The organism is Suilimivivens sp. (assembly GCF_037359455.1).
In the GTDB taxonomy this organism is placed as follows: domain Bacteria; phylum Bacillota; class Clostridia; order Lachnospirales; family Lachnospiraceae; genus Suilimivivens; species Suilimivivens aceti.
In genome coordinates this window covers 1-57671 of record NZ_JAXXXI010000055.1, presented here as the reverse complement: position 1 = coordinate 57671, position 57671 = coordinate 1, and the positions used below count along the sequence as shown (strand labels likewise).

Below are 57671 nucleotides of genomic sequence, written 5' to 3'. Positions count from 1 at the left end.
CCCGTAACCTTTTTCAGTTAATCTCATTCAGATCATAAGGTGTGGTCTGGTATACATAGTAATTGAGCCAGTTGCAGTAAAGGTTATTGCTGTGGGAGCGCCATTGCAGGGATGGTCTTTGCGTGTCATCGTTCCCCGGATAATAGTTCTTCGGCATCTGAATAGGAAGTCCCTTATTTTTATCCCTCATATATTCATTATGCAGGGTATACCGATCATATTCCGGGTGTCCCATAACGAAGATCTGCCGGCCTTCCTCCGCCATACAGAGAAGGACTCCTGCCTCCTCTGACTCTGCCAGCACTGTCAGTTCACTGCAGTTATGGATATCCTCAGAAAGAACTGCTGTATGTCTGCTGTGAGGGATCAGAAAAGTATCGTCAAAGCCTCTCACAAGGGGAACCTTGCGGTTCATTACCTTATGCTCATAAACACCAAACAGCTTCTGTGGCAGGAGTACCTTTTTCAGTCCGTAGTGATAGTAAAGTCCTGCCTGGGCTCCCCAGCAGATATGGAACGTGGAAAAGACATGCTTTCTGCTCCAGTTCATGATCTCACACAGCTCCTTCCAGTAATCCACCTCTTCAAAAGGGATCTGCTCTACCGGTGCCCCGGTAATGATCAGTCCATCGTATTTGTTATTTTTCAGCTCATCAAATGTCTTGTAAAACTGGTTCAGATGCTGGATCGGTGTATTTAATGATACATGACTGTTCATTTTCATGAAGGAAACTGCTATCTGCAACGGGGTATTGGATAATGCCCTAAGGAGCTGCAGCTCCGTGTCCTGCTTCACCGGCATCAGATTCAGGATGCAGATACTAAGAGGACGGATATTCTGATGCATCGCCCTGTCTTCATCCATTACGAATATATTTTCATTTTCCAGTATGCCCTTCGCTGGCAGATCATTTTGTACCTTAACCGGCATTCCCTTTTCCTCCGATTTCTCTTTCTTATTCCGTTCCTTATTCTGTCAATTCTTATCTGTTAATAAAACACCCGGCCGTTCTCGAGATTTTTTCTGTATTCACATGCCTTTGCATAAAGCGTATTCGGATGAATACACCGTTTTTTCTCCGAACATTCCTTATACCTTGCACAGCAGGCAAAGGCAGCCGCCTTTGGCACATAATTTTCTATGCCATACCGGATACAGTTCTCGAGGCATTTCACAAAATTCTCTGAATTCTTATCCATCCGGACAGAAAACCGTCCATTTATGTCTTCCACTGCCTCTCCAAATTCCTTTAACCCGGGGTTTCTGGAATCAACCGCCACTATATCCGGGTTTGATTTCAGAATTCCTTCCCTGATCCTGGTAAGAACTGTATTTCTACTTCCGTTCCTTTTATCTTCCACAAGATCCGGCTCATAAACACACACAGCATACGAAGAAATCCTGTTGTCTTTTCCTGGATTTACCAGCACTGACAGTGCATGCTCCGTCAGATGCAGCTCCTGCTCCAGTGCCGGGAACATCCCAGTCAGACGCTCCTGCCAGCCTTCTGACGCATCTGCTTCCACAAATTCATTTTCATTCATATTTTTATCTGACTTTTTTATATCCTTTTCGTTCAAAAGCATGATTCCATTCTCTTCCATTAAACTATAAATATTACTGTGAAACAAGTAAAAAACTCAGGAAAGCATTTTCAGAAGTTCTTCCTCTGTAATAACAGGGATCCCAAGTGCCTGTGCTTTTATAAGCTTGCTTCCTGCCGCCTCTCCTGCCACCAGGTAATCTGTCTTTTTGCTAACAGAGCCTGTACATTTTCCGCCATTATTTTCAATCAGGTCTGCGACTTCTTTTCTGCCAAGCGTCGGCAGTGTTCCCGTCACAACAATCGTCAGTCCCTTTAATTTATCACCCGTATCATTATTTTCCGGCATTTCCATAGTAAGCCCGGCGGCCTTAAGCTCTGATATGATCACCTGATTCTCCGGATCATCAAAATACTGTCTGATACACTGTGCCGTAGTATCTCCTATGTCATCAATTGCGATCAGTTCTTCATAAGAAGCCTTCTGCAGATCATTGATAGCTGCGAAATGCTTCATGATCGTTCTGGCTGTGTTTTTTCCTACATTTCTGATCCCCAGACCTGTCAGCAGCTTAAACGGTTCATTTTCCTTAGATTTTTCGATTGCCTCCAGCACTCTGACCGTTCCTTTTTCTTTGCCAAATACGCCTTTCGCAATCAATTCTTCTTTATGTTCTTTCAGCTTATAAATATCTGCAAAGGTTTTCACGTATCCTGCCTTGATCAGTGTATCAATGATCGAATCTCCAAGCCCCATAATGTTCATTGCATCCAAAGAGCAGAAATAGGAAATCGTTCTTGTCAGCTGTGCCGGGCAAAGTACATTCTGACAGCAGATATCTGCCATATCCTCATCCTTCACCAGGATGCTTCCACAGACTGGACACCTTTCCGGTGCCTTAAAAACCTGCTTTGGTGCCTCAACGCATCCGTTTAACTTGGGGATGATTTCCCCGCTCTTAAAGATCCTGTATGCTCCTCCAAGACCTGCCTGCATTTCATTAATATAATCCTGATTATGCAGAGTTGCTCTTGATACATTCGTCCCACACAGTCTTGCCGGCTTTCCTGTGATCTGATCATGAAATACTCCAGTAAAGGTAAGCTTGCCGGTTCTGCCGACATCCACCAGGATATCGTCCATGATCACGACACGCTCTTCCGGTGGATATTTATAGGCGATATGTCCGCTTGAATATTTGCTTCCCGCCGGGAAATCATTCCGGTATCGGACCTGGTCGATTTTAATGACCGCTCCGTCAATATCGTAATCCAGCTCACCACGCATATCCCCGATCTCATCTATCATTCTGATGATCTCCTCTGCCGTATTGCATTTTCTGTGAAAAACAACCGGTATTCCATGCCGCTGCAGGATATCCATTCCCTTGCAATGACTTTCCGTCAGCTCCTCCGGTCCCTGCTGCACATTAAATACAAACATACGAAGCCCACGCTTCTTTGTAACTCCCGGATCCAGCTGCCGCAGTGTTCCTGCCGCCAGATTCCTTGGATTGGCAGCCAGCTTCTTTCCCGCCTGTTCCTGCTCAAGATTATAGCCTTCAAAATCTTCATGGGACATGTATACTTCCCCGCGAAGCTGCAGGGAAGCATAAGGCAGATCCACTGACCGTTTCACATCCGGGATCACAAGCGCATTGGCTGTCACATCCTCACCAACCAGTCCATCTCCTCTGGTTTCTGCAAGAATAAGCCTTAAGCGTCCATCTTCCTCCTTCTCATACCGAAGTGTCATGCTGAGTCCGTCTATTTTGGTCTCGACAGAAAAACTGCAGTCCGGGTGAAGGGCTTTTACCTTCTCTACCCATGCAGTAACATCTTCCTTTGTAAAAACATCTTCAATGGAAAGCATCGGCACATCATGTGTCACCTTAACACCTGCCTCGCGCTTCGCCGTGCCACCGATCTTCTGCGTCGGAGACTGTGGTGTGACCCATTCCGGATGCTCCTTCTCGGCTGCTTTCAGCTTCAGCATCAGCTGATCATAGTCATAATCACTGATCTCCGGTTCATCCTGATTATAATAGCGGTCCATATGATAATTGATTGTTTTCGTAAGTTCATCGTATTCTTTTTTTTCCATTACCTCTGTTTCTATCCGATTACTATCCATTTTACTTGCAGGATTCCCTTCATTTATTTTTATTTTTCCTTCAATGCCTATTTCATAATCCCTGTTTTTCTCCGTCTTTCTGTCTGCAGGCTTTCAGGTGTCAAAAAGATCTTATATTTTTATAATTCCTTATATTTACTGGTATTTTTCATGCATGAATTATATAACATCTGTAATTCTATCCCAGTGATCTGGCGGTATTTCCCGGGTAATAAGCCTGCAAGTTCCACAGTTGCCACACGGATTCTTTTGATCGCTGTCACCTCAAATCCCAAAGCATGGGACATTCGTCTGATCTGTCTGTTGACTCCCTGGGTTAGAATGATCCGGAAGGTAAATTTCCCGATTTTTTCTACCTTACAGGGTTTTGTCCTGCGGTTCAGCTCCTTTAAGAACACACCATCTGCCATATTCTGCAGGAACTCCCCGGTAATCTCCTTATTCACCTTCACGATGTATTCCTTTTCATGGTTTCCGCTGCCATTCATCATCGTGTGGATCAGGTCTCCGTCATTCGTAAGCAGGATCAGCCCCTCTGAATCTTTATCAAGCCGACCTGCATAGGTCACTCTCACCGGCAGCTTCACCTGCTGCGTCAGAACCTTGTCCGCATGCCGGTCTCTCTCCGTACACGTCACTCCAAGAGGCTTATAGTAAGCGTAAACCACTTTATCATTTTTCCCGGGAAGATGTTTACCATTCACCTCGATCTCGTCCTCATCCGAGACCTGGAGCCCCATCACAGCCTTCTGTCCGTTTACCTGGACCCTTCCCTCTTCTATTAGCTTATCAGCATCTCTCCGTGAGCATACGCCGCAGGATGCCAGATATTTATTCAATCTTTCCTTCTGCATCATTTCCCCCTGTTTCTGTCAGATAACTGCGGTATTTTTCCCTGTCTGCCGGATGGCATTTCACCAAAAGAAGTGTTCCCTCTTCCTTATATTCCCGCTTAAGTATCACAGCATTTTCCATAAAGTAAGAAACAATATCCCCTCTTTGAAAAGGAATCAGGAACTCTCCCTCCACCTGATCTGCATAAATCTTTTCAAGGATCTCCCCGACAAGCAGATCCAGTGATGCTTCTTCCTTTGCTGAAACAAAGAGCTTATCCCCGACTGTTCTCGGATAGGAAGCCCCCTCCCTTCTGTCCGCCTTATTATATACGGTAAGCATGGGAATATGTCCTGCGGAAAGCTCTGACAGGGTCTGCGCCGTTGTTTTCATCTGTTCCTCATAAAAGGGATCCGAATAATCCACCACCTGTATGAGCAGATCAGCATTCTCTATTTCCTCCAGCGTAGACCGGAACGCTTTCACCAGGCTGTGGGGCAGATCATGGATAAATCCAACTGTATCTGACAGCAGAAAGTCTCTATTATCCCCGGTATTGATCCGGCGGACCGAGGTATCCAGTGTAGCAAAAAGCATATCCTTCTCAAGCACTCTCTTTTCTTCTCCGGCCGCATAACGATCCACCATGGCATTCATGATCGTTGATTTTCCTGCATTGGTATACCCGACAAGGGAAACAAGCGGCAGTCTGCCTTTATTTCTTCTGCTCCGCTGTACTTCTCTCTCCTTGGTAATTTCCTTCAGCTCACGCTGCAGTTCCGCAATTCTGTGTTCGATCTTCCGTCTGTCTAACTCCAGCTTCTTTTCTCCGGCTCCCCTGCTGCTCATGCTTCCACTGGTTCCGCCCTGCCTTGTCAGTGCTTCATGCATGCCTACCAGTCTTGGCAGAAGATACTGAAGCTTTGCTGTTTCCACCTGAAGCCTGGCTTCTCTTGTCCTTGCCCTGCTTTCAAAGATCTCCAGGATCAGTGTCGTCCTGTCCATAACCGGGACATCCAGCAGATCCTGCAGATTTCTCAGCTGGGATGGTGTCAGGGAATTGTTGAAAACAACCAGATCAGCTTCCAGCCTTACACACAGTTCCTTTAATTCCTGTACCTTGCCAGCTCCCATATAGAGCCCTTTATTCACTGTTTCCAGCCTCTGTATGACCATACCGACCGGTTCCATATAGCAGGCTTTCGCAAGGCTTTCAAGCTCATCCATTCTGTGTGACATATCACCTGTTGATTCTGTGATACCCTCCTCCACTGCCGCCAGTACGACCCTTTCTGCTCTTTCCTCTGTTATTTCAACTGTATTACTGTTCCGCACTTCCTGCATGATTGTTTTCCTGTAATTCCTCGATCAATTCAAAATAATTTTCAAATGTTTTCCTGCAGCATCCGGGATTCCTGATCCCGATCTTTCCTGTTTTCAGCCCGATCAGTGAAAAGGCCATTGCCATTCTGTGATCCTCATAGGTCTCCACTTCCGTTTCTCTGATCCCATCTTCTGAAACCGGTCTGATCAGAATTCCCTTTTCCTCCGGAATCTCCTCGCAGTTGACACCCATCCTGTTTAATTCAGTGATGATCGCTTTCATCCGGTCTGATTCCTGATAGCGGATATGTTCTATATCACAGATCCTTGTTTCTGAAGCAGCAAATGGTGCAATCGCTGCCATGGTCATAGTCTGGTCAGAAAAATCCTTCATGGAAAGAGTCTGCCCCGGATACGCACTTAACAGACGGCCATCCACACAGATCCCTTTCTCTGTATCCTCCATCTTACACCCCATTTTGGAAAGCACAGACAAAAATGCAATATCTCCCTGTATGGAGTTTTCATGGACTCCATTTACAATAACACTTGTTCTTAAAAGTGGTGCCATTGCATAGAAATAACAGGCTCCAGAAACATCCGGCTCGATCTCATATACCGGAACGCCAAAGGAAGCATTTCCGGACACAATGCACTTCCTTCCTTCCCTTTCCACTTCAATTCCAAACTGTCTCATCATAGCAAGTGTCATTTTAATATATGCACCTTCGCTTCTGTCTCCTTCAAGTATGACAGTCAGGCCATCTTCCTTCATGGCTGCACACATTAATAAAGCACTGGCAAATTGACTACTGATCTTTGTATCGATCCTTACTTCCTTCTGATGAATACCGTCAGAATGCAGGGCAAAAGGAAAATGTCCTTCCTCCCCGTGGAACTCAAATGTAACACCACATGCCTCCAGCAGGGAAAGCAATGGCTCCATGGGACGCTTACACATCTGGGGTGATGCTGTCAGTTCATAATCCCCTCCAGCCATAGCCAGCATTACTGTAAGAAAACGTGCCGCAGTTCCTGCACTTCTTACATTGATGGAAGCCTTTCTGTCAGGAATCCTTCCTCCTGTTCCTTCTATTATAACTTCTTTCTTTTTCTCATTTATTTCAATATTAAATCCTAATTTAATTAAGCAGTCCAGAAAGCCACGGGAATCATCGCTGAACAGGACTCCTTTCAAATGACATGTTCCCTGTGACAGTGCTGCCAGAAGAAGTGCCCTGTTTGTGATGCTTTTAGATCCCGGCACACTTACAGTAATTTCCCGGTTCTCCTGAAATTTGGACAGCCATTTTACAGGTGCTGCTGTTTCCATTTCTCTTTCCATTTCTGTTTCTTTCCCGGATGTTTCTATCAGAGCCAGCAGCTCTTCCGGTCTGTTTATCATCGCAGCCGCTCCGGCTGCCTGCAGCTCTTCTACTGTCCGGAATCCCCATGTGACAGATACACAGTCCATTCCTGCATTTCTGGCAGTTGCAATATCCACATCAGAATCTCCCACATACAGGGCATCTTTTTCTGATACCTGTAATAACCGCAGTGCTTCCCTGGCAGTATCCGGTGCCGGTTTCTTGCGGATTCCTTCGCTTGCGCCGATTGCTACCTTCAGATATTTTTCAAAATAAAGATGATACAGGACATCCACTCCCTCCTGCATCTTGTTGGATACGATTGCCGTTTTGATTCCTTTTTTCTGTAAGCTTGTCAGAAGCTCTGCGATTCCGGGATAGAGACAGGTCTTATCATTGCAATGTTCTTCGTAATATGCTTTAAATACAGCAAATACCTCTGTAAATGTCTTTTCATCCTGATCCGGCATAAGTGCTCTCTGCACCAGCTTCTCAACACCATTTCCAACAAAATTCCGTACTTCCTCCAGTGACCGTTCTTTTTTATGATACATCCGCAGTGCATAATTTACACTGTCCTTCAGATCCTCCAATGTATTTAACAGAGTTCCATCCAGGTCAAATATAACTGCCTGATATGCTTTTTTCTCTTTAGTCTGATTTTTCATGCCTACTTCCTTTCTTACGATACACAGCTATCTGTTTAACAGCATACAATATCTTAAGTCCTTTTAAAAGAGGTTTTTATGGCTACAGTTGTAATTGATGCCGGTCATGGGGGTTCCGACTTTGGTGCTACCTATCTTGGGCGAAAAGAAAAGGATGATACCCTCCGCCTTGCCCTTGCTGTGGGAAACATACTGGAAGAAAATGGTGTAAATGTGATCTATACAAGAACCAGTGATGTCTATACCAGCCCTGCCGGTAAAGCTGCAATGGCAAATGCCTCCGATGCAGACTATTTTCTCTCTATCCACCGTAACTCCAGCCCCTATGATAACCAGTATACTGGTGTAGAATCCCTCGTTTATTCCAAAAACGGCATTGCAAGAACCATTGCCGAGAACATAAACCGTGAGCTTACCCGTGTAGGATTTGTCAATCAGGGGATCCAGGAACGGCCAAATCTGGCTGTCCTGCGCCGGACTGACATGCCTGCCGTCCTTGTAGAAGTCGGATTTATTAATACAGATAAAGATAACATACGTTTTGATACTCAGTTTCAGGAAATTGCCAGGGCAATTGCCAATGGATTGTTAAAGAGTATTTCCTGACATACAGAGAACCTGCCGATGGCAGGTTCTCTGATTCTATTCGAGTGCTGGTATACCCTTCAGGATATTCTCTGTATGATGCTCCAGATAATTATCCTCTCCGCTTGTCAGACCCTCTTTCTTCATTTCTGCAATAATACGTGACACTATGAACTCTATCGTTTCCGGAATTCTTTCATCTCCAACCGGCATCTGTGACAAAGCAGTAAGCACATCTCTCAATTCCTTGAGCAGCGGGAGCTTTTCCAGTCCTTTGTGCATCCATTTATAAAAAGGCGCATAGCTCCGGTTCAGCAGATAGATCATCGCCATCGTATGCTTCATGAATTCTGCCAGTGCGATCTGTGCCGTTACTGTTTCATTTCTTCCAAGCATACGGCTGTAATTATATTGCCCGGCCTGTGCCATCAGTGCCGCTTCCCTGGCGATCTTTTTGAGTCTCACTTCCTCCGGATAATAAGAAAGCAATCCTTTTCGTATTCTCGTGAACTCTCCAAGATCATCCCTGAAAACCCTTCCGTTAGTGGCTGTACTGAGCTGATAGTCCTGTATAACCTCCCATTGTCTTCTGGATACCGGTACATCCTGCAGTCCTGTGAGTTCTCCGTAGAACTCACTGATCCGGAATACACCGACTCTTTTTCTTGCCTTGGCAGAGGTTACCCTTGTGACTCCCATAAAGGTGTGCGGCAATTCATCATAGGCCTGCTGCAGCTCTTCACCGATCTCATCATATACCTGATCTGTCAGCCAGAGGCAGAAGCCCGGGCCAAAATCATGATCTCTTGATACTTCATCATCATATCCAAAGCATTCCGATCCTTCTCCTACCAGGCCTGCTGCGATCACACCCTCATATGCCGGAAACCTCGTCCTGATCATAGGGATACCATATTCTTCATAAAAGGCCTGACACAGCTCCATTCCCTTTTCAAAGCTGCGGTTTCTGATCAGTGCATTTTTCTGCTCCTGAATAACTGCATGCAGGTTTTGTAATGTAATTTCGTATGCCTGGTTTCTTCCTGATGTCCTCTCAATTTCAAAAAGTGCCAGCTTATAAAACCTGGCGGATTCCTCAAGCTCCCCTGTCAGATACAGTACCTCACCCATTGCCGACAGGGCACCGCTGTAATGATAATCTCTTTCTTCATCCATTTCGTACAGGGATATCGCTCTTTTCAGATGATCCATGGCTTCTTCATAGCGGAGCAGCTTAATCTCCGCCAGTGCCAGATTCGTATAGATCGCTGCCACCTCTGTCCTGGCACCCTGATACTGACTGGCAACAGAGAGTGCCCTTTGCAGACAGTCACAGGCACTTTCATCGTCCCCTGTCTGCTGGAAAAGAAGACTCATGCCCTGATACAGCTCTACATATCTGAAATCATTATAAGCTATGCTTCCCTCGTAAATCCCTTTAACCTCCTGATAGGCTCTCATGGCATCTGAAAGAAGTCCTGCCTCTCTGTATGCATCTGCTACATGAAGAAGCGTAGCTGCATAAGGAACGGTTCCTTTCATTCCCATTCCCTGCAAAAGCAGGAGAACCTGCTGACAGTATTCCACCATCTTTTCAAATTCTCCTGTTCCTCCATAATAGCTGATCAGTTCATTCATCAGCGTGATCACTGCACGCCTGTCACCTTCCTCAGCTGCCTCTTCCATTTTTTCTCTTAAATAGCCTTCTACCAGGTCGGTTCTGCGGTTTTCAATCAGAGAATCCAGCTGCGACAATACTAATTCCACATTCATATTTCTGCCTCCATTCACTTCTCTTCACTTTTCCCACCCTCATAATATGCAAAACGATTTTTTCCACTCTTTTTTACCGTATACATAGCAGAATCTGCACACTCGATTAATTCCTCCAGTGTAGAAGCATCCTTTGGGAAGGATGCAATTCCAATACTGCCTCCAACTCTTCTGAATTCTCCAGCCAGAGAAAACGGTTTGGAAAACAGCTCCTTGCACTGCATTGCCGTCTTATCTACGATCTTACTCTGTATACTCTGGATTATAATGATAAATTCATCACCTGCATAGCGGTAAGGCATCAGAATCTGTGAATGAAGCATCTTCATCCTTGCTGCCAGCTCCCGCAGTGCATCATCGCCTGCCGCATGTCCATAAGTATCATTGATCTTTTTAAATTCATCAATATCGATCATAAAGATCGTACACGGTGTGCCATTCCGGATCAGTTCCTCCAGATCTGTCATCAGCTTGCTTCTGTTGGGGATCCCTGTCAGGAAATCATGATTGGAAGCATTTTCCATAATCCCTCTTGCCTCCTCCAGTTCCCTGTACAATCTCCTTCTGCGCAGATTATCAATCAGTGAAACCAGCACTACCACAAGAAGCATACCTATCAGGATACCGCCCGGTATCAGCACCTCTTTATTTCTCTGGAAAAAGGGCTGACGATAATTAACGATCTTTGTTCCTTCCGGAAGCATCTTCATGTCAAGACCATAGGCTTTCATAACCAGCTCATCTACACAGTAAATGTTCGGACTGTCACCCACTACTCCGATCTCACCGCTGTTCTTCCCATTGATGATATCCATTGCCATGCCGGCAGCTTCTTCTCCTGATTTTCTCATGGAAACAACATTGCCACCAAGAAGTCCTTCCCCAATCCCCTCTTCCATCATCCGGAATACCGGAACCGTGGCCGCTCCGGTGATCAGTTTTACTGCCTCCCTGCTTGAATACTGCTTTCCACTTTCGTCTTCCGTCATGCAGATATAAATCAGTATTGTTCCCTTTCCAAGCTGTCTGATCTTCCCCTTCAGCTGCATAGTACTCAGTTCAGATGCATTGATCTCAGAAAATGTAAGCTCCGGAAACTTTTCTTCACAGGCGAAGAACTGTTCTCTGATAGTCCTTCCTGTCACACTGTCATCCAGAATAGCTACTACCTTCTTCGCATCAGGCAGAAGTGTTTTCGCAAAGACAATGTTTTTTTCGACTGACAGCTTTTCTATAACACCAGTTATCAATGGATCCTCTGACATTTCATAAGCAAGCTGTTCATTATTGACTCCTTCATATACAAGGGGAATTTCTGCAAACAGCTCCTCCCTGTACTTCTGTGCAAAAAGAAGGGCTGCATCATCTCCCAGAATGATCACATCATAAGGTGCTACCTTGCTGAGTCTGTATTTCAGTCCCTCATAAAATAACTGTTCACTCGTTTCGTCACTGACACGCTTGGTATCCATGAACTCATAGTCTACCACTGCTTCATCACTGACTCCCGCCTGAATACCCTCTATCTGGGACTGTACCGTATCCCACCCATAATTATAAGAACTGATAAAAAGGATTCTCCCCTCTGCGCTTTCTTTTCTGTTTTCTTCAGCCTGGACGCTGATACCTCCAAACACAAGTGACAGCAGAAGACAATATAACAGAATTTCAGTGATCCGTCTTCTCATTCTGATCCCCCTCTTTTTCTTATACATTTACACTTGCAAGCATATCTTTGCATCTAGTACTATAGTATCACTTTCCAGTATTTTATTCAATTTGGAAACCCCTTATTTTATCAGTTTTCTCCAAAAATTTTCCTGCATAGCTTCAGACTGCCTGCTATGACTGCATCCATGTCATAATACCGGTATTCTCCAAGCCTTCCGCCAAAGATCACCTTTTCTTCCTTATCAGCCAGTTTTTTGTATTTTTCATAAAGGGTGTTATTTTTTGTGTCATTTACCGGATAATATGGCTCATCCCCTTTTTTCCACTCAGAAGAATATTCTCTGCTGATCACGGTCTTAGGCAGATCATCTCCCTTTTCATCTTTTCCAAACTCAAACCATTTATGCTCAATGATCCTTGTATAGGGTGTTTCTCTGTCAGTATAATTTACAGCAGCATTTCCCTGAAAATTAATCTGATCCAGAAGCTCCGTTTCAAAACGCACGCTTCTGTATTCCAGTGTCCCAAAGCAGTAGTCAAAATAAGCATCCACAGGACCAGTATAGATAACCTGATCCGCCAGACCGTTCCAGTGCTCCCTGTCTTCCAGATAATCCTCACGCAGCCTGACCTCAATGCCTTCAAGCATATTCTGTACCAGCCTCGTATACCCTCCAATCGGAATCCCCTGATACAGCGCATTAAAATAATTATTATCAAAGGTAAAACGTACCGGCAGACGTTTGATGATAAATGCCGGCAGTTCACTGCATGGACGTCCCCATTGCTTCTCCGTATATCCCTTGATCAGCTTTTCATAAATATCGGTTCCTACCAGAGAGATTGCCTGCTCTTCCAGGTTCTTCGGCTCTGTGATATGGGCCTCTCTCTTCTGCTCCTCAATCTTCTGTGCGGCTTCCTCTGGTGTTACCACACCCCACATTTTATTAAAGGTATACATATTAAAGGGAAGACTGTACAGCTCCCCCTTGTAATTAGCCACCGGACTGTTGGTAAAGCGGTTAAAATCCGCATACTTCGTTACATAGTCCCATACCATCCTGTCATTGGTATGAAAAATATGTGCACCATACCGGTGTACATGGATCCCCTCTGTGTCTTCTGTATAGACATTTCCTGCGATGTGATCTCTTTTATCAATAACAAGCACCTGTTTTCCTGCTTTTCTGGCTTCACAGGCAAATACGGCACCGAAAAGTCCCGCTCCAACTACCAGATAATCATACATTCTCTGAGCGTCCCCCTTTATTCTTCATTCTGATATCATATTTTACCACATTTACCGGATAATGGCAAAAAAATTGCCGTCCCTGCCAGATATCTGGCAGAGGCGGCACAGGCATAGTCATCAGATCCTCTCTGATCCTTTTATTTTCCGAAATGGAATAATCCTTTTTTCTCATAGGGCTCACTGCTGTCTGAAAGAAGCCTGTATCCGATTCCTTCGATCTCTTTCCCAAGGAGTGGAATATCCAGTTCTTCCTCACTGATCACTACAGTTTCTCCGGCTTTGGCAGAGGAAGTCACCTTCTTTACCTTTGCCACCTTTCTGATCAGATCGTTCATATGTGCTTCGCACATGCTGCAGGCCATTCCGTCGATTTTTAATGTTGTCTTTATCATGATCCTCTCTCCTTTTCTACAGGCAAGTGTACTCCTGCCTATTGTTCTTTTCAAGGAGTATCACATGTTACTTTACATGAAATGCTTTCATTCCCGGATATACTGCGCTGCTGCCCAGTTCCTCTTCAATACGGAGTAACTGGTTGTACTTGGCAACTCTTTCCGATCGGCTGGGTGCACCGGTCTTGATCTGACAGGTGTTTAATGCCACAATACTCCCTGCCGGAAGGTTTTTCTTCCGGTGGCTTCTGATTCAGCAGCTCAGAGCCGATGGGAGTCTTCCATATTTATTTCAAAGGATCCTTATAGAATTCGCGGAAGGTTGTATAGCCGTCTTTCGTAAGCTGTTCCTTTTGGAATTTTTTATTCTTATTCATCCTGACAACAAGCACCTGAGTTCCTGATTTTCTCTCCTCCTGTGCTGCTGCGATCACCTTGCACAGCTCTTCCTTTGCCACACCCTTCTCGATCAGGAAAGCTGCCTTCTCAGGCTGGGAAGGTACCTTAAATCCATTCTCCATAAGAAGCAGGATGATTCTTTCAAATCCAATGGAAAAGCCGCAGGCGGGAACATCATTTCCTGTAAATTTACCTACCATCCTGTCATATCTGCCGCCGCCACCACAGCTTCCGCCAAACTGCGGCATTGCGATCTCAAAAATCGTGCCGGTATAATAAGACATTCCTCTAACCAGAGTGGGATCAAATACAAGTTCAAAATCAGCACTCTTGGTAGAATTTACACTTTCCATGATCTCCTGAAGGCTTTCCCTTACTTCCTCATCCAGGAAATCACCAAGCTTTTTGGCAAGATAGGCAAGACCATTTTCAGAAGCCTCCATACCCCTGAACAGCTCCAGGTATTTATCAACACTTTCCTTGGCGAAGCCATCTTCAAGAAGCTCCGCTTCTACTCCTTCAAGTCCGATCTTGTCCATCTTGTCAAGGGTAATAAACACATGATCATAGCTTTCTTCTGCAAATCCACTGTAGGCTGCCATAGCCTTCAGGATCCTTCTTTCATTGATCCTGATCTGGAATCCTGAAAATCCAAGCCTGCCAAGAGTCGTTGTCGTAGCCAGGATCAGCTCGATCTCTGCCAGGTTGGAGGGTTCTCCCAGAATATCAATATCACACTGCATGAACTGACGGTAACGGCCACGCTGCGGTCTGTCAGCACGCCATACATTTCCCATCTGCAGAGCCTTAAAGGGTGTCGGAAGTTCATTGGCATGTGCAGAGTAATACCGCACTAACGGAACAGTAAGATCATAACGGAGACCTCCGTCCACCAGATCCTTCTCTTCCTTTGCTGCTTCAAGATTCAGCTTCTCTCCACGCTTTAATATTTTAAAGATCAGCTTCTCATTCTCTCCACCCTGCTTATTGGTCAGATTCTCTATATTCTCCACACAGGGGGTCTCAATGGAAGTAAATCCAAATTTACCATAGGTCTCCTTGATCACACCGATCACGTAATCTCTGATCTTCATTTCCTCCGGCAGAATATCCTTCATACCGGTTACCGGTTTCTTACTAAGTGCCATAATCCGGCCTCCCTTTTCTTTTATACTTTGATAGATGATACCCCGTAATTTTACACTGTTTCCAGATGCTTTGCAACCTTGCGCTTTCTTTTTTTCTATATTATAATAACAAATGCTTACATCAGAGGAGGAAACTATTATGTCATTTGAGTTTGTGAAAAAATTGCCAACTCCAAGCGAGATCAAGGAGCAGTATCCTGTTCCTGAAAAGCTTGTTGCGTTAAAGAAAGAAAGAGATCAGGAGATCCGTGATGTACTCACCGGAAAAAGCAATAAATTTCTTGTGATCATCGGTCCCTGCTCCGCAGATAATGAAGATGCTGTCTGCGACTATGTCAGCCGTCTTGCAAAGGTCAACGAAAAGGTAAAGGATAAGCTGATCCTGATCCCCAGGATCTACACCAATAAGCCCCGTACCACCGGTGAGGGTTACAAGGGGATCGTGCATCAGCCGGATCCTGAAAAAAAACCAGATCTTCTGGCAGGCCTGATCGCCATGCGTAAGATGCAGATCCATGCCATGGATGTTTCCGGTCTTACTGCTGCTGACGAAATGCTCTATCCCGAGAACTGGAGATATGTTTCCGACATTCTTTCCTATGTAGCCATTGGCGCCCGTTCCGTAGAGGATCAGCAGCACCGTATGACCGTCAGCGGTTTTGATGTGCCTGCCGGCATGAAAAATCCTACCAGCGGAGATCTTACCGTTATGCTGAATTCTGTTTATGCAGCCCAGCATCCCCATACCTTTATCTACCGTGGATGGGAGGTAAATACAACAGGTAATGACCTTGCCCACACCGTTCTGCGTGGTGCCACCAGTAAGCATGGCCAAAACCTTGCCAACTATCACTACGAAGACCTGAATCTGCTGCTGCAGCTTTATAATGAAAGGGATCTGAAGAATCCTGCTACGATCATTGATTCCAATCACAGCAATTCTTCCAAGCAGTACAAGCAGCAGATCCGTATTATCAAGGAGGTTATGCACAGCCGTAAGCTCAGTCCCGATATCCATAACCTCGTTAAGGGTGTCATGATCGAAAGCTATCTGGTAGAAGGCAGCCAGAAGGTAGGTGAGGGTGTCTATGGAAAATCCATTACCGATCCCTGCCTTGGCTTTGAAGATTCTGAGCAGCTTATTTATGATATTGCTGAATATGAATAATCTGACACGACTTCTCTTTTAAAGAAGCAGCTTTACCCCATCTGCTACCAGCAGGGGATTTACATAGCATTCCAGAAAGCAGCCCATCACTGTGATGAACAGGATCCACAAGAGGATCAACAGCAGTGAAATGAGCTGCTTTTTCCGTCCTGTGTATATCGGCCATATGCAGCCTTCCGGTGCCCTTGAAATGCAGCTTATCTGATAACAGAAGCAAAGCAGCAGAAAAAAGGCCGGCAGCAGGAGCAGCTGGTGCGGGAACAGTAGTACGATCAGGAACAGCACTCCCCTGCCTCCGTAAGCCAATACTGTTCCAGAGAAAAGAAGCCCTGCCAGGAAGCCTTTCATCACAGTGTAAAGCCTGATTGCCAGAAAACCAAAGCATGTGGTAGAAAGAAGAAGCAGACAGGCTGCAGGACGCAATCTCCTTGGTAATTCATATTTAAGAAACTGTCCCTTATCCAGTTTTCCATAACTCATCTCAAGAAGGACACTTTTTCTGAAAAATGTCTCTGTGCCTGCAGCACCGTGTCCTGAGAAGTACATGAACAGAATGCCTGCCAGGATTCCAGCCAGAAAATAAAGCAGACAGCTTCTGTAAAGCCGCCTTCGTTTGATATATTCCATCCGTTCCCGCATATTTCTTTCCCTTCTTTTCCGATCTCATATGTTTGTCTAATATATGAAAAACAGACAGCACATATACCTATGCACTGCCTGTCTCTTTTATCCTGCAATTTTCCTTTATCTTACATATTTTTCTTTATAGGCCAGGATCGCAGATACTGTCTTGGAATCCTCAATCGTTCCATCAAGGATCATCGAAATAAGTTCATCCAGATCGTACGCTTTCACCGTCACAAACTCATCCTCATCCAGATGCTGTTTTCCAGGTGTCAGACCTGTTGCCACATAAATATCGATCTTTTCATTACAAAAAGCCACTGTAGTCCTGATGCGGAGAAGCAATTCTATTTTTTCTGCATGATAGCCGGTTTCCTCTGTCAGTTCACGAAGTGCTGCCTGATCTGTCGGCTCATTTTCTCCATTCAGTCCGCCTGCCGGAATCTCCAGTGTATAACGATCCAGTGCATTCCTGTACTGGCGTACCATGATAAGACGTCCCTTATCATCCACTGGAACCACCGCTGCTGCACCCTTATGTTTGATAAAATCCCACTTAACAATATTTCCATTCGGAACCTTAATCGTGTCCTGATAATAATCAATAATGGCACCCTTCTGCACAAGATCCCTGGACAATCTCTGAAATTCTTCCATGATAAATGATCTACGCCTCTTTCAACAGTTTTTCTACACTGACAATCTTTACGCAAAGGACAAACAGGTCTGTCGCCATTGCCAATTCTTCTGGTGTCGGGAAGCTGGGTGCCAGACGGATATTGCTGTCCTTTGGATCCTTCTTATAGGGGTAGGTTGCACCGGCGCCTGTCAGTACCACACCTGCCTCCTTACACTTCTCAACGATCTTCTTTGCACAGCCCTCCAGTGCATCAAAGGAAATGAAATAGCCACCCTTAGGTTCTGTCCAGGAGCCTATGCCAAGACCATTCAGTTCACTTTCAAGTACATGGAACACCGCCTCAAATTTAGGACGCAGGATTGCTGCATGCTTCATCATATGTGCTTTCATTCCCTCTGCGTCTTTAAAATATCTTACATGACGCAGCTGATTGACCTTGTCATAACCGATCGTCTGAATCGTCATAAATTTTTTAATGAAATCAAGATTGGCTTTTGATGCAGCCAATGCTGCAATACCACTTCCCGGGAAAGTAACCTTTGAGGTAGAGCAGAATTCATATACCATATCCGGGTTACCTGCTTTTTCACATTCTGAAATGATATCTAACAGAGTATCCTTTTTTTCTTCGTACAGATCATGGATCACATAGGCATTGTCCCAGTAAATACGGAAGTCCTTTGCTGCCGGCTTCAGTGCTGCAAACCGCTTTACCGTCTCATCGGAATAAGTATATCCCTGCGGATTAGAGTACTTTGGTACACACCAGATTCCCTTGACTGCCGGATCCGTATTTACCAACTCCTCTACCATGTCCATATCAGGTCCATCCTCTGTCATGGGCACATTGATCATTTCTATCCCGAACTGCTCGGTAATCGCAAAATGCCTGTCATATCCGGGAACAGGACAGAGAAACTTCACCTTATCTAACTTACACCAGGGTGTTTCTCCCATCACACCAAATATCTCAGACCTTGCCACTGTATCATACATAATATTCAGGCTGGCATTTCCAAATACGATAACATTATCTGCCGAAACCCCCAGAACATCTCCGATCAGCTTTCTTGCTTCCGGTATACCATCCATTATACCATAGTTTCTGCAATCAACGCCCGCTTCCGTCTTAAATATGGAGTCAGCATTCAGAACATTCATAAAATCCATTTCCATATCGAGCTGTGAAGCTGCCGGTTTTCCTCTCGACATATCCAGTTTAAGTTCTTTGGCCTTTGCCTCTTCATATTCCTTATTCAGCTGCTTCTGTAAAGTCAGAAGTTCTTCTTTACTTAAATCTTTGTACGCCTTCATATAAGATCTCCTTTGCATAAACTAAGTCGTATCTTTGGATAATTGTATACAATCCAATTGCCACGATATATTGTACTATAGAGGATAAAATACAGCAAGTATTTTTTTGAAAACATTCTGCTCCTCTTCAGCGGTTTCCCCTTTTCTGTACATACACAAGAAAAAAGGGTCTGGCATAACATGCCAAAACCCTTTTCAATTACTTATTTTGCATAATCAATTACTCGGCTCTCGCGAATTACATTGACCTTAATCTGTCCGGGATATTCCATTTCAGCTTCAATCTTCTTGGAAATATCTCTTGCCAGCAATACCATATCAGAATCACTGATCTGGTCTGGAACTACCATTACACGAACCTCTCTACCAGCCTGAATAGCAAAAGACTTATCTACACCTTTAAAATTGTTTGTTATATCTTCTAACTGTTTGAGTCTGCTTGTATATGTCTCAAGCGTTTCTCTTCTTGCGCCCGGTCTTGCAGCGGATATTGTATCTGCAGCCTGTACAATACATGCAATTAATGACTGGGGCTCTACATCACCATGATGCGCCTCAACGGCATTGATCACAATTGCGGATTCCTTATACTTTCTGCAAAGGTCTACGCCAAGCTGAATGTGGGAACCTTCCATCTCATGATCCACAGCCTTACCAATATCATGCAGCAGACCTGCACGCTTGGCAACTCTGACATCAAGTCCCATTTCTGCAGCAAGCAGTCCTGACAACTGTGCCACTTCGATGGAATGCTTTAATGCATTCTGACCATAGCTTGTTCTGAACTTCATCTTACCAAGGAGTTTGATAAGTTCAGGGTGAATACCATGCACACCTACTTCAAGGGTAGCTGCCTCACCTTCCTCTTTGATCATCACTTCTACTTCTTTTTGCGCCTTTTCAACCATCTCTTCAATTCTTGCCGGATGGATTCTTCCATCCACGATGAGTTTTTCAAGGGCAATTCTTGCCACCTCACGGCGAATCGGGTCAAAACCTGATAAAATAACGGCTTCCGGTGTATCATCAATGATCAGATCCACACCTGTCAGTGTTTCGAGAGTTCTGATATTTCTTCCCTCTCTTCCGATGATACGACCCTTCATTTCGTCATTCGGAAGCTGGACAACGGAAATTGTAGTTTCTGATACGTGATCTGCTGCACATTTCTGAATCGCGTTAACTACATATTCCTTTGCTTTTTTGTCTGCTTCTTCTTTAGCACGGCTTTCCATTTCCTTGATCATGACAGCCGTTTCATGTTTCACTTCATCTTCAACAATTTTAAGTAAATACTCTTTTGCCTGTTCGGAGGTTAAACCTGAGATTCGTTCCAGTTCCTGTATTCTCTGCTCGTTCAGCTTTGAAATTTCTTCCCGCTGCTTTGCAAGTTCTTCCTCCCTTGCAGCCAGCCCGGCCTCTTTCTTTTCGATCGCATCTGATTTCTTATCGATGGCTTCTTCCTTCTGCTGGACTCTGCGCTCATAACGCTGTGCTTCGGCACGACGTTCCTTGATCTCCTTGTCCAGTTCGTTCTTGGTACGAATGGACTCCTCCTTGACCTCAAGAAGAGATTCACGCTTTTTGGTTTCAGCAGTTTTCAGAGCTTCATCAATAATCTCCCTTGCCTTATCTTCTGCACTTCCGATCTTAGCTTCTGATACTTTCTTATGGTATGCAGATGCCAGAAACCAGGTGACAGTAGCGGCAATAATCAGGGTAACGACTACTGCTATCAAAACTTGCACCATTTACAGGAGCACCTCCTTATTAAATTTTCATTGTACGCTTATCTATATAGAATGTATGTAGAAACATTCTAGCAACAAATTTACAACACTTAAATTTTAAACTTAAATCGTTGTGCTGTCAAGTAAAAGTGCACATCGGATCGTATCAACCTGAAATCCTTTTCTGTACAAAAGTGCTGAAAACTTCTGTTTTTCTTCAAAAGTAGCCTCATTCGGGACAAAATTTTTCTTATGCATCAGATTCAGGATCTGTTCTTTTTCAAGTTCTGTTCTGTCCTCTCCTGCCTTCTCTTCATAAACCTCCCCGGCAAGCTCAATAGAAATTCCCTTCTGTACAAGATCCCTGAGGATCCTGCTTCTGCTCCTGCTCTCCTTATGATATTCAATATAATCTTCTGCATACTGTCTATCATCTATATAATGGTAGGATCTGACATAATCAAGTGCCTGCTCTATGATTTCCTCCGGATAATCACCCGCCTTCAGTTTGTCATAAAGCTGTTTTTCGGTATAGCTTCGGTTTTTAAGCAGATTCATAGCCCGCAGCTTTGCCCTTCTTGGCAGAAGATTCTCCATAATATCCCTGTAGGCTTCTTCTGTTATTTCCTGTCCCTCTTTCAGCCCGTAAGAACGCAATTCGCCTTTGTATAATACAAAGGCGAATGTTTCATCAACACTGACCAAAACCCGGGATTTCGCTATCTCCCTGATTGCAGTAACAGTCATGAGCTATTCCTCTTCCTTGACTTCTGTGGCAGGTGTCTCTCCAATATGGAAATGCTCACGTACCTTCTCCGCTACTTCCTCACAAATGTCTGGATGCTCTTTCAGATAGATCTTGGAATTCTCTCTTCCCTGTCCGATCTTATTTCCCTCATAAGCGTACCACGCACCACTCTTGTTAATGATACCCACATTAGATGCCAGATCCAGCACATCTCCCACATAGGAAATACCTTCCCCAAACATGATATCGAATTCTGCTTCCTTAAACGGAGGTGCGATCTTATTCTTCACCACTTTGACTCTGGTCCTGTTTCCGATCACTTCACCACCCTGCTTCAGGGATTCAATCCTTCTGACATCCATCCTGACTGAAGAATAGAACTTCAGTGCACGCCCGCCGGTCGTAGTCTCCGGATTGCCGAACATCACACCAACCTTCTCGCGGAGCTGGTTGATAAATACAACCGTACAGTTGGACTTACTGATCACTGCAGTCAGCTTACGCAGTGCCTGGCTCATCAGTCTGGCCTGCAGACCGACATGGGAATCTCCCATATCACCATCAATCTCAGCCTTCGGTACAAGGGCGGCTACTGAGTCAACAACAACAATATCAAGGGCACCGGAGCGTACCATGGTCTCTGTGATCTCCAGTGCCTGTTCACCATTATCCGGCTGTGAAATATACAGATTATCCACGTCTACACCGATATTCTTCGCATATACAGGATCCAGCGCATGCTCAGCATCAATAAACCCGGCAATACCGCCTGTCTTTTGCACCTCTGCGATCATGTGCAGGGTAACCGTCGTCTTACCACTGGATTCCGGTCCATAGATCTCAATGACCCTTCCCTTGGGAATACCACCAAGGCCAAGGGCAATATCAAGGCTCAGGGATCCTGTAGGGATCGTTTCTATATTCATCTGTGCTGCCGGATCTCCCAGCTTCATGACAGCTCCCTTACCGAACTGCTTCTCAATCTGTCCAAGGGCAGCGTCCAATGCCTTCAGCTTTTCGTTCTTTTCCATAAAATAAGTTCTCCTTCCAGAAGGAACATCTGTTCTTATTCAAGAGTATACCAAACATTTGTTCCTGTCAATCCTAATTTTGTTTTCTTTTCTTATATCCTTATTCTATCATATTACGAGTCCCAAAAAACTCCCTCAATGGCATCTCTCCCCTCTTTTCTGATCGCTTTGGATGTTTGGCAGAAGATGCCGGATATGCAAAGCAGATATTTGATGGCGGATTCCTGTGATCCCGGATCCGATTACTGCTTTATATTACCATAAAGCCATGCTTTTCGCAAGAAACGGATATCAAAAAATAATGCGCTTCCTGGCAGATCAGGAAGCACATTATTTTTTAATCAGAACTGTTTTGTAAACTTCTCATAGTCCTTATAGGTAACGGTTGCCCAGCCGTCATCATAATTGATTCCGACCTCCATTCCAAGTGGTGTATAGAAGATGATCAATGAATTTTCATTTGTCAGATATTCTCTGATCTGCTGATCTGAATAATAGTTAAGTCCATTGATCTCACCATTCTGTTCCTCACAGCGTTTTCTGAAATCAATGGCAAACTCATCATCAATATCAAGGATGCCGGTATTACCCACAGGAAGCCCTGTCTGCAGGTCAAAATTCATGGAAACGATGACAGCCCCTATCGTGGAATCATTCAGTATCCCCCGTTCCTGGAATGCAACACTCAGAATATCCTCATCCATATAGGTAACATAGCATTCACTCTGATATTCAAAGGAGTCCCCATCTTCCATGAGATCTGCAACGGCAGTGATATATTCATCCGTTACTGTGACTTCTTCATAAAGCTTTCGGTTGATCTCTTCCACATTCGGAATATCACCGGTCACTACTGGATATGTAATGATAAGCCTTGCCTCTGCCCCTTCAGGACAGTCATAATCTTCCTTATCAAATTCCTCAAGCTCCACCTCATAGGACAGATCATCCCTGATATCCTGCTCAAAGTCATAATACTCCTCATCACTGTCACCATTCAGGAAATCTTCTATATCATACCCATCCATATTATCAGAGTCTCCGGTGATTCCCGCACGCTCTGCAGTTGTTCCATCAATGCTTCCGATCACTGTAGCAAGCTGGTAAACACTTGCTACAAATGCGATCCACAGGATCACAACACCAAGTACTAAAAGCATACTGACACCAATAATTTTTCCGGTTGTCCATTTCTTTTTCAAATCGATCCCTCCTGTACCTGAGAATCCGGTTCTTCTGAAAGTGTGGCAATGAGCAGCTTAAGTGCTGCTGTTACCGCCTGTCTGCGGATACTTTCCCTGTCACCATGGAAGATTTCCCTTCTGACAGTTATCCTGCCTTTCAGGCAGCATCCAAGATAAACAAGTCCTACCGGCTTTTCCTTTGTTCCTCCGGAAGGTCCTGCTATACCGGTAGAAACAAGAGCTGCATCCGCCCCTGCATTTTTTGCAGCTCCCGCAGCCATTTCATATGCAGTCTGTTCACTGACTGCACCATAATTTCTCAGGGTTTCGCCTCTGACTCCAAGAAGCTTTTCCTTGGATTCATTGGCATAGGTAATGTAGCCCTCCCTGTAAATCTCTGAAACACCGGATACATTGATCAGTGTTGCTGCGATGAGTCCACCTGTACAGGATTCTGCCGTAGTTACCGTATACCCTTTTGCAAGCAGCTTTTCTACTGCTGTTTCTTCCAGTGTCATTATTTCTGTTCCTTCAGTACATCTTTATTCTTGATCAGATAATCAATCAGTGATACGATCGTGAGGATCACTGCGATCCAGGTTATTATCGTTGTCAGAAGCTGCAGCCCCGGAATATTGGCGATCATCAGACAGACTGCGATCATCTGGAAGGTCGTCTTGAACTTGCCCCAGTAGCTTGCTGCGATCACAACTCCATTATCTGCTGCGATCAGACGAAAGCCACTGATCGTAAATTCCCTTGCAATAATAATAACTACCATATAGGAAGGGATCCTGCCAAGCCCGGTCAGGCAGATCAGGGCAGAACACACAAGCAGCTTATCTGCCAGCGGATCCATAAATTTTCCGAAGTTTGTAACCAGATTGTATTTTCTGGCGATCTTTCCATCCAGAAGATCTGTCAGGCTGGCTACAATAAAGATACCAAGGGCGATCCAGTTGTCTGCCGGAATACCAGGTACTAAAAGGAATACCAGGAAAAAGGGAATCAGAATCACTCTGAATATTGTCAGTTTGTTAGGTAAATTCATAACTTGCTCTCCTCTTTATTCTTCTATAATCTCACCGATCAGGTCATATTCATTGGCTCCTGTCACGCGCACCCTTACAAAATCACCGCTCATCAGTGACCAGTCCGTATCCACAAACAGATAGCCATCTACCGAAGGAGCGTCCTTATAGGTTCTTGCCACATAGACATCCTCCTCAGCAAGCTTTCCTTCGATCATGACTGTCAGCTCCCTGCCCTTCATGTTCTCTGCCGCTTCAAAAGCGATCTCCTGCTGGAGCTCCATCATTTCCTGCTGCCTTCTGAGCTTAATTTCTTCCTCCACCTGGCCATCCATGACAGCCGCCGGTGTTCCCTCCTCCGGTGAATAGGTAAAGGCTCCCAGCCTGTCAAACTCCATACGGTTGATAAAATCCATGGTTTCTGTAAAATCTTCTTCTGTCTCTGTAGGGAATCCGGTAATAAAAGTAGTCCTGATGCAGATATCCGGGATCTCTTCCCGCAGATGGTCTACCAGTGCTTCAATCTGCGCCGTATCTGTTCTTCTGCCCATCAGCTTCAAAATCCTGTCAGTGCCGCTCTGGATCGGAATATCCAGGTAATGACAGATCTTCGTCTGCCTCTTCATCACATCGATCAGCTCCTGTGTGATCTCCTCCGGATAACAGTACATGATCCGGATCCAGATAAGCCCTTCTATTTCACAAAGCCTGTCAAGAAGCTCCGGCAGTTTTTTTTCTCCGTACAGATCCATTCCATACAGGGTCGTTTCCTGTGCAACAAGGATCAGTTCTTTAATTCCTTTACCGGCAAGCTGTCTTGCCTCATCCAGAAGCAGCTCCATTGGAACACTCCTGTATTCGCCCCTGACCTTTGGGATAATACAATAGGTGCAGTGCTTGTTGCAGCCCTCTGCAATCTTCAGATAGGAAAAATATCCTCCTGTTGTAAGTACTCTTTCTTTACCTCCAAGAGGCGCCTTGTCAAGAGCTTCCAGATGGTTCTCTCCCTTACCGGCCAGTACCTCATCCAGTGTCTCAACTACCTTTTCCAGTGCTGTTGTGCCGATAATGGCATCTACCTCTTCAATTTCTTTCTGGATCTCTTCCTGATAGCGCTGTGCCAGGCACCCCGCTACGACCAGTGCCTTAAGCTGCCCTGTTTTTTTCAGTTCAGCAAGCTCCAGGATCGTCTGGATGCTCTCTTCCTTGGCGTCATTGATAAAGCAGCAGGTATTGACTACCGCCGCATCTGCCTGTGTCTGATCATCGGTAAAGGTGTATCCCCTTTCCTTCAGCATGCCAAGCATCACTTCAGAATCTACCAGATTCTTATCACAGCCAAGGGATACAAATAAAATATTCATGCCTTTATCCTTCCCTGCTCTCTAATAGTGAAACAGCGGCCCTTTTGCCGGCCGCCATTGATTCTTTAGTCTTCATCCGCAAGAATCTTGATCTTGCCCTGATTCAGCTCCTCTACCGCAATGGATAAAGGCTTGCTGTCCTTTGCATTCACAAGCGGCTCATCTCCTCCAATGATCTGTCTGGCACGCTTGGATGTTGCCATAACGATGGAATAGCGGCTGTTAACTACGGGAGCCTCTCCAGGCTCAACCTCACTGTTTACTACCTTCATTAAATCTGAATAAGACGGATGTAACATAATTTTCTCCTTCCCTGAAAGCCTATTCTGTGAAAGCTTCCAGCTCCTTTCTTACTTTATTGATAAATTCCTGATTTCGTGCCGGTGTTTCATGTGCCGCCATGATCAGGCCGTGCATTTCCCTCACACATTCTTCCAGGTTATCATTGATCACAATATAATCGTAATTCTCGATTCCCTCTGCCTCTTCTGTGGCTCTCTTAAGCCTTTTTTCGATAACATCCTCTGTTTCTGTACCGCGTCCTACAAGCCGGCGCTTCAGCTCCGCTGCACTCGGCGGCATCACAAACAGCAGCAGGGCTGTGGGAAACTTCTGTTTGATCTTGAGGGCTCCCTGGATCTCGATCTCCAGGATCACATCCTTCCCCTCTTCCAGCTTCTTCTCCACATACTCTCTCGGGGTTCCGTAGTAGTTGCCACAGTAGCAGGCATATTCCACAAGTCCCTCTTCTTCTATTTTCTTTTCAAATTCCTCTTTCGTGGAAAAGAAATACTCCCTTCCATCTACTTCACCTGTTCTTGGCTGTCTCGTTGTCATGGAAACAGATAAGGCATAATTGTCATAATCACTGACAAGCCGCTTCATCAATGTTCCCTTGCCTGCCCCGGAAAATCCGGAAACAACGATCAGAATTCCTTTATGCTGTTTCGTTTTCATCTTTACTCTCCATCTGTGCCCTCTGGGCAATGGTTTCCGGAAGCAGTGCCGAAAGTACAAGCTGGCTGTTTTCCATCACCAGGACTGCCTTTGTCCTTCTTCCCTGTGTCGCATCGATGGCATTGCCCTCTTCCCTGGCCTTCTGTACCATACGCTTGACAGGTGCCGAATCAGGACTGACTATCGCAATGATCTTTCCGGCATTTACAATATTTCCAAAGCCGATATGGATTAATTTGTTCACATCAAAACCTTCTATTCAATATTCTGGATCTGCTCTCTTACCTTCTCGATCTCTGTTTTCAGTTCAATCGCACGGTTTGAGATCTCAAGGTCACTTGACTTTGACAGGATCGTATTCGCCTCACGGTTCATTTCCTGTGCGATGAAATCCAGCTTTCTTCCGATGCTTCCACCTGCAAGCAGTGCATCCCTTGTAGCTGTGATGTGGCTGCGAAGCCGCACCAGTTCTTCATCTACACATACCTTGTCAGCAAAAATCGTCACTTCCATAAGAAGTCTGCTTTCATCCACCTGCTTATCAGAAAGAAGCTCCTCTACCTTCTTCGTAAGCTTCTCCTTGTACTCTTCGATGATCTCCGGAGAACGCTCTGTGATGAAATCCACATGCGCAAGCATTCCTTCCAGCTTTGCTATCAGATCATTCCGGAGGTTTTCCCCTTCCCTGATCCTGGTCTCCACAAAGTTCTCTGCGGCACCCTTCAGTGCTTTATCCAGAAGCTTCCAGAGCTGCTCTTCATCCACAGTCTGCTCTTCCATCGTCAGGATCTCGGGGAATCTTGCCAGTGTGGATACCCGGATATCATTATCCAGAGAAAAATCCTCAGCCATTCTGTCAAAATACTGCATATATTCCGCAGCCAGTTCCTTATTGTACTTCACACAGACATTTGACTCTGTAAAATCTTCATAGGTGATAAAAAGATCTACCTTGCCTCTCTGCATGTAATTCTTCAGCTCTGTCCGGATCGCTGCTTCAAAGAAGTTCAGCTTCTTAGGCATTTTGATGGTGACATCCAGATATCTGTGATTGACTGATTTCATTTCTACCGTAATCTTACGGTCAGCTTCTGCGATCTCACATCTGCCGAAGCCTGTCATGCTCTTAATCATGCTTTTCTCCTTTGTATCCTACCCGAAAATAATTTCTGCGTATTCCATAGTATTATAGGATATAGACAGAAAAACGTCAAGTGCGCTATACTAAGGAAAGGCAGCCAGAAGCTGCCGGAAAGAAAGTGAGATTACAATATGGCATTTGATGGAATTACGGTAGCAGCCGTAGTAAAAGAATTAAAGGACAATCTCCTGGCCGGAAGGATCTATAAGATTGCCCAGCCGGAAAAGGATGAGCTGCTTCTTACGATAAAAACTGCTGACGGAGGCCAGAAACGACTGTTCCTTTCAGCAGAAGCTTCCCTTCCTCTCGTTTATCTGACAGGCAGTAATAAACAGGCTCCCATGACAGCCCCTGGCTTCTGCATGCTGCTTCGTAAGCATCTGCAGAATGGCCGGATCACAGATATTACACAGCCCGGTCTTGAACGCATTATTCAGCTCCACATTGAGCATCTGGACGAAATGGGCGATCTTTGCAAAAAGACACTTGCCATTGAAATCATGGGCAAGCACAGCAACATTATTTTCCTGAGTGATGAAAATAAGATCATAGACAGCATCAAGCATATCTCCGGTATGGTCAGCTCTGTCCGTGAGGTTCTGCCCGGAAGAGACTATTTTATCCCGGGTGCTGACCAGAAGCAGGATCCCCTCCTTGCAGATGAAGCTTCCTTTAAAGCCCTGATCGCTGGAAAAGCGCAGCCCATTTATAAGGCTCTTTATACCTCCTATACCGGTCTTTCCCCTGTGATCTCACAGGAAATCTGCCACGCAGCCCATCTGGATGCGGACTGCTCTTCGGCTGTTTTTGCAGAAAGCCCAGACGGAGCTGATCTGCTCTCTGGTCTGTACCGTTCTTTTTCCGCAGTCATGGACAGTGTAAAACAGGGGTGTTTTTCCCCTGTTATCATTTATGAAACCGGAAAACCCGTAGAATTTTCCGCAATCACCCTTTCCTCCTGGCCGGAAGAAAACTGCAGACACTTTTCTTCCATTTCAGAGGTGCTGGAGCTGTACTATGCCCAGAAAAACCAGATCTCCCGGATCCGCCAGAAATCCTCTGACCTCAGACGGATCGTCCAGACTGCCCTGGAGCGCAATGTCAAGAAATATGATCTGCAGGTCAGACAGCTTAAGGATACAGAGAAGCGTGAGAAATACAGAATCTATGGGGAGCTTTTAAATACCTATGGCTATGGTGTTGAGCCCGGTGCCTCCTCCATGGAAGCTCTGAATTATTATACCGGGGAAATGATCACGATCCCCCTGGAGCCTCAGCTTTCCACCTCTGAAAATGCCAAGAAATATTTCGAGAAGTATAATAAACTGAAGCGTACCTTTGAAGCGCTTACTGCCCTCACAAAAGAGGTACAGGATGAGATCACCCATCTTCAGTCTGTGCAGACCTCTCTTTCGATCGCCCTGCAGGAAGAGGATCTTGTACAGATCAAAGAAGAACTGATTGAAAGCGGCTATATCCGCCGGAAGGGAAAGCAGAAAAAAATTTCTTTCAAAAGCGTACCCTTCCACTATATCAGCTGTGACGGGGATGATATTTACGTTGGGAAAAATAATTATCAGAATGATGAGATCACCTTTTCCCTGGCAGCCGGCAACGACTGGTGGTTCCATGCAAAAGGCATACCTGGTTCACATGTTGTCCTGAAGTGTGGAAACAAAACACCCTCCGATGCCGCCTTTGAAGAAGCTGCCAGACTGGCGGCCTACTACTCCAGCGGCCGTGAGCAGCAGAAGCTGGAAGTGGACTATCTGCAGAAGAAGAATGTAAAAAAGCCCGGTGGCAGCAAGCCCGGCTTCGTAGTGTACTATACCAACTATTCCATGATGATCGACACGGACATTTCCAGTATCCGTAAGGCAGACTAATACAAACGAGGGCAGACCCAAATGTCTGCCCTCTGTTTTTCTCTTCTCTCTGTCTTTCAGCTTCTCAGCAGTCTCGTTTTTCTGGCAATCTTCACAAGCAGGTAACCTTTTGGCAGCATTTTCATCTCATCCTCTGTCACTGCACCTAATAACAGGATCATAACAAAGTAAATCGCTGCTGCCAGTACAACTGCCACAAACAGGGAAACCAGATTGCTGTGCAGGAGCAGGTATATCCCCTGATATATAAAAAATGCTGCTGCTCCCATCACAGCAGAGGCAAGAACCGGCCTTACAAATGTCCTCCCTATCTCCTGCTTATAACGCAGATGCTTCCTTAATGCCGCTCCATTCAGGACACACATCAGAAAAGCGTACAGGATGATCGTTACCGCATAATAATACGGTCCATAGCTCTCATCCAGAAAAATGATCATGGCTGCAAGCCCTGCTGTCTGAAGCACCAGTGCAATGGCCGCATTGATCACCGGACTGTTCAGTCTTCCGATCGACTGCAGCACCGCATTGGAAAGTGTAGAGACCGCATAGAAGATCACACTGACTGACAGTACCATAAGCAGAGACGAGGACAGATCGATCGAGGCTTTCTGGGGATACAGAACCAGCATGACCGGCTTTGCCAGTACGCCCATTCCTACTGCTGCCGGAATCGAGATCAGCATGGTTGCCTTGACTGCCCTGGCAACCTGATTTCTTGTCTCTTTCAGATTCTTTTTCGCATATTCTCCGGAAATACCGGGAATCAGTGCAGATGCCATGGCTGAGGACAGTGCTATGGGGATGTTAGAAACCTTTACTGCCTTACCAACGATACCTGTATGAGCCGCAACCCCGGCATCTGTCAGACCATGCAGATCCATCATCAGCTTCTGATAAAGCGTCTGATTGATAAAGGTATTGGCATTATAAATAAAGGTACTCAGAATAAAAGGTGTCACCACCATAATGATCATTTTGAAAATTTCCTGATAGGATTCCTCTTTATGCCCGGTATCATGAAGTATCCTTCTTTTGAGAAACGGTCTATTCACAAGGTAAAGCCATACCATAAATAAAAGAGCTGCAAGCACACCTATGCCTGTACCGATCGCACCGCCTGCTGCTCCATAGGCAAGACCATTTTCACTTTGTGTCCCTCCCGCTGCCTGCAGGAGAAGATATGCCATAAGGATACTGAAAACTGCATTCAGGATCTGTTCCACGATCTGTGATACAGAGGTCTGAACCATACTTTTATGTGCCTGGAAATACCCACGGAGCACACCAAGAATACCACTCAGGAATATGGTAGGCGCCAGTACCCGCAGTGCCGGTATCGCTGCCTCGATCTGCACAAGCAGACCTGCTCCGAAAAATACAAATAAGCTGGCAACACTACCGACTACCAGCACATAAATAAATGCACACTGAAAAATGCGGTGTGCATTCCGATATTCTTTTACTGCAAGCTTCTGGGCGATCACCTTGGATATTGCCGAAGGAATACTGTAGGATGAGATCAGAAGGACAATGGTATACGCATAGTAAGCCGTATTATAGTACCCGATTCCTTCATCTCCAAGGATCGCTGTCATCGGGCTGTTGTACAACAGCCCGATGATACGAACGATAATTCCTGCAGCGGCAAGGATACCCGCCTGCATAATCAATCCCTGACTCTGTTTTTTATTTGGCATAACCTGTTCTCCAAGTCTTATGCTGTGATCATCTGTTTTACAGGTTTTCTGCTTTATCCGATCAGCCAGTCATACATCTCCTGATATTTCTTTGCTGATACATTCCAGGAGAAATCTGCTGCCATGGCACGGTCTACGATCTTGTTCCACTCACGCTTCTTTTCATAATAGATCTTCTCTGCATAATAAATTGTTCCAAGCATCTCATGTGCATTGTAATTGGTAAAGGAAAAACCGGTTCCTGTGCTTTCATATTCATTGTAAGGCTCAACCGTATCCTTAAGTCCTCCTGTCTCTCTCACGATAGGGACAGTTCCATAACGCAGGCTCATAAGCTGGCTGAGTCCACACGGCTCAAATAAAGACGGCATCAGGAACGCATCACTGGCTGCATAGATCTTGTGTGAAAGGGCATCTGAATAATAAATATTGGCAGATACCTTATTGTTGTATTTCCAGTCGAAGTGACGGAACATATTCTCATACCGTTCTTCTCCTGTTCCAAGCACAACGATCTGGACATTACTCTGACAAAGCTCATCCATCACATAGGAGATCAGATCAAAACCCTTCTGATCTGTCAGTCTTGAAACAATACCGATCATAAACTTCTTGTCATCCTGTTCAAGACCAAGCTCTGCCTGAAGGGCACGCTTATTCCTGATCTTCTCTTTGCGGAAATTCATGGCATTATAATTAAACTCTATGTTTTTATCTGTTTCCGGATTGAATACATCTGTATCGATACCGTTCACAATACCACGCAGATCTTTACTTCTGGCTCTGAGGAGACCATCCAGTCCCTCACCATAAAAGGCTGTCTTGATCTCTTCTGCATATGTGGCGCTTACGGTTGTGATCGCATCTGCGAATACGATCCCTCCTTTTAACAGATTGGCATCCTTATAGGCCTCAAGTTTATCAGCGGTAAAGTAATAATCAGGCAGTCCGGTAATATCCTGTACCTCCCTGATCCCCCATTTCCCCTGAAATTTCAGGTTATGTATGGTCATAACCGATTTGATCCCTCTGTAGAAATCACTCCCCTGGAAACGCTCCTTCAGATATACGGGAATCAGTCCTGTCTGCCAGTCATGGCAGTGGATCACATCCGGCCTGAAATCGATCACCGGAAGAATAGAAAGCGCTGCCTTGGAAAAAAAAGCAAATTTCTCTATTTCAAATAATGCATTATCACTGTATGGCTTAAAGCCATTAAAAAACATCTCATTGTCAATAAAATAATATTTGACGCCATCTACCTCTGCATACAGCACTCCAACGTATTCATTTTTCCAATGGAAGTCCATATAGAAATGCGTAACATAGCTGAGCTTATCCTTCATCTCCTGCTTCATACAGGTATATTTGGGAAGGATCACCCTGACATCAAAATATTCCTTATCAATACACTTGGGGAGAGAGCCCACTACATCTGCCAGTCCCCCTGTTTTAATAAATGGTACACCCTCTGATGCGACAAAAAGTATTTTTTTCATCACAAGCCCTCCAACATTATTCTTAAAATCCAGTATACCGCATTCTACGGTTGAATAAAAGAGATAATTTGGAAAAAGCCCCTGAAAAAGCTTTTGGGATCAGTCCTTGTAGAGCAGACGTATGGTATCTGCGATCAGGGCAATAAACTCTGAGTTCGTGGGTTTTCCCTTACCATTGTTGATCGTATAACCAAACAGAGAATCCAGTGTTTCCATTTTTCCACGGTTCCAGGCTACCTCTATTGCATGTCTGATCGCCCTCTCCACTCTGCTTGCAGTAGTCTGGTATCTGGCAGCAATCGTCGGATACAGTACTTTGGTAATGGAGCCTACCATGTCTGCATCCTCCACCGACATGATGATTGCCTCCCTTAAATACTGATATCCTTTAATATGCGCCGGTACACCGATCTCATGGATCATGTCCGTAACATCCTTCTCCAGATTTCTCTGATGTATCATCCCTGGCTCCTTTTCCTGCGGCTTCTCCTCCGTTATAACATTTTTTCCGTCTCTTGGTACTGTGATCATGATCTGGAATTCCCGGTTTGCATTGATCAGATCACCCAGGATACGATATACCTTATCGGTATCCTTAACAGAAGCAAAATTTAGCTGTTCCATCCTAATTCCTCCATATTATAACAAATCCTTTTACGAATCCATTATAAGGAACAGAAAACCTCTCTTCAACTGTCATTTATCGCATGGATTTTCAGCAAAGGCTCATGGATATCGTTATTTTTCCACTTATTCCCCCGATCTCTGCCATACTTCCACAGATTAAGGGGATTGCCGGCGGTAAATGACCAAAGTCGGCATCCAGTATCACAGGAACCCTGTATTCTTCCAGAACCGGAAGAACCGCCCCTGCTTCATCCAGATCCATCATAGCTCCTCCGTTCAGTGATCTGCCAAAAACAAAGCCTGCCGTATGGGCAAACCACCCTGTATGCTTCAGCTGGAACAGCGCCCTTCTTATGGAAAATACGTTAAGGTCACAGGCTTCCAGGAACCAGAGTATCCCATCCTCCCTGTAGGCTTCACAAAATTCCCTGGTCCTGTCAAATTCTGTTCCGGATAAATTGGCAAGACAGTCAAGACAGCCGCCAAGAAGTCTTCCCTGCAGCTTTACCTCACTGCTCTCCTTAAGCTTTCCTTTACTGTCCGGTACAAAGAACCGTGATCTGACCGGTTCCGTACAGTTGTAGGGTGCCAGCGGGTTTTCTTCTGATTTCAGGCTTTCCTTCTCATACAGCTCATAGCTTTCAAATGAAAGCTTTTTTCCCCTGAGCAGAGCGAAGGTGTCTTTTATGGACGGATGTGGCGGCTCCATGCCAAAGGAAGCTGCGCAGGGTCCATAAACAGCCGCCGTGTCGCAGAGCGTTGTCAGAAGATAGGTCATATTGGTATTGTCTGAATATCCCAGATACCACTTGGGATCTGCCTTTCGGATTCTTTCAAAATCCACAAAGGGAAGCACTTCACACATCAGTTCCCCACCGCCGCAGGAGATCAGAATATCATTTTCCTTCCTGCAATACCACTCTGTCAGCTCTTCTGCACACTTCTCAGGTGTATTGCTGATACCAACACCGCTGTTTTCATAGCAATTTGGTCCTATGTCAATTCTATACCCCTCTTTTTTCCACTTGTCCAGTGCATGGTTAAAGGCAGTTCTGTAGGGCTCTGTGCTGCAGCCAAAGGATGGTGCTACAAAGCCGATTGTTCCATTTTCCTTAAGAAATTCCGGATATCTCATATTAGGCTTCTCCTTTTTTATTCTCTGTCTGAATTTGACACTAAATCTGTCCTTTTGTCTACCCCTGTTTTTTTTTGATCTGTTATAATCATATCAGATTCTGACGAATTTTTATATGGAACAGGAGGTTCTTTATGCTGCAATCAGTAAAAAACAATACCGTTTCCATTCTCCCCGGTCTGTTCCGGGAACGTATGGACGTAAACCGCTCTTACTTAATGGAGCTTGATTCCACCTGTCTTCTCCAGAACTTTTATCTGGAAGCAGGCTTTATCCTGCCCGGTCTTCAGGTGATCGAGCATCCGGAAAGTGCCAACCTCCACTGGGGCTGGGAAGCACCAAACTGCCAGCTCCGAGGTCATTTCCTTGGTCATTTTCTCTCTGCTGCCGCTCACTATGCTGCCTTCGACGGCGATATCCTTTTAAAGGCAAAGCTGGACCACATTGTAGCCGAGCTGGCAAAATGTCAGGAAGAAAACGGCGGTGAATGGGTCGGCTCCATCCCCGAAAAATATTTTGAAAGACTTGCCAGGAATCAGTATATCTGGTCTCCCCAGTACACCATGCACAAAACCATCCTTGGTCTGATGCACGCCTACAGCTATGCCGGCAATGAGCAGGCCCTCACTATCATCAACAAGCTGGCTGACTGGTATATCCGCTGGGCTGATGCCATGCAGTCAAGAAATCCCCATGCTGTCTACTCCGGAGAGGAAGGCGGTATGCTGGAGGTATGGGCTACCCTCTATGAGCTTACAAAGAATGAAAAGTACATGACTCTGGTAAAGCATTATTATGCACCCAGCCTGTTCCGCAAGCTGGAGGAAGGTAAGGATGCCCTTACCAACTGTCACTCCAATGCCAGTGTTCCCCTTTCCCACGGCGCTGCCAAGCTCTATGAGATTACAGGCGATGAAAGATGGCTGAATCTTGTGAAGCTGTTCTTTGACTGTGCTGTCACAAAAAGAGGCATGTATGCAACCGGTGGCGGCAATGCCGGTGAGTTCTGGGTACCGCCCTTTATGCAGGGACAATTCCTCTCTGACAGGGATCAGGAATTCTGTACGATTTATAATATGGTCCGTACTGCCAGCTACCTCTTCCGTTTCACTGGAGAATCCAAATATGGTGATTATATTGAAAGGTGTCTGTACAACGGCTTTCTTGCACAGCAGAATGCCGTAACCGGTATGCCTGCCTATTTCCTGCCCCTGCGTGCAGGCGGTCATAAGAAATGGGGTACCAGGCGCCACGACTTCTGGTGCTGTCACGGTACCATGGTGCAGGCACAGTGCCTCTATCCGGAGCTGATCTATTATGAAGATGCTGCTGCAGATACTCTTTACATCAACCAGTATATTCCTTCCGAATACCACTTTGCTCTCGGAAACGCGTCCGGTACGATCAGGCAGACCACAGCCATGAAAGCCTACAATGCACAGGCACTTTTCGATGAAAAGGATGACGGACAGATGTCCAGATGGCTCCTGAAGTTTGAGATCAATGCTGTCAATACGGAAGGACTGACCCTGGCTCTGCGTGTTCCTTCCTGGTGCCAAGGCATCCTCCGTGTCCAGGTCAATGAAGAAGACGTTGCTTCCCCTGTGATCAAGGATGGCTTCCTGTATTTCAAAGAAGGACTGGATCAGGCAGTGATCACCATCTTCTTTAAGAATCTGCTGCATACAGAGGCTCTTGCTGATATTCCTGAGCTTACCGCTATCCTGGACGGTCCTATTGTTCTTGCCGGCATGACAGATAAAGACACCGGCATCCGTGGTGATATGGCGCATCCCGAAAGCTTCCTTGCTCCAAGGAATGAGCATACCTATGAAACCTATCCCTGGCAGCAGAATCACTACAGCACCAGAAACCAGGATATCAATTTTGAATTAAAGCCTCTCTATGAGGTTATGGACGAAGCCTATACGGTTTACTTTACTGCCAAAGAGGATAAATCCTGTTAATTGATATAGTGCTGGTAAAAGGTGTTCTTATACTGGGAGGGTGTGATCCCTTCCAGCCTTTTGAAGGTTCTCATAAAGTATTTCTCATCCTGGAAGCCGCTCTCATAAGCGGCTTCCTTGATGCTGATATTTCCGCAGGAAAGAAGTGCCTTTGCCCTGCTGATCCGTTCTCTGTTCAGATAAGACATAAGTCCTATTCCTGTCTCCTTCTTAAAACGCATGGAAAGATAATCAGGATTGTACTGAAAGGTTTCTGCTATCATCTCCCGGTTAAGAGATCTGCCGCAGTTATTGCGCACCCACTTCATGACCCGGTACATGGAGGGAGATATCCCATCCTTTCTTCCAAAAGCCGCTTCCAGGAATTCCTGCGTCAGCTCCATCAGAAGCAGCTCCAGCGCACTGTTTAAAATCCGTCCGGAATACAGATCCTCTCTTCTGGAATACTGGGTCACCTGCCGGAACAGAAGACTTACTCTCTCCCGGTTGCAGGCATTTCCATACTCCGGCAGGATACAGGCGTCCTCTCCCGGCTTTTCAGGCAGATGACGTTCTCCCATACGCTGCAGCTTTTCGTTTGTATCAAAATGGATCCAGAAATAAGAAAGACGTCCTTCGGATGACTGATAACCGTAATGTTCCTCCCCTCCGGGAAGCAGAAGAAGCTGTCCTTCCTTTACCTCCCTCCTGACACCATTGCCTGCAATGTAAAGCGTCCCCTCCAGTACATAGATCAGCACGTTGCTGCCCATCCTCCTGCGTACATGCAGAAAACCGTCATTGCTGACCAGATTGCCACTCAAGGCACAGTCTGCCGGAAATGCTCTTTCACAATAAAAGCAATCCATTTTCCTTACCCTTTCTTACTTTTTTCTTGCTTTTTTTCTCTATTAGTATATGATAATATTGCTTTTGGTTTTTTTCAACGAATTTAGAACTGATGTGAGGTATTATGAAAAAGTATGAAATGAACCTTTGTGAAGGTTCTCTCTTTAAAAAGATCGCCATATTCAGCATTCCCCTGATGTTTTCCAATATCCTTCAGGTGCTTTTCAATATGTCAGACATTGCGGTTGTCGGTAAATTTGCAGGATCACTTGCGCTTGGTTCTGTAGGATCAACCAGTATCCTTGTCACTCTTTTTACCGGGCTTCTGATCGGCTTTGCCGGCGGTATCAATGCCCTGACTGCTCTTTATATCGGCTCTAGGAGTGACAAAGACCTGACTGAAACAGTACATACTGCAGCCATCTTAAGCTTTATCCTCGGCATGCTCCTCATGATCTTCGGCATCCTGTTTACCCCTCAGGTGCTCAGACTCATCAATACCAAGGACGAACTGATAAACGGTGCTGTCCTGTACCTTAGGATCTATCTGCTTGGCATGCCGGCTCTCGCCATGTACAACTTTGGCAATGCGGTGCTGAGTGCTGCAGGCGATACCAGACGCCCCTTATATTATCTGACCTTTGCCGGGATCCTCAATGTGATCCTGAATCTGTTTTTTGTCATCGTATGTAAGCTGGACGTAGCTGGTGTTGCGATCGCCAGCATCAGCTCCCAGTATATTTCTGCCCTGCTGATCCTGCGGCTGCTCCTGAAAACGGACAGCAGCTTTGGCATCACCCTGTCTGCCCTTCATATGACAAGGGATAAGGTGAGGCGTATTCTGTCCATCAGTGTACCTTCTGCCTTTCAGAATACGATCTTTGCAATTGCCAATCTTTTTGTCCAGACCGGCGTCAACTCCTTCGACCATATCATGGTGGAGGGCAATTCCGCTGCCCAGAATGCAGATCCCCTGCTCTATGATCTGATGGCTGCTATTTATACCGCCTGTGCCAGCTTCATTGCCCAGAACTATGGAGCACAGAAAAAGGACAGGGTTCTGAAAAGTTACTTCATCTCCCTGTTCTATTCCTTTATGATCGGTCTTGTTCTGGGATGTGCCCTTTATCTCTTCCGCTATCCTTTCCTGTCCCTGTTTACCAACGACCGCGAGGTTGTAGATGCAGGAATCATCCGGCTTTCCGTCATGGCGCTTTCCTACAGCATTTCTGCATTCATGGACTGTACCATTGCAGCTTCCAGAGGACTTGGCAAAACGATCGTTCCTACCGTTATGGTCATCCTTGGCTCCTGTGTATTCCGTATCATATGGATCTACACCATATTCGCCTATTTTCATACGATCCAGTCCCTGTATCTGCTCTATGCATTTTCCTGGAGCATCACTGCACTGGCACAGATCATTTATTTTGTTATTATTTACCGCCGGATCGGGAAACAGCCTCTCTGATCCCTGTTCCTTCTGCAGGCGCTGCCTCCTCTATCAGGAAAATACGCGCATCATAATCCTGATAAAAGGCCGTATTTCCTTCAAAGCCAGTTCCCTGATATCCACTGGCAAGAGGAATCCCCGCTTTGTTCAGGATACTTCCTGTCACGATATGGTCTTCCTTTTCTCCATCAAGCTGTACCAGATGAGATAACGCCCCATGAAGCAGGGAATCCTGTTTCACCGGAATGGGTGATACGGTATTGATCAGATCCCCCATTCTCCGGATATCATATTTAAGGCTTCTGTTATAAACATGATATATTCTGTCCTCCAAAAGTCCCCTGGTCTTCAGATATCTGTGGGAATAATTGGGGAGCACCTGATTCTGGAACGTGATCCCGACTGCCCTTGTTCCATCCGGGCTTACGATATTCCATCTCACAGCCTCCGTATCAAACCTTCCCTTTGCCGCATGCCCCTTAAGCCGGTAGAACTGTCCAAACTGCAGGATCTCTCTCCATTCCTTATAAAGCTTTACTTCTTCCCTGATTTCAGCAAGTTCTCCTGCGGACAGGTCACTTAAGTTACACTCATATCCAAGAACACCTGCACACGCTATGGCAAACCGGCTCTCCAGAGGGATTCTTCGAAGAGTCTGATGATTTGGACTTGCCGATACATGAGCTCCCAGTACCGATTGGGGATAGCCGTAGCTGTAGCCATTCTGGATCCTGGCCCGCTGCAGTGCATCCGTACAGTCACTGGCCCAGATCTGTGGCATATAGCAAAGCATGCCAAGATCAAACCGGTTGCCGCCAGAAGCACAGCCTTCAAAGAGGATCTTGGGGAAACGCTCTGTCAGCTCCCGGATCACCCGGTAAAGTCCAAGCACGTACCGATGGGCAAAGACGCCCTGCTCCTCTGCCGGCAATGCCTGACTGTAATAATCGGAAAAGTTCCGGTTCATATCCCATTTCACATAATCAGCCCTGCTTCTCGTGAATACCCCTGTCATTTCCCGGATCAGATATTCCTGTACCTCTTCCCTCGTCAGATCAAGGAGAAGCTGATTTCTTCCCCTCGCCGGTTCAGTACCGGGGACTGTCACTGCATAGTCCGGATGTGCTCTGTACAGCTCTGAATTTTCACTGACCATCTCCGGCTCTACCCAGATCCCAAACTTCATGCCCATGGCATGAATCCTCTCGGAAAGTCCGGCAAGCCCACCTGGAAGCTTTTCGGTATTGTCATTCCAGTCGCCAAGCGCTTCTTTGTCAGAATTTCTCTTTCCAAACCATCCATCATCCAGTACAAACAGTTCAATTCCCGCTTTTGCCGCCTCTTTCGCCAGCTTCAGTACCTTTTTCTCCCTCACATCAAAATACATGGCTTCCCATGAATTAATGAGGATCGGACGCTCCTTTTTTTTCCAGTATCCCCTGACAATATGCTCCCTGACAAAGGCATGCATATGGAGACTGATCTGCTGATAGCCGCCGTCCGAAAACGTCTGTACCGCCTCAGGACTGCAGAAGCTCTCTAAAGGCTGCAGGGTGATTTCCAGAAATTCAGGATGGATCCCGGAAAGGAAACGTGCCCTTCCATGCCCGCCGATCTCCAGTGTTTCCTGGTGGTTTCCAGAATAAAGCAGGTTAAATCCATAACACTGTCCGTAGGTTTCGGAAAGTTCTGTTTCTCCAAAAATTATGAAAGGGTTGGCTTTGTTTGAAGAAGTGCCGCCACCGGATTCCACCGTAAACCTTGATGCGGACAGGATAGTTTCCACAGGCTCCATCTCTCTCGCCCATTCTCCGGAAAAGCTTAAGATCTTCTGCTGTCCATCTGTCCTCACATCAAGCTGTGTACTCATCAGCCGGAGAATACGCACCGGCTCTTCTCCTTCATTCCTCACTCTGGCAAAGCGGGTGATACAGTCGCACTCTTCAAAGACACTGTAAACCAGCTCCAGTACTGTCCGGCTTTTCTGATCCCGCAGAACAATAACCAGGGAGCTGCCCTCCTGTTCCTCCTCTTTGTATGCTCCAGGCAGACCATCCGGCTGTTCCTTTATCCTTTCTATCCGGAAGCTTTCAAACCGGAAATCACTGCTCCTGCTTCCATCCGCATACACAAGCTCGATCATGGGTTGTCCCAGATCTCCCCTTCCACGGGAGGAAGCTTCCTGGCACCAGTCATCCAGAGAAACCGTGCTTTCCTTTTGGTCAGCGATGATACTGCAGCCGTTCTGATTGGATATCACCGGGATCATGGCATCTATCCCGTCCTCCGTCAGAAACAGCTTTTCCCCATAATAGAGATGCGTCAGAAATCCTGCCGGATCTACATAAAACAGATAGCTGGTATGGTCTGTTTCAATCAAAAATCTTCCATTATTTTCTGTGATCATCGCATATCCCCTTTCCTTCTCTGCAGCTCTTCTGTGATCTCTCTAAGCTTCTCATCAGTCAGCATATATTTTCTGGTAAAGATAAAAACTGCTATCAAAAGACCAGCAATCGGAAGCACTGTCATTGTCATCCTGAGAACCGCCACGGAAGACGCACCTGCTGCAGCTGTCTCTGCTGCCGAGGTATCCTGACTGATATGGCTGATGCTGAGGCAGATGGATGCGATCATAGCCGCCACACCACTTGCCAGCTTTACCACAAAGGTCTGCATGGAAAAGATCACACTTTCATCTCTTCTGCTGTTTTTCAGTTCCCCATAATCTACTGTATTGGCAAGAAATACCGTTGTAAGCACGGTCAGCATACCAAAGGCCATAAATACAAAGAACCCGGGAATCAGCAGAAGATACACATTTCTGACTCCCATAAACATCTGGATAAGCAATACAACATAGCCGCCTACAGCCATCACAAAGCTCACATAAAACACCTGCAGTGCACTGAGCAACTTCCGGAGCAGCGGATAAAACAGCATCATGGACAGGATCTGCACACCACCACCAAAGGTATTAAACAGCACATAACCTGCATTCCAGTTTGCACCACCGATATCATATTTAAAGAAATAGATCAGCAGATTGGAAGTAATATACAGGGAACAGTTGATCAGTACAATCGTGATCACTACCGTCATTGCCTGGTCATTTTTAATCAGTGCCTGGAACATCTGCCCAATAGAAGGAGCTTCCATATCCACTGTTGATTTTTCTTTGATATTGATACAGGTAAGAACCAAAAGTACAACAAAAAGGATCGCGACCACAAGGGCGAACCACTGGAAACCGTACCGTTCAATCTCTCTTTCTGTCATATGAGAATGTCCGATTCTTCCAAGCAGCGGCACACAGATCATAGTAACCACTGTAATCAGTGCCGAGCCAACACCAGCACAGGAACGTGCTATGGTCGTCAGGTTCTCTCTTTCCTTTCCTCCCTCTGTAAAGGCAGGGATCATAGACCAGAAGGGAATATCCATCATGGTATATGTCACACCCCAGAGTATATAAAATACAGCTGCATAGGCGATCAGTCCGTTTCCGGAAAGAGCGGACGGTGCTGCGAACATCAGATACAGTACTACCGCATTCAGGCAGGTACCAATCAGCAGCCAGGGTCTGAACCGTCCCCATCTGGTTCTGGTCTTTGCCACGATCACACCCATGACCGGATCGTTAAAGGCATCAAAGATACGGGCTGCCATCAGAATCACCCCCATGGCAAAGGCACTGACACCCAGGATATCCTGATAATAATAAAGCACGTAGCTGGCAGACAGCATATACACCATATCCTTGCCTACTGCACCAAGTCCATAAGAAATCGTTTCCTTTTTTGAAAGCTTCATTGCAATACCTCCTTCTCTACCGTAAAATCAATCCGCATTTCTCCGAACAGCCCGCTGCTCAATATAAGCACAGCTCTGCCCTCTTCACCTGTCGTTCTGACATAGACACCGCCCATACCTCCATTTAAACTGATCATCTCCGGTCCGATCAGTGCTATGGGGCCTTCTGTGCGCAGTTTCAGTGCTTCCTGACAGAAGCATAACATATCTCCATACTCACTTTCTGCCATCAGCCTGATCTCTGCCACATCATAGGTATCTCCGATCACCAGATGATTGTCTGATACTCTGGTCTTGAGATGAGGCTGTCTCGCCGGTCCTTTCCGCACTGTGAAAACGACCACACCATCCTTCACTGCTTCAAAACGATATTCTGTCGCGATACCGCCCCAGTTTCCAATATATTTATTATAAAGTTCTACCGCATCCTGCATCTTCATTCCCCGAAACAGCACGCACTTGAGTGCCATCAGGATCGTTCCAAACGGAATATGGTTTAGTCCGTTTTTCGCAATGGAAAGCAGCACTTTTTTTACATCTGCTGCCTTTTCCTTCGAAAAGCCTTCCTTCGTTTCCAGCAGATCTCCTATGAAATCATCCAAAAGAATGGGACCGTGTAGGAGATTTCTGAAAGGAGAATCCCCTGTTTCAAAGGTTCCCACCAGCTCTTCATTTTTATATACCCGGATACTGTCCGTATTGGTCACTGCATACACATTCCGGATCAGGCTGGCCGGATATTCGCCGATATCCATGGAGGAAGATATCTTAAGTACCGTTTCTTCTTCCCCCTGGCTCTGATAAAGCGCTGCAGCAAGCTTGGGATTCCGGAAGGCATCCATGACGCCGTGGTAACAGATCCTGTCACCGCTGCCAAAATCCTTGTGGGTATTGTAATCGAACATGCACCAGCCAAAGCCCCCGGCAATATCCTCTTCCCCATAATAGGCATCCATGACTCTGGCGTGACGCAGCATATGCTCTGTCCTGTGTCCCTCACTGTCAAAGGTTTTGGTCGGATACATATGTCCATTGTATTCACTGATCAGATATCCTTTTTCAGGATCCGGTGTTACTGCCTTCTTTTTCCTGCATCCTCTGTTGTTCCCTTCATGCGAAAAGTCATTGAAGGCATAGACGTCCTCAAGCAGAGAGCTTTTCTGCAGATATCTTACTCCACTGGTCTGCCTTCCAGGATCCAGGCGATGTGCTGTCTCATTGGTCCGGTGGTAAAAAGGATCATTGTCCTCCGATTCATTGATCCGCACACCCCACAGGATAATGGAAGGATGATTCCGGTACTGCAATATCATTTCTTCTGTGTTCTTCACAGCCTGCTCCTGCCATTTCTCTCCTCCCACATACTGCCAGCCCGGAATTTCTGTAAATACCAGAAGGCCGATCTCATCGCATCTGTCAATGAAATGCTGTGACTGCGGATAGTGGGAGGTTCTGACAGCATTCACTGAAAGCTCCTGTTTCAAAATATCCGCATCCTGTCTCTGCATGGAAGCCGGCATTGCATATCCCACATAGGGATAGCTCTGGTGCCTGTTTAATCCTCTGATCTTCAGTTTCTTGCCGTTCAGATAAAATCCATCCTTCCGAAACTCAGCTTCCCGGAAGCCGATCCGGACATCATAGGTGTCAAGCAGCTTTCCTTCCCGATAGAGTTCTGTCCTGAAAAGATAAAGGAACGGATCTTCAGGAGACCACAGCTTCACCCCTTCTACCTCATGTACGAGCTCATTTTTCGTAAGCAGGTAAATACCGGATGTCGGTCCTTCCTCTGTCTGCTCTGTAAAAATAAGGCTCTGTCTGATCATAAGTCCTTCTGTCTGCAGCTTTTCCTGCCAGTCCTCCCAGTTATCCTGAGAAAGCCGCCGGATCTCCTCCCCTGTATTCAGTGTGATCTCACTGGAAAGTACCGGCTTTTCTTCCATTACCTTTTCTGTTCTGGCAAACACATCTGTGATACAATACTTTTCTCTGATATCCAGATAAACTTCCCGATATAGTCCGCCAAAGGTCATATAATCAATAGCTCTTCCAAAGGGCGGCAGATCCTGGCTCTCCCTGCTATCCACCTCGATCAGAAGGACATTTTCCATTCCCTGACGGATCCCTGCCGTCAGCTCTGCCTGGAATGCTGTGTAGCCACAGAAATGCTCCGTCAGCAGAATGCCATTCAGATAAACCCTGGCACTGTGGCCTGCCGCTTCAATATTCAGAAAGATCCGTTTTCCTTCCCAGTCCTTTTCCGGTACAAAGCATTTTCTGTACGCACAGTGCTTCTGGTAGATGCTTTCGTCAAAATAATGAAGCGGTGTGACAGCAGCTGTATGTGGCAGTTCTACCTCTGTCCCTTCCGGAAACCCAGCTGTTTCCTTTTCACACAAAGCTGGAGTATATTCTTCAAAAAAAGACCATCCTCTGTTCCAGTAGATCCTGTTTTCCCTGTTTCTGTTCATTGCCTTTCCTCCTTCATGCCATGGATCAGTACCTGTATCATTTCCTGCAGTGCTTCTTCATAGCTGATCCCGCTTTCTATCAGTACATTGCTGGCAAAGAAATGGCTGATCGTCCCTTCCAGCATACTCTTGATGATCGGTATGGACACCGGTCTTACCTCTCCTCTATCAATCCCCTGCTCGATCAGTGAGATCGTTGCATCCCAGTCCGTATCCAGATACTGCTCCACGCTCCGGTAGACATGAGGATATTTTTCCTTTAACTGATACAGATTGCTCAGTCCGATATTCTGATATTTCTCAGGAAGCACTACCATTATCTTCTCGATCTTTTCTATGATGGAAAGGGAGGGATCCTTTACAATCTCCTGCTCACTGCGTTTAATATCCCGAAAGCAGTAATCTGCCAGGGCAAGCAGCATGGCTTCCTTGCTTTCATAAATGGTATACAGTGTTTTCTTGCTCATGGTAAGACGCCCTGCCACGTCATTCATGGTGAATTTCAGTCCTTTTTCTGCAAACTCCGCTATGGCCGCATTCAGAATCTTTTCCTGTATCTCTGTAATCTTTTCCATTCGCTTTCCTTCCTGTCATTGATCCTCTTCTGGTTTAGATCCTTTTTGTCGGAAACCAGATTTCATTTTATGGTTTCCTTATTGGTAAAAAGAAAACCCGGAAACTCATTTCGGTTTCCGAGTTTTCTATATTATATCAAATTCTGCATTCTTGTTCTATCGGCATATTTCCTTAAAATCAGTTGCTGTTTTTAGGCATTTCTACAATGCCTGTCTGTTAGCTTCTTTTATTTTGCAAAAAGATCACGATACCACTTCAGAGAATCCACATACGCATTGTATACACTATTCATATCAATGTTGCGAAGGATCATCTGTCTGGAAACCTCCTGCCAAGATGCTCTTTCATAATGCTCAATGAAGTCAAGAACCTCTGCCAGTTCTCCCTTATCGTCAATCAGCGCCTCTCTGATATTCTTCGATACCTTGACCATATCCAGTGCCTCATCCATAGGCTTATCCAGAATCAGATCCAGAACGGAGAACAGTCCCATCAGGAACAGTTCAGAAGAATGTCCTGCCATCTCAAAAGCCGGTGCCAGATTCTCCGCAAATTTAGCACGCAGCAGAGAAAGCCTTGTCACTTCATTCGGCTTATCTGCGCAAAGCTCACTTGTCACTGCTGTGTTGATCCACTTCTTCAGTTCCTTCTGACCCAGCATGGCTGCTGCATGCCTGATCGAGGTGATCCCCGAATTCACTGTCATTCTGTTTACCATCTTCAGAAGCAGAATGACAAGCGCCGTATCACGTCCGATAATATCTGCTGCCTTTGTCAGGTCAAAATCATCATCATTGACTATATTCAGCAGTTCAATATAATTCACCTTCAAAGGAGAAACCTCTTCCTGACCTCTGGTAACAGGAATGCGGTAGAACTCTCCTTCATACAGTGTATACCCTCCATCCTTACGCAGGGTATCAAACTCTTCCTGTGTATTGACATTGACTGCACATAGCTTGATATTCGGATATATCTTGCTGAAATAAATCTTGGCCTTACTGATATCGATCTTCTTATGGTCAAGGAAGATATAATCCATCAGGCTCAACACTTCCCTGTATATTTCAAACCTGGCTACTGGCAGCTTCTTCATGGCAAGCTGATATCCATCAGCCTTCAGTGCCTTCAGTCTGTCAATGTACATTTTCTCCGGTAGTACAGTATTGTCACAAAGCAGGATCAGTCTTTCATGATCCACACTGCACTGGCTGTTAATGTCTGCAAAAAGAGAAATATTATTGACCTCTACAAAAACATCCTTATCTGCAGACAGTGTCTCAATCCCCATTCCCTGAATGATATCAAGACCGGCAATCACACCAATGCCATCATAGCTGGCTGTTCCAAGAAAACCGGGATCCAAAAAGGAATTTCTCTTCTGGGCAAACAGTGAATATGCCCTTACAGCTACATTTTCATCAAATAAAGGTATTAACGTTGCAAGCATATGTTACCCTCCTGTTAGATAAATCTATTTTACTCTATCTGCGCCTTTTTTTCAATTTTTTTATATGGTCTTTTTGGCTCAGATCTTAATCTTTGTCCACTTTCCTACCCGGAATCTGGTGGAGGCAAACAGGAATCTGGATACCTGGTCTCCAAGGACACCCATCCAGATACCGATAATACCAAAGCCAAACACATAGCCTCCAAGATAAGATACCAGCGTTCTGATCAGAGTCACACTGATCGTCGAAGCAGCTGCTGTGTAAAGTGTATCTCCGGCTCCCCTCAGGCATCCCATATAAACCACCTGGGAAATCTGGAAAATGACGACAAAAATGATCACATACATGATATGGACACCGATCGTAATGATCTCCTCTTCTTCAAAAAACAGGCGCATCAGTGGCTCTGCCCCAAAGAAATAAATGGCCACCAGACATACAGAGATCACCATTCCAAGCATCCTGCAGATACTGCCATATTCCTTTGCCAGCCTTTCATCTCCTTCACCAAGGCTTCTCCCGATCAGTGCCACTGCTGCTGCCTGTAGTCCATCTCCGAAGGAAAAAGAAAGTCCCATGATATTCATGCCAACCTGATGTGCTGCCATAGCTGCCGTTCCCTGCCCAGCTGCCATCAATGCCGTAAGCATAAAACCAACCCTCATCAGAACCTGTTCAAAAAATACACTGTAGCCGACCTTTACAATATGTACAAAGCTCTGCCAGGACGGCATGATCCTTTTTTCCATAATATAAGGCAGACTGATAAAGCCTTCCTTTTTCCGTATGGAAAGAATACTCATAATGCAGGCAACTACCGTTCCTAGAACAGTAGCAAGTGCTGCACCCTGAATTCCAAGCGCCGGGAATCCCAGGTGTCCGCCAATCAGCAGATAATTGAAAATAATGTTCACCGTATTGGAAGTCACATTGGTGCGCATGGTGATCTTTGTATTGCCGGCACCTCTCTGCGCCGCATTGATGCCCATCTGTACACAGTTAAAGATCATGCCTCCCATAACGATCCGGAAATAGGCAACTGCACTGTCATGAGTTTCCGCATTAGATCCACACAGGCTGATGATCGGTCCTGCAAATACCACAAACAGAATACTCAGTATGACAGCCGCCGCTATGATAAAAACAATCACCGTACTCAGGATCCTGTTGGCATCCTCCTGCTTCTGTTCTCCTCTTCTTCTGGCAACAAGTGCCGAGATTGCCACATTCACTGCAAAAAATAAAGACAGCCCCATAAACTTTGGCTGTGTCGTCAGTCCGATTGCAGCAACTGCATAGGATCCAAGTGAACTGACCATCAGGGAATCAATCAATCCCGCAAATGCTACAAAAAACGATTCAATAATAGAGGGCCACGCCATGTTCATGGTGACTCTGATATTTTCCTTCTGATATGCTACCTTTTTCATACTGCTTATTTGGCTCCGCTCTCCTTAAATACGGCCAGTACGGTCTTAAGTAATATCTTCACGTCCAGCATAAAGGACCAGTTATCAATATACTCTACATCCAGCCGTACAATCTCTTCAAAGTCCGTAATATCACTCCTTCCACTGACCTGCCACATACCGGTCAGTCCGGGACGGAAGCTCAGTCTCTTCTTATGATAAGGGCTGTAATGCTTGAACTCATCCAATGTCGGCGGTCTTGTTCCCACAAGACTCATATCCCCCTTTAGAATATTCAGAAACTGTGGAAACTCGTCCAGGCTTGTCTTCCTAAGGAATCTTCCCACCTTCGTAATTCTTGGATCATTCTCCATCTTAAACATCAGACCGTTCATTTCATTCTGTGCCATCAGTTCCTTTTTGCGCTCTTCTGCATCCGCATACATGGATCGGAACTTGTACATCTTAAATACACGTCCGTTCCTGCCTACTCTTTTCTGTGCAAAAAAGACAGGTCCCGGCGATTCCAGCTTGATCAGAGGTGCCACAAAGACCGTCAGTACAAGCAGGATCACACAACCCACCAGCGCACCGGCCAGATCCATCACCCTTTTCAGGATCAGCTGTCCTATCGGTGCCACCCGGTTTGCATAGGTAACTGCATAAAAGCTTCCAAACTGGGAAAGCGCCTTTTGGCTGGCACTTGCAAGCTCCGGCACCGGAATCTCATAATGCACGGTAATTCCCATTTCTGCCATAGTCTCCAGAATGGGAAGCATATCCTTCCTGCGTTTATTCTCAACAACTACGATCACTTCATCCAGAGATGCCATCTGGCAGTATTCGATCAGATGCTCAAAGTCTGCCACGACTGGAACACCGGAGATTTCTCCCTCTGTCCACAGCGGTGTACTCTCTACGATAGGAACAATTCCTGTCAGATCATAGCTGAAATCCTTCATCCCCTTCATGGTTTCCACCAGCATCGCAGCATTCTCCTCATCTGCCACAAGCAGGATCTTACGCTGTTCAAAGATCCACTGATACAGGGAGGGCATCATCTTTTTCCATAATTGATGAACCAGAAACATCAGTACACAGTTGAACACCGGGAACAGAAAGAGAACCAGTCTGGAATAGGCATCCAGCAGGTTGAAAAAGTACAGGATCACCGCTGCCCCGCCAAACATGATCAGGTTATTCCTGACAATCCCCGCCAGTTCATGCAGCGGTCCTCTCAGGAACATATTCCGGTTGGTATTACGAAGAAGGTTCATGGCAAGATAGACCACAAGACAGGAGCCAAGCAGCATCCCAAAGTCCATCCTCGCATTATCACTTTCAAAAAGTCTCTTATTTCTGATATAGTTAGCCAGAATCAGACTGACAAAAATACAGACACAATCAGCAGATAAGATCAGCAGCGTCTGCAATTTTGATTTACGTTGATACATAATGGATTAATCTCCCAAACGGTATTTAAATTATTTATCCTTATTGTCTACTATTCTGCATGGATTGTCAAATCGAATTCACTCAGATCTCAATTCTACGTATAGTCCCACTGCATGATACCATCATTCCGCTGGTTCAATATCAGTTGGAACAGAACCGTATAAACCGTCATTCCTAAGCCATCACTATGGCTTTACTTGATTTTTCAAAACAGATATGCTATATTATACTTAAGAAAAGGGAAAGCCACAGAAGCGGCTCTACCCTCAAAGTAATTGACTGTTACTTAATAACAGCCGTCAACTATTCGTGGTAGTTGGCGGCTATTTTCGTTTCCCCTTGAAGATTGTGTAACACAACCCGACAAGGGCGCAAATGAATATACAAAACTGAATCATATCAGAATATGTAACCATTGGCAACGCCCTCCTTTCTTTCGTCTGGAGGGTAGCCCCTCCGATAAAGAGGGTAAGCCGCCCGGCTCTGTGGTTTTCCATATCGGCAGTATAGCACATCTTCTCCAGTCATTCAGGGCATCCGGATTTGCATTGTTTCTTTCCGAAAATATTGTGTGTCCCACTTGTAACCCACCTGTGTACTTCGACCTCATTTTAACTGCTTTTATCTCTGGTTTATAAACAATTCTGACAATTAAAAAAGCCAGGAAACATCATGTTTCCGGGACTTCTTAATGCTTACTATACAATACCCTGGGCGGTCATAGCATCTTCTGAGGTGTCCGCAGATTTACTGGGGTTTTGAGGTCGGTTGTATATCACGTGTATAGATTGATTGTCGGACAATTTCAACTAACTATTCTTATAATACTAACAATCCTCATTATAGAAAATATATTTTTCTTTGAATGCACTTATCAGTCAAAAAATTATTAATCCCCAAATATCAAACTTCTGTATAGAGTTTGATATTATATTTTATAATTTTGCTATTAAATCATTGTTTCACAAAATACACTTTATATGTACATAAAGCAACTACTTTTTAATTACTAACACAAAATACCCTTTATAAACGGTTCTGTTCGATTTAGTATATAATGTTTTGCTACAGCCGATAATTCAGAACTAGGGTACATCATTTTTCGTAATTCACGGATTTGTTCCTTTATCTCTTCTTTTACTAACTGATTATAATTATTTTCTTTGTCTTGCATTAATCTCAATATCCTATTTACCCTGCGCTTACATTGATTCTGAATTTCTACCCTAGCTTCAACAAGAGTTGTTGAATTTAAATCATAAACGCGAATTGACAAAGAAACTCTTTGAGCTTCCCACGAACTATCATCATTACATGCCGGATAAGCCCGTCCATCTTCTCCAAAGGTAAGTAACATTACATCTGTTTCATCCGTCGGATCTAAAAGACCAATCCATTCTTTATCCAGATCATTCATGTTCTTAGCAATTGGAGACCCTTTTCTTAACGGAAAATATGCATTTTTTGATGTGTTGGGGATATTACCACTTAATCGATAATTTTCCCAAGCAAAAGCCAACCACCAATAAGCCTCATCATTATTATCTGTTTCAATACGACAATCTTTTTTTAATTTCTTAGTTTCATTTTTCGGTCGGAAATGATCTACATGGTACACAGACGCAATATCATGTGCTTCAGTATACCAGCACTTCCCATATGACAGCGACGCCAAATGGTCCTTTAACTTTCCCCAATAGGATTTATTTTGCTCAATAAATTCTTTTCTCTTACCCTCAGGAAGAGCTAATAATTGTTGAGTAAGTTCTTTCCCTTCTTCTATTAGCTCTTCAGATGGAGGATTATTTTTGTAATCAATAAAAATCATTTCTTCTCCTCTTCTAGTATCTCACGCATTATTTCATCCATTAATGCAGACATATCTGGCAATTGCTCTTGTGAGACATCTATGTTCTGATACTCAGGTCTAGAAAATAGTTTTTCAATAAATTTCTCATAAAGCGGGTCCCTAACCGAATGTGAAAATCCTAGTTGCTCCAACTCTTTTGTAAGACGTTTAAGTTCTATATCCTCATCAGTTGTTCTATTTACCTTATATGTCAGTTGTCTCTTTCGATCCAATTGGCGTTGTGTCTCCAAATCAAGAGTCGTTGGCAAATCAAACATTTGGGTCAAAAGTCCCGCAACTCCCATTCCTTTTGGATCGACATCAGGTCTTCTAACAGTCGTAATATTTTTATCATGTTCAAAAATTGTCACCGCTTCTTTTTTTAACCCGCCAATTACAATGGGATCATGCGTCGAAATAAATATCTGACTATTATCGTTTTCGCCTACTACTCTTCGTATCAGCGATAAATAATCAAATTTCCACATTGGATTCAGATGTGTGTCCGGTTCATCCAAAAAGAAAAGTGATTCTTTCGATTTAGTAAATTTTAACAAACCTAGAACCATCAGCAATTGCTGTTCTCCTTCACTAAGTTCATTAAATGTTATAACTGTACCATCTGTCTTTTTAACTTTTATTCGTATTTCTTTTATTAGATCAGATAAATAAGTACTTTCTAAAAACTTAAAAAATTCTGTATTATTATGATAATGTTTTGCAAGTTCCATTAATTTTTCTTGATCTTTTATATAGAGGTAAGTCACTTCACAATGAATACTTGAAAATCCTTCTTCATACACCATATCTTCCTTAATCGGTGCTAATGACAATCTATATAGATCATCTAAAAAAGAACGTACTACACCACGAGCTCCCCAAAATTCATCTTTTCTATATACCCCTTTTTTATTCCACGTTGGCTTTTTTAACACAAATAATATGGATTCAATAGAACTTATATTCAAATATTCTCTCAAAAAATCTAATGATTCCCTATCATAAAATGAAAAGAACGCCAATAGCACAAAGTTGCTGTGAATCATACGCGCGTAAAACAAAGGTCTTAACACCTGATCATCGCCATTCAGCAACGCATTGTAAAACTGCTTTTGATGTTTCGAAAAATGCTTTTCTAAACGATTGCTTGGACCAGAGTAATATGCAAATACATGCTCTGGTAGATAACTTTCATTTGTATGCCACTTTTCATAAAATGCTTTTTTTGTTACTTTATTATGATTTATATAAAATAATTGTTTTCTAGACTTTGAATCATTTTTAATATTTACAGTAACATTTTTACAATAATATTCAATTTCATATGAAAATTCTATTGTGACGGTTTTCAAATCCAAATCACGAAATATAATAACTAACGCCTCAATAAAGTTTGACTTTCCCGCACCGTTTTTTCCTATGAAAACATTTGTTAATTGTTCTGTATCCAACTCCACAGAAAACTCTTTAAGATTTTTAAATTCTTTAATATAAACCTTGTCAATTCGCATGATTTATCACTCCCAAATAGCTCTCTCCATCTTTACGAACTTCCTCTACAATGTTTTGTTCTACTAATTGCTTAAGTTGTGCATAGAACTCATCAATATCCATCTCTGTCTTGCTCTTGAGTTTTTCTGGAGTAAGACAATCCTCTTCTTTAAGCAAATCTATTAATGACTGCGTCATCCTCTGCTCTCCCTTCGTCAAAATAACTTTCTTATTTTTTTGTTTCAACGACTCTTCCTTAAACAACATAATATATTTAAGTGATTCTTCCGCTTTTTCTTCATTTATATCATTTGTTCCTAACATTCCACAAAAAGCAAGATTCAAAATATGTTCCTTGATTGCATTAATTTGTTCCATAAGCTGACATAACTCTTTTGCTTTTTCTATTTTATTGAAAAAGTAATTAAGTATTCTTACAATTTCCTTCTGTTCATCAATTGATGGAACTGGAATTACAAAGTTTCCTATTTTCTTAGCATTTATATTAGATTGGTTTACGCCATTGCTTTTTACAGTATTACAATATGCTTTAGCTTGAGGTGAATTCATAATATAATTAAGATATTCACCAATTAGTTCCTTTCCATAGTCTAATTTCAACAAGTATCCCGCATAAATGGCAGGACATTCTCCTCGATATATTGAAGTTTTTCCAACTAATTCAGAACTATTCGTCCGATTAAATAAAACATCTCCTGGCTTCAAAATATATTTTCTAATATCATCTTGATTATCCGTATATACAATGTCACTCCAATCAATCTCACCATTCTGCAAATTTCCCATACGTATTACAGCCACAGAACCCTGTTTTTGGGATTTTCTAGATGTTCCATATGATAAAGAATCACATAATACTGAAAGTTTTTTCATTTTTCTACTCTCATACTTTATGCCTTGTTCCTTACGCCATTGTTCTGTTAACTTTCCTGAAAATGCATCATGCAATATATTTTTCTTAAAAATATCAATATTTTCTATTGCACCTTGTAGCATTTGTTTTGCCTCATTAAGTTTATCAAACATATCCTCTATACGCCAAACAATCCTCTTTTGCTCCGAAAGCGGTGCTAACGGAATAAGCGTTTCTTCAAAATCTCTTTTAGTGATATGTTGCAATCCTGCTCCACCATGTACATTCGAAATTAATGTATTTAATTGTTGATTAATAGCATACATCAGATATACTTTATCTATTCGTTCTTCGTCAAACACAATCTTAAAAATATGTTGATTTAATACTGCCTCTTGATTTTTCCATATATGTGCACCAAATGAGGTCCCTGGTGTTCCCGACCAAGCAAATAAAAGTTCTTCTCCTTTAAGATAGAATTTTTCTTCAACCTCACCATTATAATAATTATACTCTGCATTAGGATTGTTAAGGTTCTGTATTCGTACAATTGGTAAACCATTGTCTACCCAATCACTCGATTTAAAGCTCTTTCCATTATATAAATTACAAATATATTTTATTTTTGTCCAACACCAATTATCCGGCAGTTTATATGGTTGTTCTTCCTCAGAGACTAAAGACTTTCTCTCCGAAAAAGTCTTTGACTTCTCCATATTCATTTGTTTCATACCTCCAATGTTTTCAATTCTTCAATTACACAGGTAATCATTTTTTTTGCTTCTTCTAAATTACTCATGCACATTTCTAGATTTTCAATCGGATTGGATATTGATTCATGATCTTCATCTTTATTTTCTTGAATGAGACCTAAATCAAGATTATTTCCATTATTACGTATTTCCTCTCTTGTATATACGCTCCATCTTTTATCACATACCTTTTCCCTTATACTAGCATTATATGCCAATTCAAAATCAGCAAAATGTTGCACCTTTAAAGGTGTAGTTTTTCCATATGAAGGCATATCTGTTCTCAAATCATAAAACCACACTTCTTTAGTATTACCATAATCACTTTTCCCCCTTGTGAAAAACAAAACATTTGTTTTTACCCCTTGTGCATAAAAAATACCAGTGGGCAAGCGTAAAATAGTATGGAGATTGCATTTATCCATTAGTTCACAACGAATTTTTTCACCATCCCCATCTGCAAAAAGAACATTATCAGGCACTACCACCGCTGCTCTAGCTTTACCACTAGTATTCAAACTATGATAAATATGCTGAAGGAAATTAAACTGCTTATTACTTGTAGCAAACATAAAATCGGTTCTATTAGTCAACTCTCCCCCTTTTTTGGTTCCAAAAGGTGGGTTAGACAATACCACATCTAGATTTTGCAATTCCTCTTTTTTTCCAAACTCTTCTGTCAATGTATTGCCACAATAGATTTTGGCGTGAATACCATGCAACATAGCATTCATTAACGCCAGCCTATATGTCTCTGAAACCAATTCACATCCCGAAAAAGCGGAATTAATCTGAAAGTTTTTTTCTTCTTCTGACAAATCGTTTAAATCATTTGTTTTTTTCTTTATATATCTGTCAGCAGCAATCATAAACCCAAAAGTTCCACATGCTGGATCATTGCATTTTTCTCCCACATTGGGTTTAATCATTCTTACCATAACATCAATCAATGGTCTCGGCGTAAAATATTGTCCTGCACCAGATTTTTTTTCATCAGCATTTTTAGCCAATAAACCTTCATATAAATTCCCGAGTCCCTCCTCTTTAGCAGAATACCAATCTAATTTATCCATAGTTCGTATAATCAATTCCAAATTAGTTGGTGACTGAATATTTGAATATGCATCAATATAAATCTCTTTCACTAAACCTTTACAATACTTACCAAACACTTTTAACATCTTATTGTAATAATATTTGAGTTCGTTCCCCGTTTTAGATGCCAATTTATCCCAGGAGTATTCAACAAGCAATTGTTTATCTTCTCTCTCAGTCTTTTTATCTTTTTCAGAGAAAGTTACTCCACTCGCTATACTTTCTTCTGCATTAGTTTCTTTCGCCATTTTTAAAAATAAAATATATGTCAATTCGGTAACGTATTGATGATATGTAATACCGTCATCCCTCAATATATTGCATAAATTCCATAGCTTAGCAACAATCTCTTGATTAGTCATTTCATAATCCTCTCTTCCGACAAAGTATCCTATACTAACATTTATTTTATATTATTTTCCATACTCTGTTTTCCCTTCCATCATGGCATCAAAATATCTGCGTAATATCCTGATACCGGTTCACTACCCGGTAAATCTCCACATATTCTTTTCCAATCTTATACAGCACAACATAATTCCCGCAAATCACATATTTATAATCCGTTCGGAAGCTGACCCTTTTAGCAAGATCAGCTCCCATGTACGGAAATTGCTGTATATTTTCAATTCGAGCATATATCTCCTGGATGGTCTTTACCGCCATTTCTTCATTATCTTCAGCAATATACTCTCTAATATTCTTCAAGTCCTCTGCCACAATAGGGTTAATCCGCAATTTCATCATATGCTATACCCCGACAGATTTCTTTAGTTCATCCAAACTCATCCAGGCACTTTCATCCCTAACAGCTTCTTCTGCTTCCTGCAGTTTCATGAGTAGCTTCTTTTCGGCTTTTTCACGCTCGTAGTCCTCAATATCCATAACCACAAACTTACCTCTACCGTTTTTGGTCAAAAACACGGGTTCTCCAATCTGGCAATTTTTCAACACTTCATTATAATTTCTTAAATCTGATACCGGTAATATATTTGGCATAAAATCAACTTCCTTTCCTACTACAATATAGCTTCTTCACTTATATATTATACGCAGGAAAGCTGTAAAATTCAACGTGAAATTTTACAGCCTTCTTATATTCTTTCTCTGGCAAAGTCCGTAAACCATTATTATCAGTCATATAAAAAGCAGATATTACAAACACTCTGCAATACCTGCTCATTTCAGTTTGTTATTAAATTTATAGCCGACTCCCCAAACCGTCTGTATGTAGATTGGCTTGCTTGGATTATCTTCTATTTTTTTCCGTATGTTACGGATATGGCTCATGACAATGTTGTAATCACCGAAATATGGTTCT

At 44.1% G+C, this 57671-nt stretch carries 48 protein-coding genes and 2 pseudogenes; 5 read left to right on the top strand and 45 right to left on the bottom strand.

The window, feature by feature from the left end:
- Window positions 1-13: 13 nt before the first annotated feature.
- From metA to aroA, 6 genes are all read right to left on the bottom strand, one after another.
- Complete coding sequence (metA, locus tag WJQ40_RS12080) at window positions 14-931, bottom strand: homoserine O-succinyltransferase (RefSeq protein WP_337540526.1); 918 nt, start codon at window positions 929-931, stop codon at window positions 14-16.
- A 59-nt stretch (window positions 932-990) separates the two neighbouring features.
- Window positions 991-1587, bottom strand: coding sequence for a hypothetical protein (locus WJQ40_RS12075; RefSeq protein ID WP_337540524.1), 597 nt, complete (start codon window positions 1585-1587; stop codon window positions 991-993).
- 54 nt (window positions 1588-1641) lie between these two features.
- Window positions 1642-3678 carry an NAD-dependent DNA ligase LigA gene (ligA, locus tag WJQ40_RS12070; RefSeq protein WP_337540523.1) on the bottom strand — a complete coding sequence of 679 codons (2037 nt, stop codon included), beginning with the start codon at window positions 3676-3678 and terminating at the stop codon, window positions 1642-1644.
- A gap of 119 nt (window positions 3679-3797) precedes the next feature.
- Window positions 3798-4535 carry a pseudouridine synthase gene (locus WJQ40_RS12065; RefSeq protein WP_337540522.1) on the bottom strand — a complete coding sequence of 246 codons (738 nt, stop codon included), beginning with the start codon at window positions 4533-4535 and terminating at the stop codon, window positions 3798-3800.
- The gene (hflX, locus tag WJQ40_RS12060; RefSeq protein WP_337540521.1) at window positions 4510-5856 is read right to left on the bottom strand and encodes a GTPase HflX; all 1347 of its coding nucleotides are present in this window, start codon (window positions 5854-5856) and stop codon (window positions 4510-4512) included. The genes WJQ40_RS12065 and hflX overlap by 26 nt, the downstream gene beginning before the upstream one ends.
- Window positions 5834-7870: a 3-phosphoshikimate 1-carboxyvinyltransferase gene (aroA, locus tag WJQ40_RS12055; RefSeq protein WP_337540520.1), complete on the bottom strand. Its 2037-nt coding sequence runs from the start codon at window positions 7868-7870 to the stop codon at window positions 5834-5836. Before aroA ends, hflX begins: the two co-directional genes overlap by 23 nt.
- Before the next feature lie 78 nt (window positions 7871-7948).
- Between aroA and WJQ40_RS12050 the strand changes: the two genes are divergently transcribed.
- The gene (locus tag WJQ40_RS12050) at window positions 7949-8476 is read left to right on the top strand and encodes an N-acetylmuramoyl-L-alanine amidase (protein ID WP_337540519.1); all 528 of its coding nucleotides are present in this window, start codon (window positions 7949-7951) and stop codon (window positions 8474-8476) included.
- A gap of 36 nt (window positions 8477-8512) precedes the next feature.
- On the opposite strand, the gene WJQ40_RS12045 is transcribed toward WJQ40_RS12050, so the two are convergent.
- The 6 genes and pseudogenes from WJQ40_RS12045 to hisS all read right to left on the bottom strand — a co-directional run bounded on the left by WJQ40_RS12045 (window position 8513) and on the right by hisS (window position 15090).
- Entirely contained in the window at window positions 8513-10228 is a 1716-nt protein-coding gene (locus WJQ40_RS12045; protein WP_337540518.1) for a DUF4037 domain-containing protein, read from the bottom strand.
- Between the two features lie 14 nt (window positions 10229-10242).
- Window positions 10243-11916 carry a GGDEF domain-containing protein gene (locus WJQ40_RS12040; protein WP_337540517.1) on the bottom strand — a complete coding sequence of 558 codons (1674 nt, stop codon included), beginning with the start codon at window positions 11914-11916 and terminating at the stop codon, window positions 10243-10245.
- A 110-nt stretch (window positions 11917-12026) separates the two neighbouring features.
- Window positions 12027-13148 carry a UDP-galactopyranose mutase gene (glf, locus tag WJQ40_RS12035; protein WP_337540516.1) on the bottom strand — a complete coding sequence of 374 codons (1122 nt, stop codon included), beginning with the start codon at window positions 13146-13148 and terminating at the stop codon, window positions 12027-12029.
- 140 nt (window positions 13149-13288) lie between these two features.
- A complete protein-coding gene (locus WJQ40_RS12030) occupies window positions 13289-13543 on the bottom strand; it encodes a cation transporter (RefSeq protein WP_262574026.1) in 255 nt (84 codons plus the stop codon).
- A gap of 67 nt (window positions 13544-13610) precedes the next feature.
- Window positions 13611-13754: pseudogene (eno, locus tag WJQ40_RS12025) on the bottom strand (phosphopyruvate hydratase); the annotation flags it as partial.
- Window positions 13755-13830: 76 nt separating this feature from the next.
- A complete protein-coding gene (gene hisS / locus WJQ40_RS12020) occupies window positions 13831-15090 on the bottom strand; it encodes a histidine--tRNA ligase (protein ID WP_118797815.1) in 1260 nt (419 codons plus the stop codon).
- A 139-nt stretch (window positions 15091-15229) separates the two neighbouring features.
- On the opposite strand from hisS, the gene WJQ40_RS12015 reads away from it, so the two are divergent.
- Window positions 15230-16258, top strand: a complete 1029-nt coding sequence (locus tag WJQ40_RS12015; protein ID WP_118797814.1) for a 3-deoxy-7-phosphoheptulonate synthase — start codon at window positions 15230-15232, stop codon at window positions 16256-16258.
- A gap of 18 nt (window positions 16259-16276) precedes the next feature.
- Here WJQ40_RS12015 and WJQ40_RS12010 read toward each other — a convergent pair whose 3' ends face one another.
- The 14 genes from WJQ40_RS12010 to WJQ40_RS11945 all read right to left on the bottom strand — a co-directional run bounded on the left by WJQ40_RS12010 (window position 16277) and on the right by WJQ40_RS11945 (window position 28015).
- A complete protein-coding gene (locus tag WJQ40_RS12010) occupies window positions 16277-16897 on the bottom strand; it encodes a stage II sporulation protein M (RefSeq protein ID WP_337404060.1) in 621 nt (206 codons plus the stop codon).
- 105 nt (window positions 16898-17002) lie between these two features.
- Window positions 17003-17542 carry an NUDIX hydrolase gene (locus WJQ40_RS12005; protein ID WP_118797812.1) on the bottom strand — a complete coding sequence of 180 codons (540 nt, stop codon included), beginning with the start codon at window positions 17540-17542 and terminating at the stop codon, window positions 17003-17005.
- Window positions 17543-17549: 7 nt separating this feature from the next.
- Window positions 17550-18836: an aminotransferase class I/II-fold pyridoxal phosphate-dependent enzyme gene (locus tag WJQ40_RS12000; protein ID WP_262574030.1), complete on the bottom strand. Its 1287-nt coding sequence runs from the start codon at window positions 18834-18836 to the stop codon at window positions 17550-17552.
- Window positions 18837-19039: 203 nt separating this feature from the next.
- Entirely contained in the window at window positions 19040-20587 is a 1548-nt protein-coding gene (gene rny / locus WJQ40_RS11995) for a ribonuclease Y (protein ID WP_262574031.1), read from the bottom strand.
- A 102-nt stretch (window positions 20588-20689) separates the two neighbouring features.
- On the bottom strand, window positions 20690-21313 hold the full coding sequence (locus WJQ40_RS11990) for a RecX family transcriptional regulator (protein WP_262574032.1): 624 nt from the start codon (window positions 21311-21313) through the stop codon (window positions 20690-20692).
- A gap of 3 nt (window positions 21314-21316) precedes the next feature.
- Window positions 21317-22345 carry a recombinase RecA gene (recA, locus tag WJQ40_RS11985; protein WP_262574034.1) on the bottom strand — a complete coding sequence of 343 codons (1029 nt, stop codon included), beginning with the start codon at window positions 22343-22345 and terminating at the stop codon, window positions 21317-21319.
- Between the two features lie 341 nt (window positions 22346-22686).
- Window positions 22687-23547 (bottom strand): hypothetical protein, encoded by an 861-nt coding sequence (locus WJQ40_RS11980; RefSeq protein ID WP_337540511.1) that lies wholly within the window; start codon window positions 23545-23547, stop codon window positions 22687-22689.
- Complete coding sequence (locus tag WJQ40_RS11975; protein WP_337540510.1) at window positions 23544-24047, bottom strand: CinA family protein; 504 nt, start codon at window positions 24045-24047, stop codon at window positions 23544-23546. The genes WJQ40_RS11980 and WJQ40_RS11975 overlap by 4 nt, the downstream gene beginning before the upstream one ends.
- Complete coding sequence (gene pgsA / locus WJQ40_RS11970; RefSeq protein ID WP_337540508.1) at window positions 24047-24580, bottom strand: CDP-diacylglycerol--glycerol-3-phosphate 3-phosphatidyltransferase; 534 nt, start codon at window positions 24578-24580, stop codon at window positions 24047-24049. Before pgsA ends, WJQ40_RS11975 begins: the two co-directional genes overlap by 1 nt.
- Before the next feature lie 15 nt (window positions 24581-24595).
- Entirely contained in the window at window positions 24596-25924 is a 1329-nt protein-coding gene (gene rimO, locus WJQ40_RS11965) for a 30S ribosomal protein S12 methylthiotransferase RimO (RefSeq protein ID WP_337540506.1), read from the bottom strand.
- A gap of 65 nt (window positions 25925-25989) precedes the next feature.
- Entirely contained in the window at window positions 25990-26223 is a 234-nt protein-coding gene (gene rpoZ / locus WJQ40_RS11960; protein WP_118797803.1) for a DNA-directed RNA polymerase subunit omega, read from the bottom strand.
- A 22-nt stretch (window positions 26224-26245) separates the two neighbouring features.
- Window positions 26246-26881 (bottom strand): guanylate kinase, encoded by a 636-nt coding sequence (gene gmk, locus WJQ40_RS11955; protein ID WP_262574040.1) that lies wholly within the window; start codon window positions 26879-26881, stop codon window positions 26246-26248.
- On the bottom strand, window positions 26862-27125 hold the full coding sequence (locus WJQ40_RS11950) for a DUF370 domain-containing protein (protein WP_118797801.1): 264 nt from the start codon (window positions 27123-27125) through the stop codon (window positions 26862-26864). Before WJQ40_RS11950 ends, gmk begins: the two co-directional genes overlap by 20 nt.
- A gap of 11 nt (window positions 27126-27136) precedes the next feature.
- On the bottom strand, window positions 27137-28015 hold the full coding sequence (locus WJQ40_RS11945) for a YicC/YloC family endoribonuclease (protein ID WP_118797800.1): 879 nt from the start codon (window positions 28013-28015) through the stop codon (window positions 27137-27139).
- A 138-nt stretch (window positions 28016-28153) separates the two neighbouring features.
- Between WJQ40_RS11945 and WJQ40_RS11940 the strand changes: the two genes are divergently transcribed.
- Window positions 28154-29908 (top strand): NFACT RNA binding domain-containing protein, encoded by a 1755-nt coding sequence (locus WJQ40_RS11940; RefSeq protein ID WP_337540504.1) that lies wholly within the window; start codon window positions 28154-28156, stop codon window positions 29906-29908.
- A 56-nt stretch (window positions 29909-29964) separates the two neighbouring features.
- On the opposite strand, the gene WJQ40_RS11935 is transcribed toward WJQ40_RS11940, so the two are convergent.
- The 4 genes and pseudogenes from WJQ40_RS11935 to WJQ40_RS11920 all read right to left on the bottom strand — a co-directional run bounded on the left by WJQ40_RS11935 (window position 29965) and on the right by WJQ40_RS11920 (window position 34866).
- Entirely contained in the window at window positions 29965-31605 is a 1641-nt protein-coding gene (locus WJQ40_RS11935) for a polysaccharide biosynthesis protein (RefSeq protein WP_118797798.1), read from the bottom strand.
- 53 nt (window positions 31606-31658) lie between these two features.
- Window positions 31659-33104 carry a glycogen synthase GlgA gene (glgA, locus tag WJQ40_RS11930; RefSeq protein ID WP_118797797.1) on the bottom strand — a complete coding sequence of 482 codons (1446 nt, stop codon included), beginning with the start codon at window positions 33102-33104 and terminating at the stop codon, window positions 31659-31661.
- Window positions 33105-33203: 99 nt separating this feature from the next.
- Window positions 33204-33557: pseudogene (locus WJQ40_RS11925) on the bottom strand (sporulation initiation factor Spo0A C-terminal domain-containing protein); the annotation flags it as partial.
- Window positions 33558-33819: 262 nt separating this feature from the next.
- Window positions 33820-34866, bottom strand: a complete 1047-nt coding sequence (locus WJQ40_RS11920; RefSeq protein ID WP_337540501.1) for a S66 peptidase family protein — start codon at window positions 34864-34866, stop codon at window positions 33820-33822.
- Between the two features lie 134 nt (window positions 34867-35000).
- Between WJQ40_RS11920 and WJQ40_RS11915 the strand changes: the two genes are divergently transcribed.
- The gene (locus WJQ40_RS11915) at window positions 35001-36833 is read left to right on the top strand and encodes a beta-L-arabinofuranosidase domain-containing protein (RefSeq protein WP_337540499.1); all 1833 of its coding nucleotides are present in this window, start codon (window positions 35001-35003) and stop codon (window positions 36831-36833) included.
- Here WJQ40_RS11915 and WJQ40_RS11910 read toward each other — a convergent pair.
- Complete coding sequence (locus WJQ40_RS11910; protein WP_337540497.1) at window positions 36830-37681, bottom strand: AraC family transcriptional regulator; 852 nt, start codon at window positions 37679-37681, stop codon at window positions 36830-36832. The genes WJQ40_RS11915 and WJQ40_RS11910 overlap by 4 nt on opposite strands.
- A 104-nt stretch (window positions 37682-37785) precedes the next feature.
- Between WJQ40_RS11910 and WJQ40_RS11905 the strand changes: the two genes are divergently transcribed.
- Window positions 37786-39132 carry an MATE family efflux transporter gene (locus WJQ40_RS11905; protein ID WP_337540495.1) on the top strand — a complete coding sequence of 449 codons (1347 nt, stop codon included), beginning with the start codon at window positions 37786-37788 and terminating at the stop codon, window positions 39130-39132.
- Here WJQ40_RS11905 and WJQ40_RS11900 read toward each other — a convergent pair.
- The 14 genes from WJQ40_RS11900 to WJQ40_RS11835 all read right to left on the bottom strand — a co-directional run.
- A complete protein-coding gene (locus WJQ40_RS11900) occupies window positions 39098-41521 on the bottom strand; it encodes an alpha-galactosidase (RefSeq protein ID WP_337540493.1) in 2424 nt (807 codons plus the stop codon). The genes WJQ40_RS11905 and WJQ40_RS11900 overlap by 35 nt on opposite strands.
- Window positions 41518-42927 (bottom strand): glycoside-pentoside-hexuronide (GPH):cation symporter, encoded by a 1410-nt coding sequence (locus WJQ40_RS11895; RefSeq protein WP_337540491.1) that lies wholly within the window; start codon window positions 42925-42927, stop codon window positions 41518-41520. The genes WJQ40_RS11900 and WJQ40_RS11895 overlap by 4 nt, the downstream gene beginning before the upstream one ends.
- A complete protein-coding gene (locus WJQ40_RS11890; protein WP_337540488.1) occupies window positions 42924-45398 on the bottom strand; it encodes a glycoside hydrolase family 2 TIM barrel-domain containing protein in 2475 nt (824 codons plus the stop codon). Before WJQ40_RS11890 ends, WJQ40_RS11895 begins: the two co-directional genes overlap by 4 nt.
- Window positions 45395-45973 (bottom strand): TetR/AcrR family transcriptional regulator, encoded by a 579-nt coding sequence (locus WJQ40_RS11885; protein WP_118797790.1) that lies wholly within the window; start codon window positions 45971-45973, stop codon window positions 45395-45397. The genes WJQ40_RS11890 and WJQ40_RS11885 overlap by 4 nt, the downstream gene beginning before the upstream one ends.
- A gap of 227 nt (window positions 45974-46200) precedes the next feature.
- The gene (locus WJQ40_RS11880; protein WP_337404101.1) at window positions 46201-47424 is read right to left on the bottom strand and encodes an HDOD domain-containing protein; all 1224 of its coding nucleotides are present in this window, start codon (window positions 47422-47424) and stop codon (window positions 46201-46203) included.
- A 78-nt stretch (window positions 47425-47502) separates the two neighbouring features.
- Window positions 47503-48855: an MATE family efflux transporter gene (locus WJQ40_RS11875; RefSeq protein ID WP_337540485.1), complete on the bottom strand. Its 1353-nt coding sequence runs from the start codon at window positions 48853-48855 to the stop codon at window positions 47503-47505.
- 5 nt (window positions 48856-48860) lie between these two features.
- Complete coding sequence (locus tag WJQ40_RS11870; protein ID WP_337540483.1) at window positions 48861-50288, bottom strand: sugar transferase; 1428 nt, start codon at window positions 50286-50288, stop codon at window positions 48861-48863.
- Between the two features lie 1010 nt (window positions 50289-51298).
- Complete coding sequence (locus WJQ40_RS11865; protein WP_337540481.1) at window positions 51299-52117, bottom strand: hypothetical protein; 819 nt, start codon at window positions 52115-52117, stop codon at window positions 51299-51301.
- Window positions 52114-53649, bottom strand: coding sequence for an AAA family ATPase (locus WJQ40_RS11860; RefSeq protein ID WP_337540479.1), 1536 nt, complete (start codon window positions 53647-53649; stop codon window positions 52114-52116). Before WJQ40_RS11860 ends, WJQ40_RS11865 begins: the two co-directional genes overlap by 4 nt.
- Window positions 53639-55225, bottom strand: a complete 1587-nt coding sequence (locus tag WJQ40_RS11855) for a restriction endonuclease subunit S (RefSeq protein WP_337540477.1) — start codon at window positions 55223-55225, stop codon at window positions 53639-53641. The genes WJQ40_RS11860 and WJQ40_RS11855 overlap by 11 nt, the downstream gene beginning before the upstream one ends.
- Before the next feature lie 5 nt (window positions 55226-55230).
- Window positions 55231-56712 carry an N-6 DNA methylase gene (locus WJQ40_RS11850; RefSeq protein ID WP_337540475.1) on the bottom strand — a complete coding sequence of 494 codons (1482 nt, stop codon included), beginning with the start codon at window positions 56710-56712 and terminating at the stop codon, window positions 55231-55233.
- A gap of 88 nt (window positions 56713-56800) precedes the next feature.
- Window positions 56801-57097, bottom strand: a complete 297-nt coding sequence (locus WJQ40_RS11845) for a type II toxin-antitoxin system RelE/ParE family toxin (protein ID WP_337540473.1) — start codon at window positions 57095-57097, stop codon at window positions 56801-56803.
- A 3-nt stretch (window positions 57098-57100) separates the two neighbouring features.
- Window positions 57101-57349, bottom strand: coding sequence for a type II toxin-antitoxin system prevent-host-death family antitoxin (locus WJQ40_RS11840; protein WP_055194703.1), 249 nt, complete (start codon window positions 57347-57349; stop codon window positions 57101-57103).
- A gap of 180 nt (window positions 57350-57529) precedes the next feature.
- Window positions 57530-57671 (bottom strand): helix-turn-helix domain-containing protein (locus tag WJQ40_RS11835; protein WP_337540600.1); only part of this gene is annotated, 142 nt, incomplete at its 5' end.

Excerpts from the sequence above, each read along its gene's own strand:
- metA (WP_337540526.1), bottom strand. The coding sequence starts at position 931 with ATGCCGGTTAAGGTACAAAATGATCTGCCAGCGAAGGGCATACTGGAA.
- WJQ40_RS12075 (WP_337540524.1), bottom strand. The coding sequence starts at position 1,587 with ATGCTTTTGAACGAAAAGGATATAAAAAAGTCAGATAAAAATATGAAT.
- ligA (WP_337540523.1), bottom strand. The coding sequence starts at position 3,678 with ATGGATAGTAATCGGATAGAAACAGAGGTAATGGAAAAAAAAGAATAC.
- WJQ40_RS12065 (WP_337540522.1), bottom strand. The coding sequence starts at position 4,535 with ATGATGCAGAAGGAAAGATTGAATAAATATCTGGCATCCTGCGGCGTA.
- hflX (WP_337540521.1), bottom strand. The coding sequence starts at position 5,856 with ATGCAGGAAGTGCGGAACAGTAATACAGTTGAAATAACAGAGGAAAGA.
- aroA (WP_337540520.1), bottom strand. The coding sequence starts at position 7,870 with ATGAAAAATCAGACTAAAGAGAAAAAAGCATATCAGGCAGTTATATTT.
- WJQ40_RS12050 (WP_337540519.1), top strand. The coding sequence starts at position 7,949 with ATGGCTACAGTTGTAATTGATGCCGGTCATGGGGGTTCCGACTTTGGT.
- WJQ40_RS12045 (WP_337540518.1), bottom strand. The coding sequence starts at position 10,228 with ATGAATGTGGAATTAGTATTGTCGCAGCTGGATTCTCTGATTGAAAAC.
- WJQ40_RS12040 (WP_337540517.1), bottom strand. The coding sequence starts at position 11,916 with ATGAGAAGACGGATCACTGAAATTCTGTTATATTGTCTTCTGCTGTCA.
- glf (WP_337540516.1), bottom strand. The coding sequence starts at position 13,148 with ATGTATGATTATCTGGTAGTTGGAGCGGGACTTTTCGGTGCCGTATTT.
- WJQ40_RS12030 (WP_262574026.1), bottom strand. The coding sequence starts at position 13,543 with ATGATAAAGACAACATTAAAAATCGACGGAATGGCCTGCAGCATGTGC.
- hisS (WP_118797815.1), bottom strand. The coding sequence starts at position 15,090 with ATGGCACTTAGTAAGAAACCGGTAACCGGTATGAAGGATATTCTGCCG.
- WJQ40_RS12015 (WP_118797814.1), top strand. The coding sequence starts at position 15,230 with ATGTCATTTGAGTTTGTGAAAAAATTGCCAACTCCAAGCGAGATCAAG.
- WJQ40_RS12010 (WP_337404060.1), bottom strand. The coding sequence starts at position 16,897 with ATGCGGGAACGGATGGAATATATCAAACGAAGGCGGCTTTACAGAAGC.
- WJQ40_RS12000 (WP_262574030.1), bottom strand. The coding sequence starts at position 18,836 with ATGAAGGCGTACAAAGATTTAAGTAAAGAAGAACTTCTGACTTTACAG.
- rny (WP_262574031.1), bottom strand. The coding sequence starts at position 20,587 with ATGGTGCAAGTTTTGATAGCAGTAGTCGTTACCCTGATTATTGCCGCT.
- WJQ40_RS11990 (WP_262574032.1), bottom strand. The coding sequence starts at position 21,313 with ATGACTGTTACTGCAATCAGGGAGATAGCGAAATCCCGGGTTTTGGTC.
- recA (WP_262574034.1), bottom strand. The coding sequence starts at position 22,345 with ATGGAAAAGAACGAAAAGCTGAAGGCATTGGACGCTGCCCTTGGACAG.
- WJQ40_RS11975 (WP_337540510.1), bottom strand. The coding sequence starts at position 24,047 with ATGACACTGGAAGAAACAGCAGTAGAAAAGCTGCTTGCAAAAGGGTAT.
- pgsA (WP_337540508.1), bottom strand. The coding sequence starts at position 24,580 with ATGAATTTACCTAACAAACTGACAATATTCAGAGTGATTCTGATTCCC.
- rimO (WP_337540506.1), bottom strand. The coding sequence starts at position 25,924 with ATGAATATTTTATTTGTATCCCTTGGCTGTGATAAGAATCTGGTAGAT.
- rpoZ (WP_118797803.1), bottom strand. The coding sequence starts at position 26,223 with ATGTTACATCCGTCTTATTCAGATTTAATGAAGGTAGTAAACAGTGAG.
- gmk (WP_262574040.1), bottom strand. The coding sequence starts at position 26,881 with ATGAAAACGAAACAGCATAAAGGAATTCTGATCGTTGTTTCCGGATTT.
- WJQ40_RS11945 (WP_118797800.1), bottom strand. The coding sequence starts at position 28,015 with ATGATTAAGAGCATGACAGGCTTCGGCAGATGTGAGATCGCAGAAGCT.
- WJQ40_RS11940 (WP_337540504.1), top strand. The coding sequence starts at position 28,154 with ATGGCATTTGATGGAATTACGGTAGCAGCCGTAGTAAAAGAATTAAAG.
- WJQ40_RS11935 (WP_118797798.1), bottom strand. The coding sequence starts at position 31,605 with ATGCCAAATAAAAAACAGAGTCAGGGATTGATTATGCAGGCGGGTATC.
- glgA (WP_118797797.1), bottom strand. The coding sequence starts at position 33,104 with ATGAAAAAAATACTTTTTGTCGCATCAGAGGGTGTACCATTTATTAAA.
- WJQ40_RS11920 (WP_337540501.1), bottom strand. The coding sequence starts at position 34,866 with ATGAGATATCCGGAATTTCTTAAGGAAAATGGAACAATCGGCTTTGTA.
- WJQ40_RS11915 (WP_337540499.1), top strand. The coding sequence starts at position 35,001 with ATGCTGCAATCAGTAAAAAACAATACCGTTTCCATTCTCCCCGGTCTG.
- WJQ40_RS11910 (WP_337540497.1), bottom strand. The coding sequence starts at position 37,681 with ATGGATTGCTTTTATTGTGAAAGAGCATTTCCGGCAGACTGTGCCTTG.
- WJQ40_RS11905 (WP_337540495.1), top strand. The coding sequence starts at position 37,786 with ATGAAAAAGTATGAAATGAACCTTTGTGAAGGTTCTCTCTTTAAAAAG.
- WJQ40_RS11900 (WP_337540493.1), bottom strand. The coding sequence starts at position 41,521 with ATGATCACAGAAAATAATGGAAGATTTTTGATTGAAACAGACCATACC.
- WJQ40_RS11895 (WP_337540491.1), bottom strand. The coding sequence starts at position 42,927 with ATGAAGCTTTCAAAAAAGGAAACGATTTCTTATGGACTTGGTGCAGTA.
- WJQ40_RS11890 (WP_337540488.1), bottom strand. The coding sequence starts at position 45,398 with ATGAACAGAAACAGGGAAAACAGGATCTACTGGAACAGAGGATGGTCT.
- WJQ40_RS11885 (WP_118797790.1), bottom strand. The coding sequence starts at position 45,973 with ATGGAAAAGATTACAGAGATACAGGAAAAGATTCTGAATGCGGCCATA.
- WJQ40_RS11880 (WP_337404101.1), bottom strand. The coding sequence starts at position 47,424 with ATGCTTGCAACGTTAATACCTTTATTTGATGAAAATGTAGCTGTAAGG.
- WJQ40_RS11875 (WP_337540485.1), bottom strand. The coding sequence starts at position 48,855 with ATGAAAAAGGTAGCATATCAGAAGGAAAATATCAGAGTCACCATGAAC.
- WJQ40_RS11870 (WP_337540483.1), bottom strand. The coding sequence starts at position 50,288 with ATGTATCAACGTAAATCAAAATTGCAGACGCTGCTGATCTTATCTGCT.
- WJQ40_RS11865 (WP_337540481.1), bottom strand. The coding sequence starts at position 52,117 with ATGATTTTTATTGATTACAAAAATAATCCTCCATCTGAAGAGCTAATA.
- WJQ40_RS11860 (WP_337540479.1), bottom strand. The coding sequence starts at position 53,649 with ATGCGAATTGACAAGGTTTATATTAAAGAATTTAAAAATCTTAAAGAG.
- WJQ40_RS11855 (WP_337540477.1), bottom strand. The coding sequence starts at position 55,225 with ATGAATATGGAGAAGTCAAAGACTTTTTCGGAGAGAAAGTCTTTAGTC.
- WJQ40_RS11850 (WP_337540475.1), bottom strand. The coding sequence starts at position 56,712 with ATGACTAATCAAGAGATTGTTGCTAAGCTATGGAATTTATGCAATATA.
- WJQ40_RS11845 (WP_337540473.1), bottom strand. The coding sequence starts at position 57,097 with ATGATGAAATTGCGGATTAACCCTATTGTGGCAGAGGACTTGAAGAAT.
- WJQ40_RS11840 (WP_055194703.1), bottom strand. The coding sequence starts at position 57,349 with ATGCCAAATATATTACCGGTATCAGATTTAAGAAATTATAATGAAGTG.